This window comes from Vibrio sp. Vb1554 (assembly GCF_033344235.1).
Genome location: NZ_JAWPOJ010000013.1, coordinates 57672 through 115342, shown reverse-complemented (window position 1 = coordinate 115342; position 57671 = coordinate 57672). Strand labels below are relative to the sequence as shown.

Annotated in this window: 47 protein-coding genes, 4 tRNA genes and 1 other annotated feature (2 of these 52 cut by a window edge); of the genes, 24 read left to right on the top strand and 27 right to left on the bottom strand. The window is 44.6% G+C overall.

What is annotated here, in order from left to right; genetic code table 11:
* A protein-coding gene (gene metE / locus R8N28_RS13025; protein ID WP_065274680.1) for a 5-methyltetrahydropteroyltriglutamate--homocysteine S-methyltransferase crosses the window boundary here: on the top strand, positions 1 to 2149 show its 3' portion. It extends 134 nt beyond the left edge of the window; 2149 of the gene's 2283 nt are visible here — the last part of the coding sequence; the start codon falls outside the window, past its left edge; it ends in the stop codon at positions 2147 to 2149.
* Positions 2150 to 2282: 133 nt separating this feature from the next.
* Here the strand turns inward: metE and R8N28_RS13020 are convergent, their stop codons facing one another.
* The 8 genes from R8N28_RS13020 to R8N28_RS12985 form a co-directional block, all read right to left on the bottom strand.
* On the bottom strand, positions 2283 to 2675 hold the full coding sequence (locus R8N28_RS13020; protein WP_005386726.1) for a GspS/AspS pilotin family protein: 393 nt from the start codon (positions 2673 to 2675) through the stop codon (positions 2283 to 2285).
* 3 nt (positions 2676 to 2678) lie between these two features.
* Positions 2679 to 2975 carry a YciI family protein gene (locus tag R8N28_RS13015; protein WP_005386727.1) on the bottom strand — a complete coding sequence of 99 codons (297 nt, stop codon included), beginning with the start codon at positions 2973 to 2975 and terminating at the stop codon, positions 2679 to 2681.
* A 115-nt stretch (positions 2976 to 3090) separates the two neighbouring features.
* Positions 3091 to 3486 (bottom strand): acyl-CoA thioester hydrolase YciA, encoded by a 396-nt coding sequence (gene yciA, locus R8N28_RS13010; protein ID WP_005376768.1) that lies wholly within the window; start codon positions 3484 to 3486, stop codon positions 3091 to 3093.
* A gap of 225 nt (positions 3487 to 3711) precedes the next feature.
* On the bottom strand, positions 3712 to 4275 hold the full coding sequence (locus R8N28_RS13005; protein ID WP_033905687.1) for a septation protein A: 564 nt from the start codon (positions 4273 to 4275) through the stop codon (positions 3712 to 3714).
* Between the two features lie 198 nt (positions 4276 to 4473).
* A complete protein-coding gene (locus R8N28_RS13000; protein ID WP_065274679.1) occupies positions 4474 to 4716 on the bottom strand; it encodes a hypothetical protein in 243 nt (80 codons plus the stop codon).
* 111 nt (positions 4717 to 4827) lie between these two features.
* Complete coding sequence (locus tag R8N28_RS12995) at positions 4828 to 7368, bottom strand: hybrid sensor histidine kinase/response regulator (RefSeq protein WP_065274678.1); 2541 nt, start codon at positions 7366 to 7368, stop codon at positions 4828 to 4830.
* A complete protein-coding gene (locus R8N28_RS12990) occupies positions 7361 to 8545 on the bottom strand; it encodes an acyl-homoserine-lactone synthase (RefSeq protein ID WP_065274677.1) in 1185 nt (394 codons plus the stop codon). The genes R8N28_RS12995 and R8N28_RS12990 overlap by 8 nt, the downstream gene beginning before the upstream one ends.
* Positions 8546 to 8701: 156 nt before the next feature.
* The gene (locus tag R8N28_RS12985; protein ID WP_005376774.1) at positions 8702 to 9961 is read right to left on the bottom strand and encodes a dicarboxylate/amino acid:cation symporter; all 1260 of its coding nucleotides are present in this window, start codon (positions 9959 to 9961) and stop codon (positions 8702 to 8704) included.
* Positions 9962 to 10504: 543 nt separating this feature from the next.
* Between R8N28_RS12985 and R8N28_RS12980 the strand changes: the two genes are divergently transcribed.
* Positions 10505 to 12046 carry a long-chain-fatty-acid--CoA ligase gene (locus R8N28_RS12980; RefSeq protein WP_065274675.1) on the top strand — a complete coding sequence of 514 codons (1542 nt, stop codon included), beginning with the start codon at positions 10505 to 10507 and terminating at the stop codon, positions 12044 to 12046.
* Positions 12047 to 12172: 126 nt separating this feature from the next.
* On the opposite strand, the gene R8N28_RS12975 is transcribed toward R8N28_RS12980, so the two are convergent.
* The 8 genes from R8N28_RS12975 to R8N28_RS12940 form a co-directional block, all read right to left on the bottom strand.
* Entirely contained in the window at positions 12173 to 12868 is a 696-nt protein-coding gene (locus R8N28_RS12975; RefSeq protein WP_005376777.1) for a Crp/Fnr family transcriptional regulator, read from the bottom strand.
* A gap of 196 nt (positions 12869 to 13064) precedes the next feature.
* Positions 13065 to 13871, bottom strand: coding sequence for a tryptophan synthase subunit alpha (trpA, locus tag R8N28_RS12970; protein ID WP_042522821.1), 807 nt, complete (start codon positions 13869 to 13871; stop codon positions 13065 to 13067).
* A complete protein-coding gene (gene trpB / locus R8N28_RS12965) occupies positions 13871 to 15061 on the bottom strand; it encodes a tryptophan synthase subunit beta (RefSeq protein ID WP_065274674.1) in 1191 nt (396 codons plus the stop codon). Before trpB ends, trpA begins: the two co-directional genes overlap by 1 nt.
* Before the next feature lie 64 nt (positions 15062 to 15125).
* Complete coding sequence (trpCF, locus tag R8N28_RS12960) at positions 15126 to 16565, bottom strand: bifunctional indole-3-glycerol-phosphate synthase TrpC/phosphoribosylanthranilate isomerase TrpF (RefSeq protein WP_065274673.1); 1440 nt, start codon at positions 16563 to 16565, stop codon at positions 15126 to 15128.
* A gap of 13 nt (positions 16566 to 16578) precedes the next feature.
* The gene (gene trpD, locus R8N28_RS12955) at positions 16579 to 17589 is read right to left on the bottom strand and encodes an anthranilate phosphoribosyltransferase (protein ID WP_017635721.1); all 1011 of its coding nucleotides are present in this window, start codon (positions 17587 to 17589) and stop codon (positions 16579 to 16581) included.
* 37 nt (positions 17590 to 17626) lie between these two features.
* Positions 17627 to 18235: an aminodeoxychorismate/anthranilate synthase component II gene (locus tag R8N28_RS12950; RefSeq protein ID WP_005376785.1), complete on the bottom strand. Its 609-nt coding sequence runs from the start codon at positions 18233 to 18235 to the stop codon at positions 17627 to 17629.
* Positions 18236 to 18251: 16 nt separating this feature from the next.
* Positions 18252 to 19817, bottom strand: a complete 1566-nt coding sequence (locus R8N28_RS12945; protein ID WP_065274672.1) for an anthranilate synthase component 1 — start codon at positions 19815 to 19817, stop codon at positions 18252 to 18254.
* Positions 19818 to 19943: 126 nt separating this feature from the next.
* Positions 19944 to 20047 (bottom strand) — a sequence feature (Trp leader region).
* Complete coding sequence (locus tag R8N28_RS12940; protein ID WP_005376787.1) at positions 19994 to 20119, bottom strand: trp operon leader peptide; 126 nt, start codon at positions 20117 to 20119, stop codon at positions 19994 to 19996. Its footprint overlaps the feature before it by 54 nt.
* A gap of 95 nt (positions 20120 to 20214) precedes the next feature.
* Between R8N28_RS12940 and rnm the strand changes: the two genes are divergently transcribed.
* Entirely contained in the window at positions 20215 to 21072 is an 858-nt protein-coding gene (gene rnm / locus R8N28_RS12935) for an RNase RNM (RefSeq protein WP_005386777.1), read from the top strand.
* Positions 21073 to 21131: 59 nt separating this feature from the next.
* Positions 21132 to 21752, top strand: a complete 621-nt coding sequence (locus R8N28_RS12930) for an L-threonylcarbamoyladenylate synthase (RefSeq protein WP_005376791.1) — start codon at positions 21132 to 21134, stop codon at positions 21750 to 21752.
* A gap of 93 nt (positions 21753 to 21845) precedes the next feature.
* Here the strand turns inward: R8N28_RS12930 and R8N28_RS12925 are convergent, their stop codons facing one another.
* The gene (locus R8N28_RS12925) at positions 21846 to 22556 is read right to left on the bottom strand and encodes a calcium-binding protein (RefSeq protein ID WP_005376796.1); all 711 of its coding nucleotides are present in this window, start codon (positions 22554 to 22556) and stop codon (positions 21846 to 21848) included.
* 565 nt (positions 22557 to 23121) lie between these two features.
* Here R8N28_RS12925 and rluB point away from each other — a divergent pair.
* Complete coding sequence (gene rluB / locus R8N28_RS12920) at positions 23122 to 24060, top strand: 23S rRNA pseudouridine(2605) synthase RluB (RefSeq protein ID WP_005376798.1); 939 nt, start codon at positions 23122 to 23124, stop codon at positions 24058 to 24060.
* Between the two features lie 187 nt (positions 24061 to 24247).
* On the opposite strand, the gene R8N28_RS12915 is transcribed toward rluB, so the two are convergent.
* Both R8N28_RS12915 and yeiP read right to left on the bottom strand, forming a co-directional pair.
* Complete coding sequence (locus tag R8N28_RS12915) at positions 24248 to 24568, bottom strand: HI1450 family dsDNA-mimic protein (protein WP_005376800.1); 321 nt, start codon at positions 24566 to 24568, stop codon at positions 24248 to 24250.
* A gap of 2 nt (positions 24569 to 24570) precedes the next feature.
* Entirely contained in the window at positions 24571 to 25137 is a 567-nt protein-coding gene (gene yeiP, locus R8N28_RS12910; RefSeq protein WP_005376801.1) for an elongation factor P-like protein YeiP, read from the bottom strand.
* Positions 25138 to 25331: 194 nt separating this feature from the next.
* On the opposite strand from yeiP, the gene R8N28_RS12905 reads away from it, so the two are divergent.
* Positions 25332 to 26099: a nucleotidyltransferase gene (locus R8N28_RS12905; RefSeq protein ID WP_053306582.1), complete on the top strand. Its 768-nt coding sequence runs from the start codon at positions 25332 to 25334 to the stop codon at positions 26097 to 26099.
* On the opposite strand, the gene R8N28_RS12900 is transcribed toward R8N28_RS12905, so the two are convergent.
* The gene (locus R8N28_RS12900; protein ID WP_017820476.1) at positions 26096 to 28459 is read right to left on the bottom strand and encodes a DNA polymerase II; all 2364 of its coding nucleotides are present in this window, start codon (positions 28457 to 28459) and stop codon (positions 26096 to 26098) included. The genes R8N28_RS12905 and R8N28_RS12900 overlap by 4 nt on opposite strands.
* A 427-nt stretch (positions 28460 to 28886) precedes the next feature.
* Between R8N28_RS12900 and uvrY the strand changes: the two genes are divergently transcribed.
* From uvrY to nspC, 10 genes are all read left to right on the top strand, one after another.
* The gene (gene uvrY, locus R8N28_RS12895; protein WP_005386783.1) at positions 28887 to 29531 is read left to right on the top strand and encodes a UvrY/SirA/GacA family response regulator transcription factor; all 645 of its coding nucleotides are present in this window, start codon (positions 28887 to 28889) and stop codon (positions 29529 to 29531) included.
* Position 29532: 1 nt separating this feature from the next.
* Positions 29533 to 31365 carry an excinuclease ABC subunit UvrC gene (uvrC, locus tag R8N28_RS12890; RefSeq protein ID WP_082240156.1) on the top strand — a complete coding sequence of 611 codons (1833 nt, stop codon included), beginning with the start codon at positions 29533 to 29535 and terminating at the stop codon, positions 31363 to 31365.
* Between the two features lie 46 nt (positions 31366 to 31411).
* Positions 31412 to 31969, top strand: a complete 558-nt coding sequence (gene pgsA / locus R8N28_RS12885; protein WP_005394805.1) for a CDP-diacylglycerol--glycerol-3-phosphate 3-phosphatidyltransferase — start codon at positions 31412 to 31414, stop codon at positions 31967 to 31969.
* A 463-nt stretch (positions 31970 to 32432) separates the two neighbouring features.
* Positions 32433 to 32506 (top strand) — tRNA-Cys (locus R8N28_RS12880).
* Positions 32507 to 32542: 36 nt separating this feature from the next.
* Positions 32543 to 32618: transfer RNA gene (locus R8N28_RS12875), tRNA-Gly, on the top strand.
* Between the two features lie 77 nt (positions 32619 to 32695).
* A tRNA-Leu gene (locus tag R8N28_RS12870) sits at positions 32696 to 32782 on the top strand.
* A gap of 13 nt (positions 32783 to 32795) precedes the next feature.
* Positions 32796 to 32871 (top strand) — tRNA-Gly (locus R8N28_RS12865).
* 898 nt (positions 32872 to 33769) lie between these two features.
* Positions 33770 to 36646: a pyridoxal phosphate-dependent class III aminotransferase gene (locus R8N28_RS12860; RefSeq protein WP_065274670.1), complete on the top strand. Its 2877-nt coding sequence runs from the start codon at positions 33770 to 33772 to the stop codon at positions 36644 to 36646.
* Between the two features lie 18 nt (positions 36647 to 36664).
* Positions 36665 to 37909 (top strand): carboxynorspermidine synthase, encoded by a 1245-nt coding sequence (locus R8N28_RS12855; RefSeq protein ID WP_012841628.1) that lies wholly within the window; start codon positions 36665 to 36667, stop codon positions 37907 to 37909.
* A 103-nt stretch (positions 37910 to 38012) separates the two neighbouring features.
* Positions 38013 to 39146 (top strand): carboxynorspermidine decarboxylase, encoded by a 1134-nt coding sequence (gene nspC / locus R8N28_RS12850; protein WP_005386789.1) that lies wholly within the window; start codon positions 38013 to 38015, stop codon positions 39144 to 39146.
* A 77-nt stretch (positions 39147 to 39223) separates the two neighbouring features.
* Here the strand turns inward: nspC and R8N28_RS12845 are convergent, their stop codons facing one another.
* Positions 39224 to 39736: a glycine cleavage system protein R gene (locus R8N28_RS12845; protein ID WP_005376814.1), complete on the bottom strand. Its 513-nt coding sequence runs from the start codon at positions 39734 to 39736 to the stop codon at positions 39224 to 39226.
* Positions 39737 to 39957: 221 nt separating this feature from the next.
* Positions 39958 to 40860 (bottom strand): DUF3943 domain-containing protein, encoded by a 903-nt coding sequence (locus R8N28_RS12840; protein WP_033905662.1) that lies wholly within the window; start codon positions 40858 to 40860, stop codon positions 39958 to 39960.
* Positions 40861 to 41051: 191 nt separating this feature from the next.
* Here R8N28_RS12840 and R8N28_RS12835 point away from each other — a divergent pair, with 191 nt between their 5' ends.
* A complete protein-coding gene (locus tag R8N28_RS12835) occupies positions 41052 to 42284 on the top strand; it encodes a CinA family nicotinamide mononucleotide deamidase-related protein (RefSeq protein WP_042522801.1) in 1233 nt (410 codons plus the stop codon).
* A 96-nt stretch (positions 42285 to 42380) separates the two neighbouring features.
* Here the strand turns inward: R8N28_RS12835 and yfaE are convergent, their stop codons facing one another.
* The 4 genes from yfaE to ubiG form a co-directional block, all read right to left on the bottom strand.
* Entirely contained in the window at positions 42381 to 42662 is a 282-nt protein-coding gene (yfaE, locus tag R8N28_RS12830) for a class I ribonucleotide reductase maintenance protein YfaE (RefSeq protein ID WP_005376817.1), read from the bottom strand.
* Positions 42662 to 43795: a class Ia ribonucleoside-diphosphate reductase subunit beta gene (gene nrdB / locus R8N28_RS12825; protein WP_064368593.1), complete on the bottom strand. Its 1134-nt coding sequence runs from the start codon at positions 43793 to 43795 to the stop codon at positions 42662 to 42664. Before nrdB ends, yfaE begins: the two co-directional genes overlap by 1 nt.
* Before the next feature lie 83 nt (positions 43796 to 43878).
* Positions 43879 to 46161 (bottom strand): class 1a ribonucleoside-diphosphate reductase subunit alpha, encoded by a 2283-nt coding sequence (gene nrdA / locus R8N28_RS12820; protein ID WP_005376819.1) that lies wholly within the window; start codon positions 46159 to 46161, stop codon positions 43879 to 43881.
* Positions 46162 to 46662: 501 nt separating this feature from the next.
* Entirely contained in the window at positions 46663 to 47370 is a 708-nt protein-coding gene (gene ubiG / locus R8N28_RS12815) for a bifunctional 2-polyprenyl-6-hydroxyphenol methylase/3-demethylubiquinol 3-O-methyltransferase UbiG (protein WP_017636129.1), read from the bottom strand.
* A 475-nt stretch (positions 47371 to 47845) separates the two neighbouring features.
* Between ubiG and gyrA the strand changes: the two genes are divergently transcribed.
* From gyrA to R8N28_RS12800, 3 genes are all read left to right on the top strand, one after another.
* Complete coding sequence (gene gyrA, locus R8N28_RS12810) at positions 47846 to 50557, top strand: DNA topoisomerase (ATP-hydrolyzing) subunit A (protein ID WP_017636128.1); 2712 nt, start codon at positions 47846 to 47848, stop codon at positions 50555 to 50557.
* A 123-nt stretch (positions 50558 to 50680) separates the two neighbouring features.
* Positions 50681 to 51304, top strand: coding sequence for a tetratricopeptide repeat protein (locus R8N28_RS12805; RefSeq protein WP_054701274.1), 624 nt, complete (start codon positions 50681 to 50683; stop codon positions 51302 to 51304).
* A 42-nt stretch (positions 51305 to 51346) separates the two neighbouring features.
* Entirely contained in the window at positions 51347 to 51901 is a 555-nt protein-coding gene (locus tag R8N28_RS12800) for a hypothetical protein (protein WP_017636126.1), read from the top strand.
* 118 nt (positions 51902 to 52019) lie between these two features.
* On the opposite strand, the gene nrfA is transcribed toward R8N28_RS12800, so the two are convergent.
* Entirely contained in the window at positions 52020 to 53447 is a 1428-nt protein-coding gene (gene nrfA, locus R8N28_RS12795) for an ammonia-forming nitrite reductase cytochrome c552 subunit (protein ID WP_025998734.1), read from the bottom strand.
* A gap of 164 nt (positions 53448 to 53611) precedes the next feature.
* On the opposite strand from nrfA, the gene nrfB reads away from it, so the two are divergent.
* The 4 genes in view from nrfB to R8N28_RS12775 are tightly spaced (at most 9 nt apart) and all read left to right on the top strand, a layout consistent with a single transcriptional unit that may run on beyond the window.
* On the top strand, positions 53612 to 54214 hold the full coding sequence (gene nrfB / locus R8N28_RS12790; RefSeq protein WP_053306575.1) for a cytochrome c nitrite reductase pentaheme subunit: 603 nt from the start codon (positions 53612 to 53614) through the stop codon (positions 54212 to 54214).
* A 1-nt stretch (position 54215) separates the two neighbouring features.
* Positions 54216 to 54902, top strand: coding sequence for a cytochrome c nitrite reductase Fe-S protein (gene nrfC / locus R8N28_RS12785; RefSeq protein WP_017636123.1), 687 nt, complete (start codon positions 54216 to 54218; stop codon positions 54900 to 54902).
* Positions 54899 to 55870 carry a cytochrome c nitrite reductase subunit NrfD gene (gene nrfD, locus R8N28_RS12780; protein ID WP_005386801.1) on the top strand — a complete coding sequence of 324 codons (972 nt, stop codon included), beginning with the start codon at positions 54899 to 54901 and terminating at the stop codon, positions 55868 to 55870. The genes nrfC and nrfD overlap by 4 nt, the downstream gene beginning before the upstream one ends.
* 9 nt (positions 55871 to 55879) lie before the next feature.
* On the top strand, positions 55880 to 57671 hold the 5' portion of the coding sequence (locus R8N28_RS12775; RefSeq protein ID WP_065274669.1) for a heme lyase CcmF/NrfE family subunit. 116 nt of this gene lie beyond the right edge of the window; only the first 1792 of its 1908 coding nucleotides appear in the window; it begins with the start codon at positions 55880 to 55882; its stop codon lies off the right edge, out of view.

The window sequence follows — 57671 nt, the reverse complement described above, 5'->3', positions numbered from 1 at the left end:
TAAAAACTGGCAAACGCAAACAGATGCTGGCTTGAGTTTTGCCACCGCTGGCGACTTCGCTTGGTACGATCATGTACTGACGACCACGTTGCTATTGGGTCATGTGCCAAAGCGTCACGCTGATGGTTTCCCTAACCTGGATACGTTGTTCAAAGTGGGTCGCGGTCAATCTCAGGCGGGTTGCAGCTGTGCGGGCGCTGCGGCATCGGATATGACCAAATGGTTCAACACAAACTACCATTACATTGTCCCTGAATTCAGCAAGGACGATACGTTTGAAGTGAGCTGGCCGCAACTGTTTGAAGAAGTCAACGAAGCGCTTCAAGCTGGCCACCAAGTGAAGCCTGTTTTGCTTGGTCCAGTCAGTTACCTTTACTTGGGCAAAGAGGTCGAAGAAGGGTTTGACCGCTTAACCCTGCTACCACGCTTACTTACTGCTTACCAAGCTATTTTGGCAAAGCTAGCAAGTCAAGGTGTTGAGTGGGTTCAGATTGATGAGCCAATTTTGTCACTGGAGCTAGAAAGCAAATGGGCTGATTCGTTTAAGCTAGCCTACCAAGTGATTCGAAGCGATGTAAAAGTGCTGCTAACGACGTACTTTGACTCCGTAAGCGATACGCTAGGCAAAATTGTAGAGCTTCCGGTAGATGGTTTGCATATCGATTTATCTGCCGCCCCTCAGCAGCTTGACGATGTAGTTACCAAGTTACCGGAGGATTGGGTGCTTTCTGCTGGTGTTGTGAATGGTCGTAATGTGTGGCGTTCAGATTTAAGTGCCCAACTCGAGCGTCTACAGCCAGTCAAAGAGAAACTGGGCGACAAACTTTGGGTTGCCAGTTCATGTTCTCTGCTACATAGCCCTGTTGATTTAGCACTGGAAACAGAACTGAGCGAAGAAGTAAAAAGTTGGTTTGCCTTTGCAAAACAAAAAGTGGCAGAAGTCGCCTTGCTTGGCCGAGCGCTCGATGGTGACCAAAATGCGATTCTCGCTTGTGATACCTATAGCCAGCCAATCAAAGCGCGCAAGACAGCAACACATGTGAATAAACCTCAAGTACAAGCGCGTTTAAACAACATTACCGCGTCACTTGCCGAGCGCAGCGTACCTTATGCAGAGCGTGCTGCGCATCAAGCTGAAGTATTGGGCTTGCCTTTGTTGCCAACAACGACAATCGGCTCTTTTCCTCAAACGGGTGAAATCCGGGTGCAGCGCAGCGCTTATCGTACAGGTCAATTATCTGAGTCTGAATATATCCAAGCACTTAAAGGACATATTGCTGACGCAGTAAAACGTCAAGAGGCGCTCGACCTAGATGTGCTTGTTCATGGTGAAGCAGAGCGTAACGACATGGTGGAATACTTCGCTGAGAACTTGGCGGGTTTTCAAACGACCAAATTTGGTTGGGTACAGAGTTATGGTTCTCGCTGTGTGAAACCTGCCATTGTAGTTGCTGACATTGAACGTGAAAAACCGATCACAGTTGAATGGTCGACGTACGCACAATCGCTAACCAGCAAACAGATGAAAGGCATGTTGACTGGACCAGTAACGATTTTATGTTGGACGTTCCCACGTGAAGACATCACACGTCAAGAAATTGCGCAGCAACTTGCTTTGGCACTACGTGATGAGGTGTCTGACCTGCAAGATGCAGGCATCAATATCATTCAAATTGACGAGCCAGCCATTCGAGAAGGTTTACCACTCAAAAAACGCGATCACAAAGCGTACTTAGAATGGGCCGTAAATGCGTTTAAGGTCTCTGCGGCAAGTGCAAAACCAGAAACTCAGATTCACACTCATATGTGTTACAGCGAGTTCAATGAAATCATTGATTCGGTTGCGGCACTCGATGCGGACGTCATTACCATTGAAACATCTCGCTCAAATATGGAGCTGCTGAAAGCATTTGAAGAGTTCAATTACCCGAACGAAATTGGCCCTGGTGTTTATGACATTCACTCACCAAACATTCCTACGGAAGAATGGATTGAAGGTTTAATCAAGAAAGCGGCAGACAAAATTCCGGCTCAGCGTTTGTGGGTAAACCCAGATTGTGGTCTGAAAACACGAAACTGGAAGGAGACAGAAGCCGCATTGGCAAATCTGGTTTCAGCGGCGAAGAAGCTCCGTGCTGAGCTGGCGTAACACATCGTTACAGCAAATAAAAACGGAGACTGTGGTCTCCGTTTTTCTATTCTTAATTGTTCACTTTCGTTTTCAGATTATCCAATAATAGCGAAGCATCGTCTCATGCCGAAAGCAACAAAAATTACTGTAGCTACTTCACCTGAGTACAAGTCTGTGCGGAAACCAACTCATCTGCCATCAACTGACCGCGAGAATTACGTACCTTAATACGATACATCAAGCCCATATCAATTTGCTTGCGAACTTCTGGGTTGCTGCAGTAGGTATAGATACTGGTATTCAGTACTTGATTTAACGGCTTTGCACCGAGTGCGCCATCGTTATAAATCATCATCATCTCTACAACATTTTTGTTGGATGAGACACGCATTATTTGCAGTGGGCCGTACTCTAAAGGGAGGCCCGCTGACAAGACTCCTGCTCGGTTTGATGCCATAAGCTCAAGTTGGCGCTGATTATCATCGGTTGATGAACAGCCAGCCAGAGCACCAAATACCAAGAAAAGACACAGTAATTTTTTCATAAATTAAAACACTTTTTTGAACGGTTTCACGATTACATGATCGTAAACACCAGCCGCTACATAAGGATCGGCTTCTGCCCACGCTTTAGCATCCTCTAGCGAGGCGAATTCAGCGATGACAGTTGAGCCCGTAAATCCAGCTTCACCAGGATTGTCAGAATCTATCGCAGGCATCGGACCAGCTGTAAGAAGGCGACCTTCGTCTTGTAGCTTTTGTAAGCGATCCAAGTGTTGTGGGCGAACGCTCATGCGTTTTTCCAACGAGTTCTCAACGTCCTGTGAAAAGATGACATACCACATAGCATAGTTCCTTAATTGGTAGGGTAAAGTGTTAATTTAACGCCTTTTTTGTGTCTCTCACAAGTGAACAACAGAAAATGTGAGATCCTTTCTAACTGTTAGCGTTGTAGGTTGACTAATTCTGAACCGGACGTGGTTTACCTTCACTGTCAATGGCTACGTAGTTGAAGGTCGCATCACAAACCATGAAGCGTTCGCCAACACCGTGAGCTTTGACGGGTTTGACCCATACTTCCAAATCGACACTCATGGATGTGCGGCCGATCTTAGTGCATTCGCCGTAGCAGCATACGACATCGCCCACACCAACAGGTTTTTTGAACGTAATGCTTGATACCGAAACGGTGACAACGCGACCACAAGAGATCTCTTTTGCCAGAATCGCGCCCGCTAAGTCGAGCTGAGACATTATCCAACCGCCAAAAATATCGCCATTGGCGTTTGTATCTGCAGGCATTGCAAGGGTACGAAGCAGCATTTGACCTTTCGGAGAGCTAATTTCTTGACTCATTGTGACATCCTAAATCTTAAAGGCGCTCAAACTAAGCGCCAACATAGTAAATACCTAGAACCAAAGGTCCTTAAAAAACCGCAGATACCGGACCAGAGAAAGTTGGTTTACAGCAGCAAGAATGGTCTGAAAACGGTACGTTGTTTGAGCGGTTTACTGATACATGGAGCAAAACAGCGACCCTAAGGTCGCTGTGAAGTCGCGGATTATAGCAAAACTGAGTTTTTAATCATCAGTGGACACATCGGATGAGTTATTTTTTTGTTCTTTTGGCATGTGTTTATAAATGTAAAAGCCAGTCGCAATCATGTAGGCAAATGTCGCGATCAACATTCCAAATACTTTGAAGTTAACCCAAACATCCAACGGCAATTCGTAAGCAATATAAATATTTAGGCCAGCGAAGAATGAGAAGAAGCCAACCCAAGCCCAGTTAATCTTTGCCCAAACAGCGTCAGGTAACGTAATTTCCTTGCCTAGCATACCTTTGATGGCTGATTTTCCCAATGCGTGGCTCACTGCTAAGCCAATCGCCAGAATCGCGTAAATGATGGTGACTTTCCACTTTATAAAATTGTCGTCGTGGAAGAAAAGGGTCATGCCGCCGAAGATAGTGACGATAACAAATGTTATTAGTTGCATCTTTTCGACTTTCTTATACAGCGCGTAGGTGACGACAAGCTGAATGGCTGTTGCTACGATTAGTGCACCTGTCGCCACGTAGATGTCGTACAGCTTGTATAAAGCGAAGAAAATGATGAGTGGTATAAAGTCTAGGATCTGCTTCATGATGGCAAAATCTACCTAATTATTGAATTGAAGACAGTCTAACTGAATCTGACAAGATGTGAATACTGAGGAAGTTAGGGTAAGAATAGTAACGCTTAGTATATCGTACAGCCCGCAAGCGTCTTCCACGTCGAAACAGCAAATGGAAGGAATAAAAATTGCCGCGTGAAGCGGCAATAGAGTTGAGAGTTTTAAACCTTAAGCCACACGTTGATATTGGGAAATAAGCGTTTTTACATCTTCTAAATAGCCTTCCCGCAGTAAGTTATCGACCGTTGCTTCTAGCTCTTCGAGAGACATCGTGAAGCAAGTGGATTTACCAGTCATCAGGGTCAGATATTGATGATACTCTTCTGCTGTATAGTGGCCTAAGCGATCAAGTAACAGTGTTTTGATTCCATGATGAATCAAGCCGTAGTATGTATGTCGATGAAGTAACATGGCGATCTCCTTATCAAGCTCATACGCTACTCATTTGCAGCCTGCTTGACCTTCTGGATAATTCGATTTACTCCAATAATGCACATCTAGTGCCAATTCTATATTTGCAAATTAAAAAGTGTTGGAAGGTGCAAAATTCTCGTTCTGTAACCATCTTTGGATGACGACTTGAAGAGCATTTAACGTGGTGGGCTTTTCGAGTCTGTCATCCATGAGTTTCGAAATTAGCTCCAACTCTCTAGCTCCAGACTCACCAGATAAGGCAATGATTGGAACGGAAGATGTGATTTGCTTAATCCGTTGGCTTGCGTCAAATCCATTCATTACCGGCATTTGGACATCCATAAGAACGAGATCAATCTTGTGAGAGTGGAATAGTTCTACCGCAGAGGCTCCATTATTTGCTTGTAAGCTGTTGACTCCCAATCTTTTTAAATACATCTGTACCAAGGTGCGTTGCACCTCTTTGTCATCAACAATGAGCACTGTTGGTGCATCTTTAGATACTTGTACGTGTTGAGCTGAATGATTTTCAGAATGTGATGCAGTTGCTTTCCAGCTATCAAAGTCCGGTGCTCTTAATGTCTCTGGTTTTGGTGCGTTTGGTACGACTGGGAAATACAAGTAGAATTCTGTGAACTCGTTCAATTCAGACTGGCACTCTATTCGTCCTCCGAAGGAGCGCATAACACGTTGGCAATAGCCCAAACCTAGGCCACTGCCTCCGCTTTTTTGATACGAGAAAAAGTCATCAAATATCTTGTGTAAGATACTGCTATCTATACCTGGCCCACTATCTCGGAAGATCAGAATGTTTTCGTAAGCCCCCGTCTGGGTACGAATCTCAATTTGACTGTCGGGATAAGAATCAAAATAGTAGATAGCGTTACGAATCAAATTGAAAATGACAAAGTTAAACAGGGTCTCATTTAACTTCGCGACAAAATCGTGTGCCTGTGGCAGGTTAATTCTCTCTATTATTTGATCGTTTTCAAAACCATAACGGCTTACTGCTTGGTCGATGGCTTTATGTATGGAAGTGAGAGCTAAAGGCTCATGCTCTGGTGAGCTGTCGCTAACTTCTCGTAAAATAATATCGATAAGTTGTCGACCGCGTTGTATAGCGGCTTCACCTTTATCAATTTCTCTTTTTAGCATATCCAGTGAGGCGTTTGACTCTATATGCTGTTTTAAAGCTTCAAATTGTAATTGTACTTGAGCGAGAGGGTTACGCATTTCATGTGCAATGGAGTTAGCCAGCGCACGGCTTTGGCGTACCTTTCTATCGGCTTCAATGGTGCTCTGGATGCGAACTAATAACGTTTGCAGAGCTGAGATTTCTTCATTAGAAAACAGCTTATTATCTATTTTATGTGAAGAAATTAGTAAGTGAGTAACAGACTTTCCACGACCGAAGAGAGGCATAACGAGCGCAGTATTGCTTGAGCGCATACGCTCGTAGAGCTTTCTCATAGACCCTTTAGAAGAGGAGGCATAATCAATTTCTTCAGACAACTCATCAAGCACGAGAACTGACTTGCTTGACGGCAGGTACTCTTCGTAAAACGTTTCTGTGTAATTGCTAGTGACTAGCTGTAGCTTGTTGTTTGGTATGTTAAGTAACGATGCCAACTGATGCATAGCATCATCTATTGAGCGTTTAAACTCTTCCTCTAACCCAAGGATTTGCTGAACGGGAGTGTGTCGTTTCCCATAAATAAAATACGAAGCGAAACGACTGACTCGCTTAAAAAGCAAGTGCCAAGTGATACCGATAAGCGCGCATAAAGGTACCGCAACAAGCCATTGGTTATCTTCAGAGATAGGAATAAATATCGCCCCTAGCGGCAGAACAAAAATGGCGCAGACTAAGAGCGCGCTTACCGTTAAGTACGTGAGATATTTAGCGCTGTAGAAGCGAGAGGTAAGTAGGGCATAGCCGACAAACAACATTTCGCTGATTGAAAGTGCTGGTGGTAACCAAGTTAGGGAGAAGTCGCCAAGGAAATACGTCATTCCAAGGTGTATCACTGCCGTAGATAACATGAATACCAAAATGCCAGCGATCATATAGTTGCTTTTTGCTAGCGTGAGCTTGCTGCTGTTAGCGCGCATGGCAATCAAGTTAAGCAGCGTTAGTACCACGAAAGCTAGCAAACTAATGAAAAAATATGAGGTATGTGGGCCAAATTCAATGACGAACTGGCTTGGACCACTAATGGTGACATTTTCGACAGTAAGATTCGGCACTAAGTTGATGTACAGTGAATACGTTGCTAGTGCGACAAAGACGACTTTTTGCCAGACTTTGACCGCTGTTTTTTTAACATCTGCGGTTAACTGGCAAGAAAAATAGAATGCAAACGCAAAGGCGAAAAAAGACGCTAAGTTCGCTAACTTAGCCATAAAAATGCCACCAACAGAGCCTAATTCTGGCAATAAATCGGTATGGAAATAGGCGTTGCTGCTTATCCAAACAATGATACAGCTGGAATAAGCGATGTAAGGCGCGTGATGCGAGCCTAAGATTGATTCACTCTTCTGTTTTAGGCGATAGCAGTAATACAGTAGCCAAGCGAATACTATTAGTACAGTCGCGTACAATGCCATTGCTTTTGGGTAAAAGAGACCGTGCAAATGAACATCAAGCATGCTCATTCACCTTTTTATCCATTCTTTTTGTTCGTACGCAATGTTTGTAGTCGCGAAATTGTATGTCTTGAAATGCTTCAACCATCATACCTAAATTCCAGAAACCGCGGTATGTCTTGGTACCGTCACCATTAATGTCGCGGTATCCTGAGTGAAAGTAGGCACTTAAATCAATAGATTGATAGAAATTTAACATAAATACTTGCTCAATAATGGTAAAGCCGAGCTTATAGCCTGCTTTATAGAGCTCGCTCATCATAGTTTTTTGCGCCAGATACAAAAAATACAGCTTTTGTTGAATGTTGCCTCCCACCGTAAGACGCAGTACTTCGCAAACCGCTTCAGTGTTCTTTACATGAGATTGAAACTGAGCATCAAACTCAATAAGAGTGTGCTCATGAGTTAGAGCACGACACTCCAAAATACCCAGTTGATTGAGAACACTGTACCCATGATTAGGAAAGCAAAACTGCCATTGTTCGTTACTAAACTGTGGTGAGTAACTGAGCCAGTTATTTCGTTGATGCCAGCTTTGCACTAAAGCGGAGGAGACCATGATTGGTGAAGATGACGATTTGAGCAAGAGGGCAAAGTGCTGCCCTTTTTGCGAGAGTGATAAAAGAGGCAAGATTTCAAACCATTGTTCAGTTTGGACGAAAAGCTCAAGATTACTCAGTGTGATCGCTTCGGAAATCGGCATTAACGCTGCATGATTTGGCAGCATTACCTCAAGATCGCAATCTGCGATATCTTCAATTAACACGCTAGTATAGCTGTGGTCGTCAAACGGAAGCGGAGTAGGAATCGCAGCTTCGTTTGAAGGATATTTTTGCTTGATTGCTTCGATCTCGCATTGACACCAGAAAACCATCCAATGCGGGTAACAATCTGCGGCAAGTTGTTCAAGTAAACGAATCTCTTTGGAGAAACCTGTCGGATACTGTTGCACTAAATCTCGATAATCCATTAACTCAAATAGTGCAGAAAGACTTTTTGATGCGTGTTTAGGAAAGAGAGATTTAAGCAGTTTTATTCGATACAGAGCAACCTGTTGAAAAAGAGCATCTCGTTTTTGTTTCGTTAGGGTAAGAATAACTAAGTCAATCAGTGCCTGCTGCTTTGATTCGATCGGCAAATTTGTTTTGGTGAGATATTCCAAAGATTGCTCAAGACTCATGATATAACCTAGTTCTAACGTTTTGTCATATTTTGTAATGGTTTATATCATTTTGAAAAATTTATGCCATCGGTTTCTATTTGTATAGTTACGTAATGCAAGAAAAGACAAAAAAACCGCTCATTATGAGCGGTTTTTGGTCTATTCAAGAAAGGGTTAGGCTTCTTGCTTTTTTAGCTCAGCTTCTGCCGTTTCTTCTTCAATTAGCGCATCAACGATAACTGCACATGCAGCATCACCTGTGATGTTCAGTGCTGTACGAATCATATCGAAAATACGGTCAAGAGCGAATAGCAGCGGTAGACCTTCAATTGGAATGCCAGCGGCAAGAAGCACGGCAACCACTAGGAAAGAAGGGCCAGGAACACCCGCTTGACCAACCGCACCCAATGTAGACGTTACGATAATTGCAATGTAAGCGCCCATGCCTAGATCGATATTGAACAGTTGAGCAAAGAAGATAGCAACCAAGCCATAGTAAATCGCATTACCTGACATGTTGATCGTTGCGCCTAGAGGCAGAACAAATGATGCAGTTGAATTTTTTACGCCCAGCTCTTTTTCACAGGTGTCCATTGTGACAGGCAGTGTTGCCATAGAAGACGCTGTTGAAAGCGCAACTGCTTGCGGTTTCTTCATTGAAGACAGGAATTTCTTCGCAGATGTCTTCGTGAAAACATGCACCATTGCTGGGTAAACAACGAAACCGAAGATTAGGATGGCGGCAACGTAAACAACGAACAGTTTAAACACCACCATTAGCGCACCAAAACCGAACGTACCGACGGCTTCTGCCATCAGACCAAATACACCGATAGGTGCAATGATCATTACTTTGTTGATCATCCAAACCATTGCGTCAACGATGCAGTTAACACCATTGATGATTGGTTCACGACGTTCTTTTGCTTGCTTAGAAATCGCAATACCAAAGAACATACAGAAAACGAGTATCTGTAGGATGTTTGCTTCATTTAGTGATTGGAAAACGTTGGTTGGGATCATACCAGTGATGGTTGCCCAGAAAGTAGGTAGTTCACCTTTTGAAGCGTATTCTGCTGAGAACATGCCTTCAACGCCAGAGACGTCGATACCCATGCCTGGTTGGAATACTTCACCCATAAATAGTGCAAGCGCAACGGCTAGGGCGGATGTTAAACCAAAATAACCTAGAGTGACGATACCAACTTTACCTGCTGACTGGCTGTTCCCAAGACCAGCGGCGCCAGAAATCAAGGCTACAGCGACCAAAGGAATAACCAACATTTTGATTAAGTTGATAAAGATAGCACCTAAAGGAGCGAACACTGTCGCATCATGACCCATCATGGCACCAACGGCTGTGCCCACGATCATGGCGATTACGACTTGTACGCCAATGTTGTTTAGCAAACTCTTTTCTTTTAACACTTCCATAACCTCTGTGCTAATAAAATGTAAAATCCTAAAATTACCCACTAACCATAAATGGATTTACGGATAATTATCTCGCCTTGCTTTTTACACTTATCGTTTACAATTGGCAATATGCAGCAAGGTATTATTGATGGATTAATCGATATTTTATTGACGAACGATAAAGTTTTGTTCAATAGCAAACGTTTGCTATTGATTTTTCTTATAAGGGTCGCGTTTAGGATTGTTCAAGTTTATTTTTCTTTATTTGTTTTCTTTTTGTTAATTTTAACCGCTTTTGTATTTGCTATTGCAGTCAGAGTTTTTAGTGACTTGGGTTGATATTTATAACAATTCATCTCTTTCAAGCTCACACTTTTATTAATTTGCCTTCTGAAATGTTAATTGCTTTACATTCTTGGCTCTAATTGCGTTGTAAACATAATGTTAAATTGTAATGACTGGTGAGACTCAAATGCTGACGATCCAGTGTTAGAGATAACTTGCTTAGTTAATGCTCCTGAGCTGATTAGACGAGAAAGACAAGTAAGAGGTGAAGAGACTATGATGAATCTTGCTGCTGCGTTACAAAGAAATGCTGCGAGTAAACCAGATAAAACGGCGTTGATATGTGGCACTGAAAAGATAAATTATGCGCAGTTTGATGCGATCGCCGGCAAGATCGCAGCGTCTTTAATCAATAAAGGCGTAAAGCCAGGTGACCGCGTTGCGATTTCATGCCCAAACATTCCTTTTTTCGCGTTTGTTTATTATGCAACACAAAAAGCTGGCGCGGTTGCAGTCCCATTAAATGTGCTTTTGAAAGCGCGAGAAATTAAGTATCACTTAGAAGATTCAAAAGCGAAGTTTTATTTCTGCTTTGAAGGGACGAAAGAACTGCCAATGGCAAAAGAGGGTGTCAAAGCCTTTGAACAAGTCGATACATGCGAAGGCATAGTCGTATTGACTCAATCTCAAGATGAAAGCTATTGGAATGGTGTAATAACTCTCAATGCGTTTATAGCCGATGTCCAACCGTTGCCGGATTATATACCGCGTAATGCGGATGATACATGTGTGATTTTGTATACATCAGGGACGACAGGCTTACCAAAAGGCGCTGAGCTGACTCAGCAGAACATCATAATGAACGCTCTGGTGGCACAAAATATTATGGGCAGCCAGGCCGATGATATTCACTTAGTAACTTTGCCTTTATTTCATACATTTGGTCAAACCGTCCACTTAAATGCTAGTGTTTTGGGCGGGGCAACATTGGTGTTAGTGCCTAGGTTTGAGCCTAAACATGTTCTTGAACTGGTGGAAAAACATAGGGTGACGATATTTGCTGGTGTGCCAACGATGTACATCGGTCTGCTTCATGTGCAGCATCAATTTGATACCTCGTCATTGCGTGTTGCAGTAAGCGGTGGTGCGTCATTGCCAACCGAAATCTTTCGAACCTTTGAAGAAACATTTAATGTGCCGATCTTAGAAGGGTACGGCTTGTCGGAGACAAGTCCTATTGCATGTTTTAATCATTTGGATCAGGAGCGTATACCAGGCTCGGTAGGTCAACCGGTTCAAGGCGTCGAAGTAAGAGTTATCGACATTGAAGGCAATGCACTACCGATAGGCGAAGAAGGTGAGATTGTTGTGCGTGGTCATAATGTTATGAAGGGATATCTTGACCGTCCAGAAGTTACTGAATCTGCGCTACAAAATGGTTGGTTCCATACTGGTGATGTGGGCCGCTTTGACAGTTCAGGTAATTTATTTATTGTCGATAGAATGAAAGATCTGATCATTCGAGGTGGATTTAATGTTTATCCCAGAGAAATTGAAGAAGTTTTCATGACTCATCCTGCAGTTTCAATGGTAGCGGTGATAGGGATTCCAAATGAAGAGTATGGCGAAGAGATAAAAGCCTACGTTGTACTTAAACCAAAAGAATATATTGACGCCGATTCATTACAAAAGTGGGGTAAAGAGCAATTAGCCTCGTTTAAATATCCTCGTTATGTCGAAATTCGTGAACACCTCCCGATGAGTGCGACAGGAAAGATTTTGAAACGTGAGTTGAAATCTGAATTGAATATAGCTTAGTCAATTCAATGGTTTTTGTGTCACAGCGCCACTTGCCTAAGCGCAAATGGTGTTGTGCTCTTAACCAATTAGATGCATAAGCTTTTTAGCTGTCGTTAGACAATACTTACCGTTTGTTGAATGGATCTATTGCTCGAGTTCTTTAAAGTATTCTTCTAAGCGTTTCGGATTGGTAATGGTTACTGAGCCATAGTTTAGCTCTAGCATCCCGATACTTTCTAATCGTTTTAGTATCTTGTGTACGCTCTGACGAGTTAGCCCCATCATGTTAGCGATATGTTCTCTTGTTACCCTGACAACGCATGGTCGAGTATCGATCGCTTGATTAAGTTGGTATTCTGCAAGCAGCAGTAACCTTTTGGCGACTCGTTCTTCAATTCCTCTAATCGCGTCATCTTCGATAACAGAAATAGCAGACCACAAGCGGCGGCTAAGTAAGTCGAGTATAGTGGGGTAACTTTGAGGGTATTTGGCGAGTAATTGGCGAAATTTATCTCCAGGAAGCTCCATTACAGTCACGTCAGAATGCGCGGTCGCACCAAAAATACGAGGCATACCGGGAGAAAAAACATTGTCTCCAAACCAGCCACCAGCTTCGAAAATCATCAGTGTGACTTCTTTGCCTTTTGAACTAATTGAGTTCACTCTCACTGCACCTTGAGCTATGACCATAAGAGAAGATTGAAGCGCACCTTTATTGCAAATCAGTGCTTTTTCGTCGAAGCAGCGAACCTTAGTCATTTGCGCTGCTTCACTAAGCCCTTTATCTGGCAGCCCTGATAGTACAGGACATTTGGCTAGCAGTGTTTTGACTTCTTCCATGTAGCAACCTTACTGCACATTGCTTTATTGAGTTAGTTAAGTTACCCAAGCTTAACACTCTTTGAGTGCTCTGCTTGAGATAGATTTGGAAAGTGCGGGCGTTGAACAAAAAATGACGTGGTATAAACACGATAGTAAGAAAACGCCCACTAAACATAATGTTAAGCGGACGTTGTTGTGTCATATCAAACTGAAATTATTTTTGAGTGGCAGCTTTCATTGCAGAAACGAATTCACCTAGCTTGTCGAGCATAATTTGTGGTTGCTCAACGTTCGCTTCAATGATTTTTACCACGGCTGAACCAGAAATTGCACCAGCCGCACCAGATTCTAGTGCTTGTTTCACCTGTGCTGGCTCTGAGATGCCAAAACCAAGTAGCGCTGGTGGCGCATCAAATTGGTTCAGTCTATCGAGCATATGACCTACAGGCATGTTTGCTTTGGTTTCTGCGCCAGTAACACCTGCACGAGAGAGTAGGTAAGTGTAGCCGCCACCCAACTCTGATACTTGCTTCAGTGTTTCATCACTTGCCGTTGGTGGTGCGATGAAGATTGGGTGAATACCAAACTTTTCTGCAGCAGCAACAAATTCAGCACTTTCATTAGTTGGTACGTCTGCAATCAAAACAGAATCGATACCTGCTTTTGCACAACGCTCATAGAAGTTCTCGATACCACGAGAGTAAACAAGGTTCGCGTACATCAGAAGGCCAATAGGCAACTCTGGGTACTTAGCTCGGATCTTACCAATTTGCTCGAAGCAGATATCTGGTGTTGCACCTGAATCTAGAGCACGAATGTTCGCACCTTGGATAGTTGGGCCATCCGCAAGAGGATCTGAGAATGGAATACCGAGTTCTAGGGCATCTGCGCCCGACTCAACCAATGTTTCCATGATCTTGTAAGACTGTTCTGCGTTTGGATCGCAAACCGTTACGAACGGTACAAACGCGCCTTGGTTTTTCTCGTTTAGGCGCTCAAACATCTTTGCATAACGGCTCATTAGATCGCTCCTTTTTCTTCTAGGATGGCATGTACAGTGAAGATATCTTTATCACCACGACCTGATAGGTTCACAACTAACAATTGTTCTTTTTCTGGATTCTCACGAGCCATACGCAGTGCATGAGCCAGTGCGTGAGAAGATTCTAGAGCAGGGATGATACCTTCGTTACGCGCAATTTCCTGGAATGCATCTAGTGCTTCATCATCCGTCACGTTGTCATATTCAGCACGGCCAATTGCGTTTAGGTGTGCGTGTTGTGGACCAACTGAAGGGAAATCAAGGCCAGCAGATACTGAGTAAGACTCTTCAACTTGGCCGTTTGGATCTTGCATCAACGGTGCTTTCATGCCGAAGAAGATGCCCGTTTTACCGTGTTTAAGTGGTGCACCGTGCTGGTCAGTATCGATACCTTTACCTGCTGGCTCTACACCAATTAGGCGAACGCTTTCTTCTTCAATGAAGTCAGCAAACATACCAATCGCGTTTGAACCACCGCCCACACATGCGATAACCGCATCAGGAAGACAGCCTTCACGTGCCAAAATCTGATTCTTCGTTTCTTCACCGATCATGCGTTGGAAGTCACGCACGATCGTTGGGAATGGGTGAGGACCTGCCGCTGTACCTAGTAGGTAGTGCGCGTCTTCGTAAGTTGCAGACCAGTCGCGCAGCGCTTCGTTACATGCATCTTTAAGTGTCGCTGAACCCGAGTGGACAGGAATAACTTCTGCGCCCATTAGCTTCATACGGAATACGTTCGGGCTTTGACGCTCAACGTCTTTTGCACCCATGTAAACGCGACACTTAAGGCCAAGTAGTGCACACGCTAGTGCGGTTGCAACACCGTGTTGGCCTGCGCCTGTTTCTGCGATGATTTCGTTTTTACCCATGCGTTTCGCAAGCAGAGCTTGACCTAACACTTGGTTGGTCTTGTGCGCGCCACCGTGAAGTAGGTCTTCACGTTTTAGGTACAGTTTGGTTTTCGTACCTTTGGTTAGGTTACGAGTTAGAGTCAAAGCCGTTGGACGGCCCGCATACTCTTGAAGAAGCGTCATGAACTCACTGCGGAATTCTGGATCTTCTTGCGCGTCTATAAACGCTTGCTCTAGTTGCTCCAGTGCTGGAACTAGAATTTGCGGAACGTACTGACCGCCGTATTCGCCAAAGTAGGCATTCAGTTTTGCCATCGTTATATTCCTTCTCGTATTTTTCGCTACGAATAGCTTTAAATTTTTTAGCTGATATCCAGCTTTAGTAGCTGCGAATGGCGGTGAAGGCCGCGAGCAACTTCTGTGAATCTTTTTTGCCTGGTGCGCTTTCTACACCAGAGTTTAAATCTAATCCCAAGCAACCTAGTGTCGCTGCTTGTTGAGCATTTTCTGGCGACAGTCCGCCCGCTAGCATAATTTGACTTGGGTCGCCGATCAGTGACCAGTCGAACACTTGACCAGTTCCGCCAGTTTGAGTGCCAACTTGCGCATCTAATAAATGGCGATCAATGTTGTCTGCTAGCAATTCTGGCTTGGCATCAGTCACGCCGTAAGCTTTCCAAATTTCTACCGCTGCTGGCAGTTCGGCTTTGAGTTGGTTTACGTAAGCTTGGTCTTCTTGACCGTGCAGTTGCACCACTTTTAAACCCAAAGAGGTCACGACAGAAGCAACAAAATCGATATCGTGATTTTGGAACACGCCTACATAGTTCAGTGGCGCACCGCTCATGGTTAAGCGCGCACCTTCAAGGTCGACCGCACGCTTCGACTTCTCGACAAAAATCAGGCCACCAAATACTGCGCCTGCTTGATATGCTTTTGCTGCGTCATCTGGATGCGTTAAGCCACACACTTTATTTTCGCCTAACGTCACTTTACGTACAGCAAGTTCTAGGTTGTCTTCCGCCATCAGTGAACTACCAATCAAGAAGCCGTCTGCGTATTCCGCTAAATCACGAACTTGTTGATGCGTATAAATGCCAGATTCTGAGATTACTGTTGCGTTAGGAGCCAGTTCGCGAATGGTCGGTGCCAGTTCTTTAGTACGATTCAAATCAGTACTTAGGTCGCGAAGGTTACGGTTATTAATGCCGATAACGCGTGCGCCAAGCTTAACGGCACGATGAAGCTCTTCTTCGTTGCTGACTTCGGTCAAGATACCCATGTTCAGGCTGTGCGCTGCTTCCTCTAGCGCTTTGTACTCTTCGTCATTCAGGACAGAAAGCATCAGTAGCACGGCATCAGCACTGTAATGACGCGCTAGGTAAACTTGGTAGGTATCTACCATGAAGTCTTTGCACAGAACCGGTTGTTTGACTTGGCCACGCACTTGAGGAAGAAAGTCAAAGTTACCTTGGAAGTACTTCTCGTCTGTTAGGACTGAAATCGCATCAGCATGGTTGTTGTAAACCGATGCAATGTAATCCAAGTCGAAGTGATCACGAATCAAACCTTTAGAAGGAGATGCCTTCTTACATTCGGTGATGAAGGCCGTCTTTTCGCCACTCAGAGCATCGTAGAAGCTGCGGTCCGATGGCAGTAAATCAGACTGAAATGTGCTTAGCGGCTGAGACACCTTACGGTCTGCTACCCACTGATATTTGTCGCGGACAATTTTCGCCAGTACTTCTGCCATTTCTGCTTCTTTCTTAGAAACGTGTTCAGACAGGTTGTCAGCTTGCTGAGTGTTGAAGTCAGTCATCTTCTGCAATTCCTTAAGCGTGTGCGGCAAGTTGTTGTACCAATTGGTACGCCTTGCCTGAATTCATTGCCTCAATCGCTTGTTGCGTGTTGGCTTTTAAATCTTCGTGGCCGAATAGACGCATTAGCAGAGCAACGTTCACCGCCACTGCGCCCAATTGTGCGTCTGTACCTTTACCCGTCAGAATATTGGTAATGATCGCTTTGTTTTCTTCAGGATCGCCACCTTTGATTGCTTCTAGTGGGTGCGCTTCTAGACCGAAGTCTGCAGGCGTTAATTTGTATTCTGTGATCTTACCGTCTTTGATTTCGGCAACGGTTGTTTCACCGTGAATTGCTACTTCGTCCAAACCACTGCCGTGTACTACAGCGGCGCGCTTCATACCCATTTGTAGCATGGTTTCTGCGATAGGACGAACCAGTTCTTCACTGTAAACGCCCATCAATTCGATGTTAGGACGAGCAGGGTTAATCAGTGGGCCAAGAATGTTAAAGATAGTGCGTGTTTTCATGGTTTGACGCACTGGCATCGCATGGCGCACACCACCGTGGTATTGAGGTGCAAATAGGAAAGCAACACCAATATCGTCTACCGCTTTGCGCGTATCTTCTGCGCTCATAGCTAGGTTGATACCAAATGAATCAAGAAGGTCAGAAGAACCCGATTTGCTTGAAACGCTGCGGTTGCCGTGTTTCGCTACTTTTAGACCACATGCTGCAGCAACAAACGCCGCAGTGGTTGAAATGTTGATGGTGTTGTGACCGTCGCCGCCAGTACCTACGATATCTGCGAAATCATAATCTGGACGAGGGAATGGGTTTGCATTTGCCAGCAGCGCTTTTGCCGCGCCTGCAATTTCATCCGGTGTTTCACCTTTGATTTTTAGTGCAGTCAGTGCTGACGCCATTAAAATTGGGTCTAGTTCACCACGGATAATGATGTCGAATAGCTGTTGGCTCTCTTCCTGAGTAAGCGATTCTTGCTCGTACAGTTTGGTAATAATAGGGTTGATGATTGCTTCCATATTTCCTCTCCTAAATTTCTTATGTGCCAAGTGCTATTTAAGCAGTGAGTGGGTTCGCTGAAGTTTGTTCTTCAAGTGCCCATTCAATGGCATTGGCCAACAGTGTTGCTCCGTAGGTCGTCATAATAGATTCCGGGTGGAACTGGAACCCGCAAACTTTATCTTCTTCATGTACAACAGACATTACCAAGTTATCCACTTCTGCTGTGATGGTTAGGCTCTCAGGAACCTTGGTCGCAACCAGCGAGTGGTAACGTGCAATTGCAAGTGGTGATGGTAGGTTTTGGTAAATCGCATGGTTTTGGTGCTCCATCATAGAGACCTTACCGTGAATGATTTCGCCCGCGCCAGCAACGGTGCCGCCGTATGCTTCAACAATCGCTTGGTGACCAAGACAAATACCAATCATTGGCACTTTGCCTTTCATACGTTGGATAAGCTCTGGCATTGAGCCTGCCTCTGACGGTGCGCCAGGACCTGGTGATAGCAGAACCACTGGGTTTTCAAGCTCGTTTACCGCTTGTTCGATGGTTTCTGCTGGGATGTTGTTTCGGTAAATCTTGACTGAGTAACCTAGCGAGCGGAACTGATCCACAAGGTTGTAGGTGAACGAGTCAAAGTTATCGATAAAAATGATATTAGCCATCTCTGAACCCTATTCCTTATTGTGACTTATGCGCTGCTTGGATAGCAGAGATTACCGCTTGTGCTTTGCCGCGCGTTTCGTCTGCTTCCGCTTGTGGATCAGAGTCGAACACCACGCCAGCACCAGCTTGAACTTGAGCAATGCCGTTCTCAACGTACGCTGAGCGGATCACGATACAGGTGTCGAGTGTGCCTTCACCAGTGAGGTAGCCAACAGCGCCGCCGTAGCTACCGCGTCGTGCGCCTTCTACATCGCGAATCAACTGCATGGCACGAATCTTAGGTGCGCCGGTGAGCGTACCCATGTTCATACATGCTTGGTATGCGTGCAGGGCGTCTAGGTCTTCACGCAGTTGACCAACCACACGAGACACCAAGTGCATTACGTGGCTGTAGCGGTCGACTTTTAGAAGGTCTGCTACGTGGCGAGTACCAGCTTGAGCAATACGAGCGACGTCGTTACGTGCCAAGTCAACCAACATCATGTGTTCTGCGTTTTCTTTCATGTCTGTGCGCAGTTCAAGTTCGATGCGGCTATCTAGGTCGAAATCAATCTCTCCATTCGGGCGTTTACCACGGCGACGTGTGCCTGCGATTGGGTAGATTTCAATTTGGTTGGTATCGGTTTCATACTTAAGCGCGCTTTCTGGTGATGCGCCAAACAGAGTGAACAGCTCATCTTGCATGTAGAACATGTAAGGGCTTGGGTTACTTTGTTTCAGTTCTTTATAAGCCGCCAGTGGAGAAGGACAAGGTAGAGTGAATCTACGAGACGGTACAACTTGGAATACATCGCCTTTCACTACGAACTCTTTTAAGTCGCGAACGGTTTGGCAGAAGTCTGCATCAGACACGCTAGGTTCTACCGTTACATCTGTTATTTGCTCTGCACTCGGCAACAGTTTTGGCGCTGCACACTGGGCGCTAATTTCTGCAATACGAGTCTCCAACGTTGTTTTCTCTGAACCATCAACAAACAACGTCGCTTGAAGCTGGCAAGATTCCGTTTGATGGTCGACAACAAGTAGTGTTTCCGCGACGTAGAAAACGTAATCTGGACACTGATTTGTTGCTTCGGCATTACCAAGCGGCTCAAAGTTTGCGACTAAGTCGTAGGCAAACAGACCACCAAGGAAAATTGCGTGTTTGTCTTGCTGTGAAATATCAAAACTATGCTGAACCAAACGCAGCGCATCGAAAGAAGAGGCTTCACGTAGGCGAGAGTCTTCATCTAACGTGTCGCATGGCTGGTTAAACTGCAAAGTTAGCGTTTCGCCATCGAACTTGCTCTCAACGTCACCACGGATGTTCTGGTTTAGGTGAGACAGTAGGTTTTTACCGTTATTGGTCAAGGCGTGCATGCTAACGGTATGGCCGAAGCAAACAATGCGAACCGCTGAATCTACGATCAGCAGGGATTTTAAATTTTGCTTTGAATCGATCTCAGCAGATTCCAGCAATAGGCTGTCAGTTTTGTTCTCACATAGTGTGTGGAACAAGCGAGTCGGGTCTTGAGTATAAGGGACGGAAGCCGTTAGCGCTTCAAGCTGTCCAAGTTTCTTAATTTCAATGGCCTTGTTCACAAGACCTCCTTGTAGCTGTTTAAATCTTCCTGCCGTACATAGTCGCATAAAGCAAACGTTCTCCCAATCTAGAGTTGGCTATATTCGATTAATGTTTAGGCAGTTGAATGTGAAATGAGCAACAAAACAAAAAAGCCCGCTTAAGTAGCGGGCTTTACAACGTTTGGTTCTATAAACTAGAAGTATACGTTTGCCCACCAAGAACTAGTCCAAGTGCGCCACCAAGCAAGATCTGATGAGTTTGCCTTATTAAGACAAACCGCAACTTTCGCTTTTTGGTTTTGGTTAAATTCTTGTAACATGGTGAACCTTAAATTACGTACTTTGTATTTGTGTACTAGTTAACTAGTGCGAGAGTAAAAAGTCAACCCCAAAACGGCATTAAAACGATAAAAATATGAGAATTGATTTACATAGTCACACCACTGCATCGGACGGTCGGTTAGAACCTAAAGATTTAGTGGAAAGGGCGCTGAGTTTTGATATCGAGGTTTTGGCGATCACTGATCACGATACGGTTGACGGTTTGGCGTTAGCTAAGCAATACGTTCAAGATAATAATTTGCCGATAAAAATCATCAATGGCATTGAGATATCGACCGTCTGGCAAAACAAAGACATTCATATTGTCGGCCTGAATATTGATCCGGAAAATGAACAATTATCTGCCCTCATAGAACAGCAGAAGCAGCATCGCATAACACGATCTGAGTTAATTGCAGAGCGACTACAAAAAGCAACTCGAGTAGGTGTGCTTGAAGAGGTAAGGCAAATCGCCGGTGATGCTCCAGTGACAAGAGCGCATTTCGCGAAATGGTTGGTAGATAATGGTTACGCAAAAACCATGCAAATGGTGTTTAAAAAATACCTAACGCGTAATAACCCAGGTTATGTACCACCGAATTGGTGTTCGATGAAGGATGCGGTTGATGCTATCCATGCGGCTGGTGGAATGGCGGTATTAGCGCATCCTGGCAGATATAAGTTGACAGCGAAGTGGATTAAGCGTCTTCTAGCAGCGTTTGTCGAAGCAGGTGGTGATGCGATGGAAGTTGCACAGCCACAGCAAGCGCAACAAGAAAGGCGCAACTTGGCTGATTATGCTATACAATACAAACTATTAGCCTCTCAAGGCAGTGATTTTCACTACCCATCACCGTGGATGGAGCTAGGAAGGAACCTATGGTTGCCTGCTGGCGTCGAACCAGTTTGGAAAGATTGGGGAATAGATCCTTCGTTGAATAATACTCAGTAATACGAAGTCGAGAACCCATAAAAATATAGAGCCGAGAGGCTCGATAATGAGGAATTACAATGAGCCAGTTTTTTTACGTTCACCCAGAAAACCCACAGGCTCGCTTGATTAATCAAGCAGTAGCAATCATTCGTAACGGCGGCGTTGTGGTTTACCCTACTGATTCAGGGTACGCACTTGGCTGTCAGTTGGAGAACAAACAGGCACTGGAACGAATCTGTCAGATTCGTCGTCTGGATGATAAGCATAACTTTACTTTACTGTGTCGTGATTTGTCGGAGCTTTCTCTCTATGCGCGAGTGGATAACTCTGCATTCCGACTGCTGAAAAATAACACACCAGGTCCTTACACCTTCATCTTCAAAGGCACAAAAGAAGTGCCGCGTCGTTTGATGAATGCAAAACGTAAGACCATCGGTATCCGTGTTCCAGACAATCAAATTGCCTTGGACTTGTTGGAAGCATTAGGTGAGCCGATGATGTCTACGTCGTTGATTCTACCTGGCAGTGACGTAACAGAATCTGATCCAGAGGATATTCGCGATAAACTAGAACATGCGGTTGATGTGATTCTTAATGGCGGTTACCTAGGTGAACAACCTACGACTGTAATTGACTTTAGCGAAGGTGAACCTGTTGTAGTGCGTTTAGGATCAGGTGATCCTGCACCATTCGAATAGTAGACGCACACCACCGTCAAACAAAATAGGAGGCATCGCGCCTCCTATTTTAGTTGTCATATCGAATATCTCATTGAACTTAACTGATTGAGGTTAAGCGAAATCGAAAATGTCGATACCATTTTGTTCTGCATAGTTGATGTATGCAGAGCTCACACCGTTTAGTGTCACTTCAACATTGTATTCATCACTTGAGAATACTGCCCAGCCACACTCATTGTAAGATAAAGTCAGATCATCCGCTGAATCCAAGAACGTATCTCGAATGCCATCGTTATCAGTGTCTCGGCCCATATCAAAGACAAGTTTGTCATGGAAAATATTAAAATCGACAATGTCGGCTTTGACATCAATATCGTTGGAAGATACTGGCTGATCAGGTACACCAATAGCCAGGCGGTTTGTAAGCACGAAGGTGTCGTCTCCACAGCCACCGCTCAGTACTGATTCACCATCACCAACAACGAGGGTGTCGTTACCCCAGCCACCACTCAAGTAGTTGTTGCCTGAATAATCAAAAATTGTGTCGTCGCCACAGCCACCAAAGAGTTTGTCGTTTCCTAATCCTCCGGATAGGAAATCGTTTCCAAAGCCGCCAGAAACAAAGTCGTTACCTCGGCCACCAAGCAAGGTATCATCTCCCCAGCCACCGAAGACAATATCATTACCTCCGTATCCTACAAACTTATCATCACCACAGAAGCCGAAGAAAATATCGGTTGTTTCAGAGCCTTTTGTGCCTGTCATATCGTCATCTTGAGATGTCCCAAAAATCCAATTTAGGTCGAGATTTAGCATAGACATTGTTCTATTCCTTTTTGTCTGATTTATGCCAATCGCCGAGAGTGCAGAGCGAACCTAGAGAGTCAGAGTACACGATAGCATTAGTGTTATTTTTGATGTGAACTAATGACTTAAAGACAATTTTTGTCTTGTTACCCACGACCTTGCTTTGCTATGAGCGCTCATTGTCTGCGGTGATTGGTATTACTTAGCAGCAAACAGGGACGGCTTATTCTTCGTTGCTTTCTAGCAATACGAACAGTAAACACACCCCAAGTGGTTATTGTTGTAACCCTGACAATTTTATCAGGTACCGCGTGGTTAAAGTGGTTCAGGAAGACCGATATTAGTGGGATTCTCGTTGAGCAATGCCTGCTTTAAGTAGTAAAAAAGTTGCAGAATAGGACAAATATTTCGGTCATTTTTGAAGTGAATTTTGGTGTGGAGAATGGCGCCGATTTAGCTTACATTAACTAAGAAAGTTACGTATAATGTCCGACCGAAAAATCCCACTGAAATGGGTAAATAGCAAAATACAGACCAATCCTGGTCTAGACGTCTGTGAAGACGACACATAGGTAGATAAATGAGCGAAAAGTTACAAAAAGTATTAGCACGTGCTGGTCACGGTTCTCGTCGTGAGATTGAATCGTTAATTAAATCTGGTCGCGTTAGCGTGAACGGTGTAGTCGCTAAGCTTGGTGAAAGACTTGAAGACGAGAGCAGCGTAGTTCGTATCGATGGTCACATTGTCTCTGCAAAGATTCAAGAAGAAGTGATTTGTCGTGTACTTGCGTACTACAAACCTGAGGGTGAACTGTGTACTCGTCACGATCCAGAAGGTCGTCGTACTGTTTTTGATCGTCTGCCAAAAATTCGTGGCTCTCGTTGGATTTCAGTTGGTCGTCTGGATGCGAACACTTCTGGTCTTCTACTTTTCACAACGGATGGTGAACTGGCGAACCGCTTAATGCACCCAAGCCGCCAAGTTGAACGTGAATACCTAGTACGTGTGTTCGGTGAAGTAACTGAACAGAAAGTTCGTAATCTAGTAAAAGGTGTTGAACTGGAAGACGGTTTAGCTCGCTTTGAAGATGTTGTTTACGCGGGTGGTGAAGGCATGAACCACACGTTTTACGTTGTTATCAACGAAGGTCGTAACCGCGAAGTTCGTCGACTATGGGAATCGCAAGAGTGTACCGTTAGCCGTCTGAAACGTGTTCGTTACGGCGACATCTTCTTAGACAAGAAACTGCCTCGTGGCGGTTGGATGGAGCTTGACCTGAAAGAAGTAAACTACTTGCGTGAGCTTGTAGAGCTTCGTCCAGAGAAAGAAACCATGCTTGATCTGAACAAAGACAACACGTCACGCAAACGTGAGCGTGCACGCAGCCAAAAAATTCGTCGCGCAGTTAAGCGCCATGAAGAGCGTGTTAACACGCCAAAAGGTCGCAGCAACAACCCTTCTCGTCGTAAGCCGAAGAAGACTGCTGGTGACCAAGGCGCACGCAACAAGCATCGTTAATCGATAGCAAAACATCAGAAAGGCTTGCCAATTCGGCAAGCCTTTTTCTTATCTGTTACATAACAAAAGGATCTAAAGCCTATATAGAGCAGGGTGCTTTGTATAAACATATATCTCAGCTAGACGAAAACAACAGATAAAAAAATACCAGCACTAGGCTGGTATCTTTGTTCATGATGAAGAAACGTTAATCGCGTTTCCAAAGCATATGGCAGAACTTATGTTCAGGGTCTCGGCTGATTAGCATACGAGCAAATACGTCATCAAGAACGTCATTTTCCTCATTTACTAGGCCGATACGAACCTCTGCATATACTTCTTTGTCGATCTCGAAGCCAACATGTTCAACCCAGTCATCACCGGTTTCAACAAGTTCTGCGGCACCACGATCTTCAAATTGCGCAGTAAACAGAATCACGTCAGCAGGCTCTAGGTTATCTGGAGCCATCTCAAGGAAAATGTCGTACGCTGCGTCGATGACGTCGTCGTAAGAAATCAAATCAGACATGCTTATGCTCGGCTCATGTATTTACGTTCAGCTGTGTTAATGATAACACGGTCACCAGTTGCAATGTACTCAGGAACCTGGATGACAAGACCTGAAGCGAAGCGTGCTGGCTTAGTGCGAGCAGATGCAGAAGCACCTTTGATTGAAGGGTCAGTTTCTTCAATCACTAGCTCAACAGAAGATGGTAGTTCAATACCCACTGCAGCACCGTTAACAAGGATAATGTGGATACCTTGTGTATCTTCGTTGATGAACAGCATGTCGTCTTCAACTTCATTGTGCTTGAATGTGTATTGTGAGTAGTCTTCGTTATCCATGAAGATGTGCTCATCGCCGTCAGCGTATGAGTACACAACTGCACGTTTGTTCATTTCTACCGTTTCAACAACGTCATCAGACTTGTAACGCTCATCTACACGTGCGCCCGTGTTTAGATCTGTACAACGCATTTTGTAGATTTTAGCGCCGCCACGACCGCCTGGAGTCGTTACTTCGATGTCTTTAACTAGAAGAGTTTTACCATTAGACTCGATTGCGAAGCCTTTTTTGATTTCACTTGCCTTTGGCATTGTATATTCCTATTCATACTTATTAAGCAAAACTAGGTGATTATAGCGCTAAGTTAGCCGCCTAGCATTAAAATTCATTGCAGAAATTTGTTGTTACTCCCATGACTAAACACCTGAATGGACTTGATTCAGTGAGTCGGCTAAGAGAACATATAGTCCAACTTCTTGAACCATCTGAGAACACGTTTTAAGTCATGTCTCTGCCTGTTATCGATCCTAAACAACCATTTCAACCAGAGTTTGCGCCTTTAATTAGGGAAGTCATCGCTTGTCTCAAAGGTGGACTGGGGCAAAACTTACACAGCGTTTATGTATACGGTAGTGTTGCTCGTAAAACAGCGATCGTTGGGAGGTCGAACTTAGACCTGGTTGTCGTTACTCAATCATCCTTTGAGCACAATCGCGCGACTTTGCTCAACACAATTAAGTGGCGTGCGCAGCAGAGTTACCCTCACGTGAATGGTGTATCGGTCCGTACAGCCTTAGTGAGCGAAGTAGCTAATTTAGACAGTATTTTCACTTGGGGTTTTATGCTTAAGCATTGCTGTGTCTGTGTTTATGGTGATGATCTAGCAGACTGTTTTGGTGATTACGTCCCAAGTTGGGAAATTGCTAAGCACTGGAATATGGATGTGGAAGATTGGATTACGGTGTATCGCAAAAAAATCGTACAAGCGAAGACGATAGAAGAGCAGGTGGCCGCCCAGCGCGTGATTGCAAAAAAGTTACTAAGAGCGTCATACTCTTTGGTGATGTATCGAGATAAACGTTGGTTTGATGACCCTATACAATGTGGCAAGGTATTCTTAACTTATCATCCTGAAAAGCAGCTTGAGATCGAGCGGCTAGAAATTTTACTTTCTGGCCGGGGTATTCCCAAGCGTTCTGTTATCGGGCTAATTGATGCGTTTGGTGATTGGTTAGTCAAACAGTACCAGAAAACAGAGTTTCGTATCGGCTAAAACAACCCCATTTGTGGCGCTGAAAGCCTGTCAAAGTCCGTCCCAATGAAAGGGAGAATCGCATCCGCAACGGGTTTGAGTTGTTTATCAATGTAATGTTGATAATCAATCGGGCTATTGAGGTACTCATAAGGTTCAGGGCCGTTCACGGTAATAATGTATTCAATTCGCCCTTTGTTTTGATACTGTAATGGGCGGCCAAGCTTGGCATTTATCTCATCGGCTAAACGAGCTGCACGCACTTGTGGCGGGACGTTCTTCTGATACTCATGCAGTTTTCTTCGCAGTCGCTTTTGATACACCAACTGTTCATCAAATTCACCGTTGTTAGTTTTCTCAACCATCTCTCGGACATAGTCGCTTGGATCTTCACCATGGAAAATCATGCTATAGAGTGTATTTTGAAATTTCTGTGCTAACGAGGTCCAGTCAGTACGGGCACTTTCTAACCCTTTAAATACAATCCGTTCTTGCTCTCCTTCACCGATTAAACCCGCATAGCGCTTTTTCGAGCCAGTTTCTGCGCCACGAATCGTTGGCATAAGGAATCTGCGATAATGGGTTTCATACTCGATTTCCAACATAGATGTTAGGTTGTACTCAGAACGCAGGTGTTCTTGCCACCAAGAGTTGATGTAATCAACTAATTGATTTCCAACAGCGTCAGCTTCTACTTGACTGTATGGTCGATTCAACGACACGAATGTGGAATCCGTATCGCCGTAAATCACTTGATATCCTTGCTCCTCAATCAGCACCTTAGTTTGCTTCATGATTTCATGTCCGCGCATGGTAATACTAGAAGCTAACCGAGTATCAAAGAAACGACATCCCGATGAGCCCAGTACGCCATAAAAGGAGTTCATGATGATTTTGATTGCCTGAGAAAAAGCTTTTTCATTGTTCTTCTTTGCCACATCACGTGCTGCCCAAAGCTTTTCAATCATTTCTGGTAAAAAGTGTTTCGTACGATGGAACTGCCCACCGCGAAAGCCAGGTACAGCCTGATTTTCTTCTTTTCCAATATCGAGCAATAACCCCTCAACTAAACCCATAGGATCAATCAAGAAAGAGCGAATAATCGATGGATATAGACTCTTAAAATCCAATACTAAAACAGAATCATATAGGTTAGGGATGGAGTCCATCACGTAACCGCCGGGGCTGGCAATCCAATTTTCAGGGTGTAGGTTCGGAGCAACGTAGCCTGCTCGGTGTATCTGAGGCATGTATAGGTTTGTGAATGCTGCAACCGAACCGCCGACACGATCCAGTTCGACACCAGTGAGACGAGAGCGCTCTATTGCAAAGTCGAGCAGGTGAGTGTGATTGAAAATCTTATTCACTAACACGCAGTCTTGTAAATTATATTTAGCCAGCGATGGTTTGTCGGAGCGGTACATACGATTGATCTCATCCATGCGGTCATGAACGTTGTGGATTTCTTTCCCTTCCCCTAAGAGTTCTTGAGATACAGACTCTAATGACCAAGACCGAAAGTGATAAGTCGCCGTTTTTAACGTATCGATACCGTCCATTACAACTCGCCCTGGAATGGAAATAAACCCTTGTTGGCTTTGAGATGAACTTCTGAAAAAGCTGGCTTGGTCTGCTCTACCAAGCATTAGCTTCATGTTGTGCCATTCTGCTCGTTTGTGTAGCAGACGAAAGTCAAAATCAATGACGTTCCAACCGACAATGACATCGGGGTCGAATTGTTTAAACCAAACGATGAGTGCTTCTAGAAGCGCTTTTTCATCCTTAACCCATTGTATCGGTGTCTCCGAAGGTTCTGGTTCTCCGATCATGATAACGCGGGAATCCATGATGCTGTCTAATCCGATTGAGTAAAGAATGCCTTTCTCAGAGCATTCTAGATCTAACGAGACAACGTTTAACTTCGGCTCATATTGCCCCGCACGGCATTTTGCGCTCTGGACGCGTTGGTAGCCATTGGTGCGAGTCACATTGCCTGTAAACTCGATACTGCCTTTGATAAAACGTTCCATTAGGTAGCGATCGGCGAGGCGAATATCACTTTCATACGTAGTGATATCTTTTTGAGCGAATGTGTCTTTGAGTGCGAGAGCGTCTCTGGTTACATTGGTATAGCAGGCAGCAAGAGGCGTATGTTCAAACGTTTTGAGATCCAAAAGGCGGATGTCGACGAATATGTTTTTTTCTCGTGCGAGTGTCTTTGCTTGCTCTGAGTGTTTCTGAGCGATGAAAAATACTGGCTTCTCACCATTAATAAGTAACTGAGTAGGACCTGCTTCTGTCGAAAGCCACAGCTCGATTTGAGTTTGACCTTTGATGTCTCGTGCCTGTCGAGTTAGCAGGAAGCCTTGTTGAATATTCAAATGTGAGAAACCTTAGAAAACTTGAAGAACGTTAGTTTAACACTAAGAACTGTAAAAATAACCAGTAAAGAAAGCGTCTCAAATTTTTGCTGGAATTAGTGATTATAAGTTAGTCTTTGGTGCAAGAGGGACAGTGTCATTTTAAGTTATAGCGTGTTTCTCTGGGCAATATGAAACCTAGTTACTTGATTTATTGTACTTAATGTTGTTAATTGTCTTTTCTTAGATTTCGGTTCTGCTCATCACGCTCTAAAATAATAGAGTGGTTTATGAATAAGTTCTTGCTAAAGTTTGCGTTTCAGCACATATTCATAGAAAGCAATTTTTTGTCGATTACGTTAGTATATAGGCAGTCATACTGATATCCACATTTAACAAATAATGGTTATGTGGGTGCAGAACCAATACAAAGTGTGGAGATACAAGTTTGATAAATGTTTTCCTTGTAGATGATCACGAGCTGGTTCGCACAGGGATACGACGTATTATTGAAGACGTCCGTGGAATGAACGTAGCAGGAGAAGCTGACAGCGGTGAAGATGCAGTAAAATGGTGTCGCAGTAATCATGCTGACGTCGTTTTAATGGACATGAACATGCCAGGAATTGGTGGCTTGGAAGCCACTAAAAAAATTCTTCGCGTGAATCCTGATGTGAAAATCATCGTACTTACCGTTCATACAGAAAACCCGTTTCCAACCAAGGTGATGCAGGCAGGTGCGTCTGGTTATTTAACCAAAGGTGCTGGCCCTGACGAAATGGTGAATGCGATTCGTGTAGTTAATAGTGGTCAGCGTTACATCTCACCAGAGATTGCGCAGCAGATGGCATTGAGTCAATTTTCTCCAGCCTCTGAGAACCCTTTTAAAGACTTATCCGAGCGTGAATTGCAGATCATGCTTATGATCACCAAAGGCCAAAAGGTAACGGATATTTCTGAGCAACTTAATTTAAGTCCAAAGACAGTCAACAGCTATCGGTACCGACTCTTTAGTAAATTGGACATTAATGGTGACGTTGAGTTAACTCACTTAGCGATTCGCCACGGAATGCTGGACACCGAGACCCTTTAGCGTGAATCCTCCTTTCGATTCGGCTTCCTTTCTCAAGACAGTAACTCATCAGCCCGGCGTTTACAGAATGTACAACGCCGAAGCTGTTGTAATCTACGTAGGTAAAGCCAAAGACCTTAAAAAGCGCCTTTCAAGCTACTTTCGAAAAAAAGTAGACAGTGAGAAAACTCGCGCGCTTGTCAGTAATATCGCCAAAATAGACGTCACGGTGACTCACACTGAGACAGAAGCGCTGATCTTAGAGCATAACTACATCAAGCAGTATTTGCCGAAATACAATGTGTTGCTGCGAGATGATAAGTCTTACCCTTATATCTTTATTAGCGGTCATAAGCACCCACGGCTTTCTATCCACCGTGGCGCCAAGAAGCGCAAAGGTGAATATTTTGGCCCCTACCCAGATTCTGGTGCAGTAAGAGAAACATTGCATTTGCTGCAAAAGATATTTCCTGTGCGCCAGTGTGAAGACACTGTCTATTCTAACCGAACGCGCCCATGTTTGATGTACCAAATTGGTCGCTGTGCAGGACCATGCGTTAATACCATCATTTCTGATGAAGAATATGCAGAGTTGGTTGGCTTTGTGCGAATGTTTTTGCAAGGCAAAGATCAGCAAGTACTCAAACAACTGATCGAGAAAATGGAAGTTGCCAGTCAGCAATTGCGCTTTGAAGATGCCGCTAAATTTCGCGATCAAATCCAAGCGATTAGGCGTGTTCAAGAGCAGCAGTACGTCTCAGAAGACAGCATGGATGATATGGATGTACTCGGGTTTGCTCAGGAGAATGGTATCGCGTGTATCCATATCCTGATGATACGCCAAGGCAAAGTGCTTGGTAGCCGTAGCCATTTTCCGAAAATCCCACAAAATACAAGCCAGCAGGAAGTGTTCGATAGTTTTCTGACTCAATACTATTTGAGCCATAACGAAGCACGTACAATTCCTTCTCGTATTATTTTGAATCAAGAGTTGGCAGAAGATATTGCGCCAATACAGAAAGCGTTAAGTGAAGTGGCAGGCCGTAAGGTTCATTTTCATACGTCGCCAACTGGCTCTCGAGCAAGGTATCTCAAGCTTTCGAACACGAATGCACTAACGGCGATTACCACCAAAATCAATCACAAAATGACGATTAATCAGCGTTTTCATGCGCTTCGCGAAACATTGAATTTGGAGTCTATAGCTCGAATGGAATGTTTTGATATCTCCCATACGATGGGGGAAAGCACGATTGCGTCATGTGTGGTGTTCAACAATGAAGGCCCCGTTAAGCAAGAGTATCGTCGCTACAACATTACTGGGATTACCGGTGGTGATGATTACGCAGCAATGGGACAAGCGTTGGAGCGCCGTTATTCGAAGCAATTGGACGTAGAGAAAATTCCCGACATCATCTTTATCGATGGCGGTAAAGGTCAGTTAAATCGTGCGCATGACATCATTTCGCAGTACTGGGGGGATTGGCCAAAGCGTCCTATCATGATTGGTATTGCAAAAGGCGTTACTCGCAAACCAGGTTTAGAAACGCTGATTACAGTCGATGGGGAAGAGTTTCATTTACCAAGCGATGCTCCTGCGCTGCATCTTATCCAACATATTCGTGATGAAAGCCATAACCATGCTATAGCGGGGCACCGTGCTAAGCGAGGTAAAACCAGACGTACGAGTGCACTCGAAGGGATTGAGGGAATCGGCCCTAAACGACGTCAGGCGTTACTCAAGTACATGGGTGGGTTACAAGAACTTAAACGTGCAAGTGTCGAAGAAATCGCCAAAGTACCGGGAATAAGTCACTCTTTAGCAGAAATTATTTTCCAAGCATTGAAACAATAAGGAAAATCGCGCAACATTAAGCCGCAATGTGTAAGAGAATAATAAAATGCGTTTGAATATCCCGAACATTCTGTCTCTTCTTAGACTGTTCCTAATCCCTGTTTTTGTGGTTGTCTTTTATCTACCTTATTCATGGGCACCGTTTGCAGCAGCAATGGTGTTTTGGGTAGCGGGTTTTACTGACTGGCTTGACGGCATGTTGGCCCGTAAACTTGGCCAAACTTCTCGTTTTGGCGCGTTTATTGATCCTGTCGCTGATAAAGTGCTAGTGGCAACGGCATTGATTCTAATCACGGAACATTATCATTCAATTTGGGTGACCATTCCTGCGGTAACGATGATTGCGCGAGAAATCATTATCTCAGCATTGCGAGAATGGATGGCTGAAATCGGTAAGCGAGCGAGTGTTGCGGTATCTTGGGTTGGCAAAGTAAAAACTGTTTCGCAAATGTTCGCCTTATGGGTGTTGATATGGCGTTACGATGAATGGATGGTTTGGCTAGGCTTTGCGGCCTTATATGTGGCAACTTTCTTGACATATTGGTCAATGATTCAATATTTGGCTGCTGCGAAAGACGATCTGTTGAATGAAGAGCACCATTAAATTCTGATGTTAGAAAGCAGGCTTAATAGCCTGCTTTTTTGTATCTAAGACAATCTACAGCATTTTTTGGCTTCTCTCGCTTTTCAATGCTTGCTAACGGCCATGTTTGCAATTTGTATCTGGAGCTTTTGCTTCGATAGAGTTCTATTTGTGATCTAAGTCTTGTTTTTGTCCTTGGAGAGTCTTAGAGAGGCGAGTCTTCTGATTATTAATACTTCAATGCACGCAACGCACGGCCAGCAGCGTAAGGCGTAGCCAAAGTTTTATGATAAACAAGTGTATTTAAGCGATTTTTAGTATTAAAACTAAGCAATCCATCGTCTTTCGCACAAATTCTAGTCAAACGATTTAAAAAAATAAAAATAGTGTTGACTCGATCGCTCGAATCCGTAGAATGCATCCCGTACCCAAGAGAGCACGGCTCGAAAGGGTGGTGAAAAAGCTTAGCTTTATTCACAAATGAGGCGCCTTGGCAGAGTGGCTATGCAGCGGATTGCAAATCCGTGGACCTCGGTTCGACTCCGGGAGGCGCCTCCATTATTCTTTTGAGAGCGAATGGCTTTCGAGAAAAATGCGACACTAGCTCAGTTGGTAGAGCGCAACCTTGCCAAGGTTGAGGTCACGAGTTCGAACCTCGTGTGTCGCTCCAAATTTTATTGATATGGCATTGGCGATATCAGATGGTGTTTTACTTTTCTGTAAAGGCATCACAAAGAATATTTGTGTGCCCTGGTGGTGGAATTGGTAGACACAAGGGATTTAAAATCCCTCGACGTTCGCGTTGTGCCGGTTCAAGTCCGGCCCGGGGCACCATCTCATATTAAATGCGACACTAGCTCAGTTGGTAGAGCGCAACCTTGCCAAGGTTGAGGTCACGAGTTCGAACCTCGTGTGTCGCTCCAGATTTAAGGCCTAACATGAAAATGTTAGGCCTTTTTCGTATTTTTTTGAAAATCTCAAACTTCTTTTCTGTCACAGACTTCGTTAAGTAACGAACCCTTTGTCTCATTGACTCAAGTGATTGTTCATTCTGCCATTGCAAAGCATCTTAGCCATTCCTACTAGTCTATGTTTAAACCATCACTTGTGGAGAATAACCACTCTTGATCCAGGCAAAGCTGTGACGAGAATGCTATCTTTTTAAATGTTCCGGATATAGAAAGGAATGTTTTACGATTAAGCAGCACAACCTTAAACCTCTGTTGGATGAGGTGATGATATCTCAAGAATATTTGTTTAAATAACAGCTGTTTGAGAGAAGCAGAAAAGCATAGCTCACGACTATGAGCACGACAGTTGCGATGGGGTATGTTTTGTTGTGATTTACATCACTGTTACTAATATGAAAAATCGTTGCCAGAAGATTTTATTTTGTGATAAATTCGCGCGCAATCTCGGAGCGTAATTAACAACGTTTGATCTCTGGGGGATACGCGTAGTGACCATTCAAGCTGATTGTGACACTGCGTAGGGTAGGTATCGGCAAAGCCTTTTGTCGATAGACGGGATACTAATGCTGTAAACGCGGCATATTAATGGGAAACCCAACATTGAAACCTTTGAATAAACACACACTAATCAGCTTCATACTGCCGAAATGTCCTGTTTTACAAAACGGGTGCATTACAGAACCTTGATTAATCCCTTTTACATATAAAGTCGCGAGTATCGTGGCGGATGATCTGTATTTGTCATTTATGCACTGACAAATGCGGAGGGGTATTCACACCTCCTGTAATTTCATTCTAATGATTATTAATACAGGATACAGAATTATTATAATTCAAGGGATTATGTAGTATGAGCACTGCCTTTGAAGTCGATAGCAATATCGCAAACATTTTTTCGTCTCAGGTTCCTATCGTTGAGGGAACGTATGACTTAACGCCAGATCAAGTATTGATTGATCAGGCTGAGCATGAATCTGAAGTACGTTCTTATCCACGTCGTTTGCCGATCGCAATTAAACAAGCCTTTGGGTGCTTGGTTGAAGATACGCGTGGACAGATCTTTCTAGACTGCCTTGCGGGGGCTGGCACTCTAGCTTTGGGGTATAACCATCCTGAAATAAACCAAGCTCTGAAAGAGCAATTAGATTCAGGACTGCCATATCAGACGCTAGATATTGCAACATCAGCAAAAACGACGTTTATTCAATCTGTTAAGTCTTTTCTTCCTCAAGAGTTAAGCGAGAACAGCGTTATCCAATTTTGCGGCCCGTCTGGAGCTGATGCGGTTGAAGCTGCTATCAAGCTCGCGAAACAGACTACCGGTCGCAACACTATGTTTGCCTTCCGTGGCGCATACCATGGTATGACTAATGGTACGATGGGGATGATGGGTAACTTAGGCACCAAAGCTCGTCGAACTGGTTTGATGTCGGATGTGCACTTTATGCCTTTCCCATACAACCTGCGTTGTCCTTTTGGGCTTGGCGGTGATGAAGGTGCAAAAGCAAGTATTCGCTATATCGATCGTCTTTTAAACGATGATGAGTCAGGCATTATGAAGCCTGCCGCGATTATCGTGGAGCCAGTGCAAGGTGAGGGTGGTGTTGTTCCTGCGCCAGCATTCTGGCTACGAGAGTTACGTCGTATTTGTGATGAACACGGTATCTTACTGATCTTCGATGAGATCCAGTGTGGTGTTGGTAAAACTGGCTACAATTTCGCGTTCGAAGAGTCGGGCATTGTTCCAGATATTCTGTGTTTATCAAAAGCAATTGGCGGTGGATTACCAATGTCGCTATTGGTTATCAACAAGCAACATGATACATGGAAGCCGGGCGAGCACACAGGTACATTTCGTGGTAACCAGCTAGCCATGGTCTCTGGTGCGAAAGCATTAGAAATTATCCAGCGTGATAATCTTGTTGAGCATGCCAATATTGCGGGTCAGTACTTGCGCTACGGCCTTGAAAGTATTCAAAAGCGTGTGAACTGTATCGCAGAGGTTCGTGGCAAAGGTTTGATGCTAGGCGTGGAGATTAAAACTCCAAACGGTGAGCTCAATAAATTTGGTGAACCTCAAGCGGATAGTGAACTCACACTTTCTATTCAACGCGCAGCACTCGAGCGTGGCTTGATCGTTGAGAAAGGTGGACGCGAAGGCGCAGTAATTCGTTTCCTTCCTCCTCTTATCATCTCGTTTGAGCAAATCGACTTTGCTTTACGTGTATTTGAAGACGCGATTTTAGCCGCTGGCGGTAGTCACATCGAAACTCAGCCACAAGATGAATGGAAGAAGCATTTCATCCACACTGGAGAGATGGGCAGCAATGAATTTGCTTCGGTGATGAATCACACTACTACGGCAATGAAGTCAGTGTTTGAACAAGTGACTGCACCGTATTCAGGTGTGGATCCAAAAGCATTGGAAGCAGCGATTCACGACGTTGATCTTGATAATGGAAATGCGCCTCTTAAATCCGTTATCGACGATGCTGCTGATCTGGTCGCGAAAAACGCAATTTTTACTCAACATCCAGATTGTATTGCTCACCTGCATACTCCACCGTTGATGCCAGCGATTGCGGCAGAGGCAATGATTGCGGCTTTGAACCAGTCGATGGACTCATGGGATCAAGCTTCATCAGCGACTTATGTTGAACAGAAAGTTGTGAACTGGCTATGCGATAAATATGAGTTAGGTGAAAAAGCGGACGGTATCTTCACGAGCGGCGGCACGCAAAGTAACCAAATGGGTTTGATGCTTGCGCGAGATTGGATTGCTGACAAACTCAGTGCACACTCAATTCAAAAGCTTGGCCTTCCTGAATACGCAGACAAGCTACGTATTGTATGTTCGAAAAAATCCCACTTCACGGTTCAAAAATCAGCGTCTTGGATGGGATTGGGTGAAAAAGCGGTCATGACCGTCGATGCTAATGCCGATGGAACGATGGATGTCACTAAGTTAGACGAAGTTCTCAATCAGGCCAAAGCAGAAGGTTTAATCCCATTTGCCATTGTTGGCACAGCGGGTACAACGGATCACGGTGCTATTGATGACTTAGACTTTATCGCCGATATGGCAGCGAAACATGACATGTGGATGCACGTCGACGGTGCATACGGTGGAGCTCTGATTCTAAGTAGCCAAAAAACACGTCTGAAAGGTTGTGAGCGTGCACATTCCATCAGCGTAGACTTCCATAAGCTGTTTTACCAAACCATCAGTTGTGGTGCGCTATTGGTAAACGACAAGTCTAACTTTAAATTCCTGCTTCACCATGCAGACTACTTGAACCGCGAACACGACGAACTACCGAACTTGGTGGATAAGTCTATTGCGACAACTAAGCGTTTTGATGCGCTCAAAGTGTTTATGACGATGCAAAGCGTAGGGCCAAAAGCACTAGGCGATATGTATGATCATTTGCTTGAACAGACGCTTGAAGTGGCGGACATGATTCGAGATAACAAACACTTTGAGTTGTTGGCTGAACCATCACTATCTACGGTTCTGTTCCGAGCGACACATGAATCAGCGGATCTTGATGAACTGAACAAAACGTTGCGCTTAGAAGCGTTAACACGCGGTATCGCGGTATTGGGTGAAACCATTGTCGACGATAAAACTGCATTGAAATTTACGATTTTGAACCCGTGTCTGACGACGGCGGACTTTGAATCTTTGCTCTCAAAAATCAATACGCTAGCGGCAGAGCTAGTTTAACAAAGGTAACGGAAAACTATGGCAATTCTACAGATTGGTGCAGGCGGCGTTGGCTGGGTAGTTGCACATAAAGCAGCACAAAACAACGACGTTCTGGGTGATATCACAATCGCATCACGTACCGTAGGTAAGTGTGAGAAAATCATCGAATCGATTCAGAAGAAAAACAATCTGAAAGATTCAACTAAGAAATTAGAAGCGCGAGCGGTAAACGCGGACGACGTAGATTCTTTAGTTGCTTTAATTAAAGAAGTACAACCTGACTTAGTGATCAACGCAGGTCCTCCTTGGGTGAACATGTCTATTATGGAAGCATGTTACCAAGCTAAAGTGTCATACCTTGATACATCTGTTGCGGTTGATTTGTGCTCTGAAGGCCAACAAGTACCTCAAGCTTACGATTGGCAGTGGGGTTACCGTGAGAAGTTTGAAGAAGCGGGCATTACAGGTATTCTTGGTGCTGGTTTCGATCCGGGCGTAGTATCGGTGTTTGCCGCATACGCAGTGAAGCATCTGTTCGATGAAATCGATACTATCGACGTAATGGATGTAAACGCAGGCGACCACGGTAAGAAGTTCGCAACTAACTTTGATCCAGAAACGAACATGCTTGAGATTCAAGGCGATTCGTTCTACTGGGAAAACGGCGAGTGGAAACAAGTACCTTGTCACTCACGTATGCTTGAGTTTGAATTCCCGAATTGTGGTTCACACAAAGTGTACTCAATGGCGCACGACGAAGTTCGATCTATGCAAGAGTTCATCCCGGCGAAACGCATCGAATTCTGGATGGGCTTTGGTGACCGTTACCTAAACTACTTCAATGTGATGCGCGACATCGGTCTACTCAGCCCAGATCCACTAACGCTTCACGACGGTACGGTTGTTCAACCTTTGCACGTGCTAAAAGCACTACTACCAGATCCAACATCACTCGCGCCAGGCTACACTGGCCTAACGTGTATCGGTACTTGGGTTCAAGGTAAGAAAGATGGTAAAGAGCGCAGTGTATTTATTTACAACAACGCTGATCACGAAGTCGCATACGAAGATGTTGAACACCAAGCTATCTCATACACCACTGGCGTACCTGCGATCACTGCTGCTTTGCAGTTCTTCCGTGGCAAATGGGCAGACAAAGGCGTGTTCAACATGGAGCAGCTAGATCCTGACCCATTCCTAGAAACCATGCCATCTATTGGTCTAGATTGGCATGTTCAAGAACTGGAGCCAGGACAACCTGTTATCCATAAATTGAAGTAAGAATTTAGCGACTCTTATTTGTACGTTTAAGCCGATGCACTTGCGTCGGCTTTGTTCGATTTTATAGTGTCTTTGCTAAGGCGAAGGGACGTAAGGTATCAAAATGCAACAAAACGAACTAAAAACGCCATACTTCATGATCAATGAAGACAAGCTGATTGAGAATCTAGAGAAAGCAAAACAGCTAAAAGACATCTCTGGTGTGAAGCTTGTATTAGCACTGAAGTGCTTCTCAACATGGGGTGTATTCGACATCATCAAGCCTTACCTAGACGGAACAACAAGTTCTGGCCCGTTTGAAGTGAAGCTTGGCTACGAAACGTTCGGTGGTGAGACACACGCATACAGTGTGGGTTACAGCGAAGATGACGTTCGCGATGTGGCGGACATCTGTGACAAGATGATCTTTAACTCTCAGTCACAGCTAGCGGCTTATCGTCATATTGTCGAAGGTAAAGCATCGATTGGCTTGCGCCTAAACCCAGGTGTGAGCTATGCAGGGCAAGACTTAGCAAACCCAGCGCGTCAATTCTCTCGTCTTGGGGTTCAGGCTGATCACATCAAACCGGAAATTTTTGATGGTATTGATGGCGTAATGTTCCACATGAACTGTGAGAACAAAGACGTGGATGCGTTTATCGGCTTACTCGATGCTATTTCAGCTCAGTTTGGCGAGTACCTAGATAAGCTGGACTGGGTAAGCATGGGTGGCGGCGTGTTCTTCACATGGCCGGGGTACGATATCGAGAAGTTGGGGTTAGCACTTAAAGCGTTCTCAGAGAAACACGGCGTACAAATGTATTTAGAGCCGGGTGAAGCGATAATTACTAAGACCACTGATCTCGTTGTAACAGTGGTTGATATTGTAGAGAACGTAAAGAAGACGGCGATTGTCGATTCGGCCACAGAAGCTCACCGCTTAGATACGTTGATCTACAATGAGCCAGCGTCAATCCTTGAAGCATCTGAAAATGGTGAACATGAGTATGTGATCGGCTCGTGCTCTTGTTTGGCTGGTGACCAGTTCTGCGTGGCGAACTTCGAACAGCCTCTAGAGATAGGACAGCGTCTGCATATTCTAGATAGTGCCGGTTACACCATGGTGAAACTAAACTGGTTTAACGGTCTACGTATGCCGTCGGTCTACTGTGAACGCTCGAATGGTGACATTCAAAAACTGAATGAATTTGACTACTCTGATTTCAAACGTTCACTGTCTCAGTGGTCAGTGAAATAAAACGTATTGAGTATTAGAACGACAAAGAGCAGCTGAATTGCTGCTCTTTTTATTGGGGAAGCGTTAAAGGTATGCAGTTAGCTTTCTACAATTACACGAGTGTCTTCACTCAGAGATTCTAACTCATTGGCTATGTCTTCAATTTCTAGCTCGCTAGGTAGTTTTATCGCCATTTTAGCGCTGAATAAGCTAGAGCTTACCCCTCCGCCTCCAGCAATGAATACACGCTGACAATCCATATCTAAAATTGAGATACCTTGATTATCGAGAACGTGAGTAATTTCATTCACAATACCCGCTCTATCGTTGGCATCTAAACGAAGTTGGAAGATAGTGTCTTCACGATATGAATGAGGTTCAGAGTCGACGAACCTAACAACAAGAGTCTGACAAGAAGAGAACGCCTGTTTAACGATGTCGGCATTTTCTCTTGGAAGCTCTACTTTGATGACACCTGCAACTTGGTCTTCGATAAAGTTTACTTTGCTGATCAGCCATTTCCCGCCGTTTTCGTGTGTGATTGCAGCGAGCTCTTTAATCGTGGCGGGTGACGCTTGTCCGACAAAATTAACAATAAATACGGTGTTCATAATGTCCCCTCCTGGAATCAAGGTTTGGACGCAGTACGAATAAACGTGCTACTTAAGTTATTGGAATAAATCCTTTTATTTAGTGTAGGTGCTAAGGGCGGGTAATGTTTGATGAAAGTCAATTTTTAACACTAATTCGTGATGCAAATAATTAAAACAATGTTCAGAGCACAAAAAAGCAGCCATCGTAAGGCTGCTTTTTACCGAGTATCAACTTAGGATTAGAAGGTTACTTTTAACTCGACACCATAAAATTGACTGTCATAGTTTGCGCCTGCGTCCATGGCGAATTTTGCAACATCTTGGTTTCCAAACCAAGGTGATGAATTGAATTGTAGTTCTGCACTACCGCCCCATGCATCAGTTACCCAATAATGAATATGTCCAACAGGGTTTAAGAAGAAGAGCGAAACATCACCTGCGGTTTCAGAGCCCATAACTTCGCCGCCGTTTGCAATAATGTCTTGCTCAGCCGTTAACATCATTTCACCAACAACAGCACCAAAGAATGGTGTGATAAAAATATCCTGCCAAGATGGTACTTCTGCGAACGCCTCCACGCCATACTCCCAAAAGAACGTCGACATCGTTGCGGAGTACAAAAACGACTGAAATTCATTATAGCCAGCGTGACGTGCTGCCGTGTAGTAAACGCCGCCAAAATATGGGTGCATGATGTAGTTGAGGACATGTTCATCGCGATCCCAAACGGGGCCGTCAGAGACATTATCTTTCCACTTTTGCCCCAACTTACTCATGTCTCGGTCTTCTTCGTCCCATTTGGTGATACTTTCTGGAAGAAAAGTCATCATGCCTACGGTCGCGATACTGAGACCTAGAATGGTGTAGGTTTGACCCATCAGATAATCCCAGTCTTTATCTTGAGGGATGATGAGATGTTTAGGCTGAAGCCCTGCGTCAAGGTTTAGCGAATCATCATTATTCTGTTCATACATAACACCGCGATTTTGAGCCTCGAAGGTGTACAGAGTCGTCGTTTCGCAGTAACCTGACAAGCAATCAGGTGTGTAAGAAAACTCTGTATGACGGCTTAGGTCATAGTGACTTGCTTGCGCAAGCGCTGACGAAGCCAAGCAAAGGCCTGTTAGAGTCGTCTTGAACATGGATGATTTTGACACAAAGGTCTCCGAGTTAATGGTGTATGTTCGGGCTCGTAATTATCCCTCAAAACATCAATCATTTAAACACTTGACCCTTATTTAGTCCCAACAAACCTCGGCGAGATTTGTCCAAATAAAAAGAAAAATAAGCGCTATAACGAAAATAGGATTGTGCTTACGTTCAGGAGTCAGTTGTGAAAATAGCAATGCTTAGTACTGGTGAGGAAGTCCTCCACGGTGATATTGTTGATACTAATGCGGCATGGTTGTCTAGCCTGTTTTATCAACATGGATTTGGCTTAACAAAGCGCTCAACGGTTGGTGATAGCCTATCGAGTTTGGTTGAAGAGTTTTTAATGCTCAGCTTTAACAACGATGTGGTTATTGTTAATGGTGGTTTAGGCCCTACAACGGATGACATGAGTGCCGCCGCCGCCGCGAGAGCCGCCGATTGTAAACTGGTGCTATTCAAAGAGTGGTTGCAGCATCTAGAAAGTTTGTATGCTCGACGTGGCATCCCTATGCCGGACAGTAATTTAAAGCAAGCAATGCTGCCAGAAACGGCAGAGATATTGGACAACCCGATAGGCACTGCTTGCGGTTTCAAAATGCTGATTAATGATGCCATTTTTTATTTCACACCGGGTGTACCAAGTGAATTTAAGCTCATGGCAGAGACGCAAATTCTTCCCGATCTGAGAAGAGTGTTTCCCGATGTGCAAGGTTCATGTTGTAGCCGAATCTACACGTTTGGTCTGTCTGAATCCGGTATTTCAGATAAGCTAGATCAGCTAAAACTTCCTCAAGGCTATGAGCTAGGGTATCGCTCTTACTTGCCTTTTATTGAAGTGAAACTTTTTGGTCCTTCAGATCAGCTTGAACAGCGTTTGAAACTAGTACAGATAATTAATAAACACCTTGAGAGTAATACCGTTAGTATTGACTTACCTATGGTTGAAAATGTCGGCCAGTTGTTGGTCGATAAAGGACTAACAGTGTCGACCTCCGAAAAAAGTAGCAGGGGATACTTAACGTACTGGCTAAACAGTGATGAAAACGCTGAAAAGCAACTAGGGCATGGTTGGGTACTACCGAGCCTGACTCAGGCGATGGGCAACAGCGGAGATCCATTAGCAGAAACGTTTGCTCTGGCTGGTGCTACGCGAGAGAAGTGTGGGACGGATTTATCACTCGTCACTGGCCATATTGAAGAGGGCGTTTTTTCCGTCGCTTTATCGACACCGTCAGGCGAGTGGGGAGCGTTATATAAACTCTCGAAAAAGTATCAGCGCAGTGATCAAGTTAAAGTGATCAGCACGGCAGCACTAGACTTGTTGCGTCGCTACCTAGAACGTAAACCGATGTTTGCGCATTATGCATTTTTAGAGAAAGTTAAAGAGATGCACCTCCCGAGCAGTGCTTTATAACCAAAGCTCTCTACAGTAGTCTGAGAGACAAAAAACAGAGACAAAAAAGCCAAGGTGATTACCTTGGCTTTTGCATTTTATACCGTCGAGTCAACGTTATGCGCGCTGCTTTTCTTTCATCGCGTAGTTAACGCCGCTAAGTGACAAATCTGATTTTGCTTTACAGATACAAGGTAATATTTCATCACTTTGTGTGTAAGCCATGGCAAAACCAACATACTCCACTTCACCAGACTCCAATTTGCAGCGACAGGCGCCGCAGTGCCCATCACGGCAGTTGTATTCTGGTAATAGGCCAGCTTGCTCCATTGTTTCCAAAATCGTATTGGAAGGGTTGGATTCAATGCTGATCAGTTTGTTGATTTTGAGTGTTGCCATTACAGCTCGAATCCTTCGAAGTCATCTGCGCGAACTTCATTGTCAATTTGACCCACAAGGTAAGAAGAGATTTCTGCTTCTTGAGGCGCAACTTGAACGTTATCTGAAGACAACCAAGCGTTAATCCATGGAATTGGGTTGGTTGTTGCTTTTGGATACGCTGCTGGTAGACCTACCGCTTGCATACGAATATTTGTGATGTATTCAACGTATTGGCTTAGGATGTCTTTGTTTAGACCGATCATAGAGCCATCTTTGAATAGATACTCTGCCCACTCTTTTTCTTGCTCAGCCGCTTCTTTGAATAGGTCAAAACAGTCCTGTTTTGCCTCTTCTGCGATTTGCATGAAAGTGAAGTCATCTTGACCGTTACGTAGCAGGTTGATCATGTGCTGCGTGCCGTTTAAGTGAAGTGCTTCGTCACGAGCGATCAGCTTGATGATTTTCGCGTTACCTTCCATTAGTTCGCGTTCTGCGAAAGCGAAAGAACATGCGAAACTGACGTAAAAACGAATAGCTTCTAGTGCGTTAACAGACATCAAACAGATGTACAGCTTCTTCTTAAGATCGTACAGACTAACCTTAACCGTTTCACCGTTAAGGACATGCTCACCTTCACCGTAGCGATGGTAATCATTCGTCGCTTGAATCAAATCGTCGTAGTAGTGCGCGATGTCTTTTGCACGCTTCAGAATGTGCTCGTTCTCAACGATATCATCAAACACTACAGCAGGATCGTTCACGATGTTACGAATAATGTGTGTGTAAGAACGAGAGTGAATCGTTTCAGAGAAAGACCAAGTCTCAATCCAAGTCTCTAGTTCTGGTAGAGACACAAGCGGCAGCAGTGCCACGTTAGGGCTGCGGCCTTGGATAGAGTCAAGAAGCGTTTGGTACTTCAAGTTAGAGATGAAGATGTGCTTCTCGTGATCTGGCAGTTTGTTGTAATCGATACGGTCGCTAGATACGTCTACTTCTTCTGGACGCCAGAAGAAAGAAAGTTGTTTCTCGATAAGTTTTTCGAAAATCTCAAACTTTTGTTGGTCGTAACGTGCAACGTTTACTGATTGACCTAGGAACATTGGTTCCTTCAATTGGTCATTCTTTTTTTGGTTAAAAGTACTGTAAGCCATAATGCCTCAATTCCTTTTAAACCTCCCCGTAAGGGGGAGGTTATCGATAGTCTGTCTTTACGGGTTCGCTAGGTACGGGAAGATTAAATCTTACAACCGCCGCCAGCACAATCGTCATCTTGTGGTTGAACAGCGTCTTTCTGTTCATCTTTCGCGCCATCACGAGTGTTGTGGTAGTAAAGCGTTTTCACACCAAACTTATACGCTGTTAGCAGGTCTTGAAGTAGTTTCTTCATTGGAACCTTGCCAGTCTCGTAACGTGACGGGTCGTAGTTAGTATTAGCAGAGATAGCTTGGTCAACAAACTTCTGCATAATACCCACAAGGTGTAGATAACCGTCGTTCGAACCGATATTCCAAAGCAGTTCATAGCTGTCTTTAAGTTCTGTGAACTCTGGTACAACTTGCTTCAGGATACCGTCTTTCGAAGCTTTTACTGAAACGTAACCACGTGGTGGCTCAATACCGTTAGTTGCGTTTGAAATCTGAGAAGAAGTCTCAGAAGGCATTAGCGCAGTCAGTGTTGAGTTACGTAGGCCGTGCTCCATAATTTCTTTACGTAGGCTGTCCCAGTCGTAGTGCAGCGCTTCGTCACAAATTAGGTCGATATCTTTCTTATACGTATCAATCGGCAGTAAGCCTTTCGCGTAGTTCGTCTCGTCGAATGAAGGGCACTTACCTTGTTCTTTCGCCAGTGCTACAGATGCTTTCAATAGGTAGTACTGCATTGCTTCGAACGTACGGTGAGTTAGGCCGTTCGCGCTACCGTCAGAGTATTTCACGCCATTCTTCGCTAAGTAGTAAGCAAAGTTAATCACACCAACACCTAGCGTACGACGGTTCATAGTCGATTTGTATGCCGCTGGTAGAGGGTAATCTTGGTAATCAAGCAGTGCATCTAACGCACGAACAACAAGATCGGATAGCTCTTCGAAATCATCTAGAGACTTGATAGCACCTAAGTTGAATGCAGAAAGCGTACACAGTGCGATCTCGCCTGAGTCATCTTCAACGTTAGTTAATGGTTTCGTTGGTAGTGCGATTTCTAAACATAGGTTCGACTGACGAACTGGAGCAACTTCAGAATCAAATGGGCTGTGAGTATTACAGTGGTCCACGTTCTGGATGTAGATACGACCCGTTGATGCACGCTCTTGCATTAGCAGAGTGAACATTTCAATCGCTTTAACCGTTTCTTTCTTGATTGAAGGATCGTTCTCGTACTTCACGTATAGACGCTCAAACTCTTCTTGGTTTTCGAAGAATGCGTCGTACAGACCAGGTACATCAGATGGTGAGAATAGCGTAATATTGCCGCCTTCAACTAAACGTTGGTACATCAGTTTGTTTAACTGAACACCGTAGTCCATGTGACGAACACGGTTTTCTTCAACACCACGGTTGTTCTTAAGTACCATTAGTGAGCGTGCTTCACCGTGCCACATTGGGTAGAACACAGTAGCTGCGCCACCACGTACACCACCTTGTGAACAACATTTTACTGCTGTTTGGAAGTACTTGTAGAACGGAATACAACCAGTGTGGAATGCTTCACCACCGCGAATCTCTGAGCCTAATGCACGGATACGACCTGCGTTGATACCAATACCAGCGCGCTGAGATACGTAACGAACAATTGAGCTTGCTGTTGCGTTAATAGAATCAAGACTGTCGCCACACTCGATCAGAACACATGAGCTGAACTGGCGAGTAGGGGTACGCACGCCAGACATAATTGGCGTAGGTAGAGAAATCTTAAATGTCGATGTCGCATCGTAGAAACGTTTGATGTAATCAAGACGTGTCGCTTTTGGATATTTCGCAAATAAGCACGCTGCTACAAGGATGTATAAGAACTGAGCACTTTCGTAAATTTGGCCCGTAACACGGTTCTGTACGAAGTACTTACCCTCTAGCTGCTTAACTGCCGCGTATGAGAAATTTAGGTCGCGTTTATGGTCGAGGTACGCATCAAGTTCGTCGAGTTCTGCTTTTGTGTAGTCTTCTAGAATATGTTGATCGTACTTACCCATATCGACGAGGCGAGACACGTGATCATAAAGCGTTGGTGGCTCGTATTGGCCATACGCTTTTTTACGCAGATGGAATACCGCTAGGCGAGCAGCTAGGTATTGGTAATCCGGAGTCTCTTCAGAGATCAGGTCTGCCGCAGACTTGATGATTGTCTCGTGAATATCTGTCGTTGTGATGCCGTCGTAAAACTGGATGTGAGCGCGAAGTTCTACTTGAGAAACCGAAACATTATCTAGACCTTCTGCAGCCCAAGTGATAACGCGGTGGATTTTATCCAGATCGATACTTTCTTTACGGCCATCACGCTTGGTGACGGTAAGTTGTTGGTTCATTCTGCTTTATTTCCCTAAGAAAACTGATAAAAGCCGTATTTTTGTTTGTTTATGTGCAATATGAGTAAAGCTTGCGGCGGCTTTGTGATCAAAGTCTATCTATATATTGTCGCTTAAACACAACATATAGGGGTTCATTTGTTTGCGGGTTACAAGATAGTGCTATTACCCTGAGTTTTCAAGGTACAGATCGGGGATGACTTGTGGATAACTGACAAAATGAAAAAAATCAGTAAGTGAACACTAACCGATGAGAAAAGGGCAGACTTGAATGGTTAAAAGTACGGTTTCGAGATCGGTTTAGAAATAACCGCATGCAAAAATATTTTCCTTGATCTTTGGCCGTTTTTATCTACGAAAAATGGCTTGGTCAAAATGGAATCTAGAGCACGAATTTTAGCCATAAAAAGACAAAAAAAGCGGCAACTTTGTGCTACCGCTTCCGATTCATTTTCTTTAAAAAATGTCAATCACAAAACTCATTTTTTAACTTAATAGCGTTCAGTATTTTTTAGTATGAACGATGTAGTTTACATCTACATTACGACCGAGTTTGTAGCTATCATTTAGAGGGTTGTAATGAAGCCCAGTAATGCCCATTTCCGTCAGGTCAGTTTGGTCTATCATCTTCATCATTTCGGCTGGCTTGATAAACTTATCGTGCTCATGAGTGCCTTCAGGAACAATCTTAAGAAGCTTCTCAGCACCGACAATAGCAAATAAGTACGACTTAATGTTTCGGTTCAAAGTTGAGAAAAACACGTGACCACCGGGTTTGACTAGCGCAGCACAAGAGCGGATAACGGAGAGAGGATCTGGAACGTGTTCAAGCATCTCCATACAAGTCACGACATCGTAAGTTCCTGCGTTTTCTATAGCGTGGTCTTCTATTGTGCTCTGAATGTAGGTCAGTTGAGTGCCTGTTTCTAATGCATGTAGTCGCGCGACTTCTAATGGTTCTTTACCCATATCAAGCCCCGTCACAATAGCGCCTTCTTTTGCCATGCTTTCAGCAAGAATGCCACCACCACAGCCGACATCAAGTGTTCGCTTGCCAAACAAGCCATTTGCTTTTTCAAGTACATAGTTCAAACGAAGTGGGTTAATTTGATGAAGCGGCTTAAACTCGCCTTCTAAATCCCACCATCGAGAAGCCATGTCCTCGAATTTCTTAATTTCACTTGGGTCGACGTTTTGTGCTTTAGTCATAATTGGTTTTATTGCATTCAATCTGAGTCCTTTAGAGGGCGCCAGTATACTCCAACGTTTTACACCCAAACAACCTCGATGTGCTTAGTTAAGGGACAATGACAGAGTTCACTGGCGCGGCAATCGAGACAGGTGCCTGTAATTTGTAAAGCGCTAACTATTGTTTTTGGTTCATCCTTGAACTGGTGCCAGTGATAATAACTCTAAAACCTGCATTTTCGCGTTGTGTGGTTAAAGGAATTTACCTCGCTTTTCCGCGTAAAGGGTCCGATTTTGCTCAATATTGACCGAAATATAACCACTAATCAGAAAGATATGGGATGAGTGTGCAAATTCTCGACATTTGATTCATAACCAAGCTCACAACCTGATAAAAGGAGAGGGAAAGTGATGCCGAAGTGATGAATTGTGTGTTATATTTTTGCACCTTACACGTATCGTAATTACGATCAGATAATAGAGGGATAATGGCTCTATGAGCGATTTAGCTAAAGAGATCACGCCCGTAAACATTGAAGATGAGCTTAGAGGTTCATACCTAGACTATGCGATGTCAGTCATCGTGGGTCGTGCTCTTCCAGATGTGCGTGATGGCCTAAAACCAGTACACCGCCGCGTTTTATTCGCGATGAACGTACTAGGCAACGATTGGAACAAACCATATAAAAAATCAGCCCGTGTTGTCGGCGACGTAATCGGTAAATATCACCCACATGGTGATAGTGCTGTGTACGACACAATCGTACGTATGGCTCAGCCGTTCTCGCTTCGTTACATGCTGGTCGATGGTCAAGGTAACTTTGGCTCGATCGATGGCGACTCTGCTGCGGCAATGCGTTACACCGAAGTTCGAATGGCAAAAATTGCCCATGAACTATTGGCTGACCTAGACAAAGAAACCGTAGACTACGTACCAAACTACGACGGTACTGAGCAGATCCCAGCGGTTCTTCCAACTAAAATTCCAAACCTATTGGTTAACGGTGCTTCTGGTATCGCAGTAGGTATGGCAACCAACATCCCGCCTCATAACCTTGGCGAAGTGATTGATGGCTGTCTTGCATACATCAATAATGAAGAAATCACTATTGATGAACTAATGGATTACATTCCTGGTCCTGATTTCCCAACGGCGGCGCTTATCAGCGGTCGTAAAGGCATTGTAGACGCGTACAAAACAGGTCGTGGCAAAATCTACATGCGTTCGAAAGCGGACATCGAAGTGGAGAAGAATGGTAAAGAGACCATTATCGTCACTGAAATTCCTTACCAGGTAAACAAAGCTCGCTTGATCGAAAAGATCGCTGAGCTAGTTAAAGATAAGAAAGTAGAAGGCATCAGTGCACTGCGCGACGAGTCAGATAAAGACGGTATGCGCATTGTTATTGAGTGTAAGCGCGATGCTGTGGGCGAAGTAGTTCTAAACAACCTTTACGCTCAGACTCAGCTGCAAACCACTTTCGGTATCAACATGGTGGCCCTAAACAATGGCCAGCCACAGCTATTCAACCTAAAAGATATGTTGAAGTGCTTCGTTGATCACCGTCGTGAAGTTGTGACACGTCGTACTATCTTCGAACTGCGTAAAGCGCGTGAACGTGCTCATATCCTTGAAGGTTTAGCTCTAGCGCTTGCTAACATTGATGAAATCATTGAGCTTATCCGTAAGGCACCTACACCGGCTGAAGCAAAAGCGGGTCTTATCGCTCGTGGTTGGGATTTAGGCAACGTTTCAGCAATGCTAGAGCGTGCTGGTACAGATGCTGCGCGCCCTGAATGGCTAGAGCCTGAATATGGTATTCGTGATGGTCAGTACTTCCTGACTGAGCAACAAGCACAAGCTATCCTAGATCTACGTTTACATAAACTAACAGGTCTAGAACACGAGAAGATTCTAGGCGAATACAAAACACTTCTAGAAGAAATCGCTGAACTCATGCATATCCTTGCGAGCACTGAGCGTTTGATGGAAGTTATCCGTGAAGAACTTGAAGCGGTTCGTGACGGCTTTGGTGACGCTCGTCGTACAGAAATCACAGCTGCGAGCCATGATATTGACATGGAAGAGCTGATCGCACGTGAAGACGTTGTAGTTACTCTATCTCACGGTGGTTACGTTAAGTACCAAGTACTGAGCGACTACGAGTCACAGCGCCGTGGTGGTAAAGGTAAGAGTGCGACTAAGATGAAAGATGAAGACCATATCGAGCGTCTTCTAGTGGCGAATACCCACGATAACATCTTGTGTTTCTCTACTCGTGGTAAGACATACCGCCTGAAAGTTTACCAATTGCCTCTAGCGAGCCGTACTGCGCGTGGTAAGCCAATTGTGAACATCCTTCCACTCGAAGAAGGTGAGCGCATTACCGCGATTCTACGTGTTGATGAATTCTCTGAAGACAAATTCATCTTCATGGCAACAGGTGACGGTACGGTTAAGAAAACGCCGTTGAACCAGTTTGCAAACGTACGTTCAAACGGCCTAATCGCTGTGAACCTACGTGAAGACGATTCGTTAATCGGTGTGGATATCACTAACGGCGAAAATGAAATCATGCTGTTCTCTAAAGCGGGTAAAGTGGTTCGCTTTAAAGAAGCAGAAGAGATTCCAGTACTTGATGAAAATGGTAAACCAGTTCTTGATGAGAATGGTCAGCCAGAGATCAAGTTTAAAGGTGTTCGTCCTATGGGTCGTACCGCCTCTGGTGTTCGTGGTATGAAACTGGCTGAAAATGACCAAGTTGTATCACTTATTGTTCCTTCGCACGAAGGCGACATCCTAACGGTTACAGAAAACGGTTATGGTAAACGCACAGCACTTAGCGAGTACCCGACAAAAGGTCGTGGCACTCAAGGTGTAGTTTCTATCAAAGTTTCTGAGCGAAATGGCCCGGTAGTTGGTGCTATCCAGGTTGTTGAAGGTGATGAAATGATGATGATCACCGACGCTGGCACGTTAGTACGTACTCGTGTGGGTGAAGTTAGCCAAGTTGGTCGTAACACACAAGGTGTAACGCTTATCCGTACTGCGGAAGATGAATCAGTTGTTGGTTTGCAACGTATTGAAGAAGTTGATGATGAAGAGCTGCCTGCTGATGAAGATGCAGAAGCGTTAGAGTCAACAGACGAAAATACGCAGCAAGACGCTCCAGCTGCTGATGATGCAGAGGAAGGTAACGAAGAGTAATCTTACATCGTTATCCTGATATGAAAAGCCGAGCCTTAGTTGCTCGGCTTTTTTGTATCTGTATCAACGCATTTAAAGTAAGAAATGCGTACACTGACGTTATCTTTGTTTACAGGACGTGTTATGTCTGTTTGGTTTTTCGCTGCCATCACTCTGATGGGGCTGTTTATCGTACTCTTATCACTGAGTGCATCAAAAGTTAAACCTGCTCAATGGTTTGGCTTTTGCCTGTTAGTACTTGTCGTGACGAGTGCCAGTTTCTTATTGCTGCATCAAACTCCGCCTAAACCAATACAAGCGGAAATGTCACGAATGATGACTGCTCGTGACATCATGAAAGAGATTCAAGACCAGTTGCGTGAAGATCCGAACAACGCTGAATTGTGGTTCCAACTCGGGCAGGGCTACCTGCTAGAGGGGGAATTTGATGGCGCGCTGATTTGTTTTGATTACGCGATCCAACTGACTGAGCCAGTCAGTGCCACGCAACTTGCCGCAAAAGCGACGACCTTGTACTACATTCACCAGCAATCAATGACGCAAGAAGTTAGCTTGCTTTTGGAGCAAGCTTTGCAGATAGAACCGCACAATGAAGCCGCTTTGTCTTTGATCGCAAATGATCATTTTCTGTCATTCCGATTTCAGGAAGCGATTGATGCCTGGGTACTATTATTAGATTCTAATGATCCAAATTTAGATAGGGTGCAAATCATTAACTCTATTAACAAAGCAAAAGAGCTGTTGTAAGCGTACAATTTAACAAGCAATAGAGGGAAAGGTGGGCAACGAATGAAAAATAAAGCACTAAGCATATTGGTTTTGCTGTGCGGCTCTGTGCTGGCGGGTTGTAGCTCTTCCGATCATTCTGGCTCTTCCTCTACGGTTTATTATTCATCGGGTTACTACGACCCGTGGTGGTACGATCATGACGACTACTGGATTTATTACTATCCGGGCTGTTGCGATAACGACGATGAATACAAAGAGAAACTGGAAGAGTGGTGGAATGGTTTAGATGAAGACCAACAGCAATCCATCAAAGACAAAATCGAAGATTGGAAAGACGACGATATGTCCGCCAATATCGATAACATGAAACGCCAACTTGACGATCATTGGCAATCACTGCCTGACGAGCAAAAGCAAGAGATTCGAACCCAATGGGAGAATCGTCCGGAGCATATTGAACCAGCGACTTTACAAGGCAAGGCGGTGAAAGAAAAGGTTCAACAAAGAAAAGCATTACCGGAAACGAAGATCCAGCGTCCAGTTGCTCGTCCAAATGTGCAGATACCTAAAGCACGTCCAAATATTCAACCTAGACCTAGGCTTCCTCGTCGCTAGTACATTCGATTTTTGTCTCTCGATAGAATCAGGATGAAGAGATAAAGATAATAAAGAAAGAAAAGGGGCGTTCAGTACGCCCCTTGTTGTATCTATAAGTTAACCGTTGCCAGTTAGACTAATACGTGGCTTCGCGTTCAGCTGCTGCTTTATCCCACTCTGGCGCTACTGTTTCTAGGAAGTGTTTCTTGTCTGCGTTCATCTTATCCATATCCATGCCCAGTGCTTGTTGTGCTTTCGCCTTGGTCGAGATATCTGGAATTTGAACAGGGTCAGTAATGCCTTTGGTTGCCAGTAAACGAACCAATTTGGTACGGGCGTCAGCAGCGCGGTCAACTGCAGTACCTAGTACTTCAAGTGCTACCTCAGGAGCATGCATGTGAACACCGTGAGAAGCAATCGCGTAGTCCCAACGCCATTGTGCATGGCGAATATCTTGTAGGATAGGTTCCATCTCTGCTTCTGTTGCACCTGCTTTCCACGCTGCTCCTGCTTCAAAGTGTGCCGCTACGATTTGCTTCTCGGCGGTTAGCTTCATGTTCAGTACTTGCGCTTTGCGAGTCGAGACGATGCCTTGTAGCTGCTCTTTAGTTTGGGTATGGCATTGCGCACAGGTGTCTTCAAAACGATCAAATGGGTTACCCACTTTGTGGTCTGTGTACACCGTACCGTCTTCTTTGGTCACTTTAGGCATGTGGCAGTCCACACACACCACTTTGTTTTTACCATGAATACCCGCTCTCCAAGTTTCGAAACCTGGATGTTGCGCTTTTAGCATCGGCGCTTTAGATACGGCATGCGTCCAATCTTTGAAATTCAACGCGTCGTAGTATTTCTCCATGTCATTAACGGTGGTGCCCATATCCCATGGGAATTTAACCGCTTTAGTTGGGCCGGTGAAGTAGTATTCAACGTGACATTGAGCGCAGACCGATGCTTGCTTATCTAGGCGAGACTGTTCATCAAAGTTTTTACCAATAGTATCAAAAGCACGCTCGACGTATGGGCGAGTCAGTGCTAGCGCAGGTTCGCCTTTCTTGAAGGCTTCAGAGCCTGTGTTGTGGCAATCGGAACAACCGATAGGGTTGACGATTTCTGAGCCTAAGCGTGCCCATTTACCTTCGAAATAACCGTCTTCACCACGTTCATCAATCACGCGAGCAACGTCTGGGCTTTTACAGCTCCAGCACGCCATCGGCATAGGCCCGGACTTCTCGTCGGTTGGTGCGCCGGTACGTAAGGTTTGGCGAACATCATCAAGTGCGTAAAAGTGACCGCGCGCTTTGTTGTAGTCTTTCGCGAAGCCATAACCTGCCCACAGGATAACCATGTTTGGGTCTTCACTTAGAGCATCTTCAATGTGCTCACTTTCGGATGTTGCTTTCCAAGAATGGTATTGATCAGGGTGGTTCTGTTCAAAGACATCGTTACGAGGATCGATAAAATCTTTCTCTTCTGCCGCTAACGGAGCGTCAACCAAAAATAATTGGCTGGCGAATAAGGTCGCAACCGCAATAGGTGCGCTCATCCAGTGTTTTATGCTCACAGTGTTATCTCCATATTCGTTTTTATTAGCAGCGTTGTGGCTTTCCGAAATAAGAATTGATGTCATTTGAAGATCTAAAAAATATCTTCAGAGGAAATTAATTGTCGCTCAAATAAATAATTGAGAATAGTTATCAATTATTATCGAGCTAAGGAAAGAACAATATGGGCAATATAAAATTGACCATAGAGACAATGCTGAAACTTCTCTTCGTCTTTGCCATCTATGGTTTCTCCATCGCCGCCCATGCGACTTCTTCAGAGCCGATTGAAGGTGCTCAAGCTGAGCGTCATCAAGTCGAGTTGATCCGTGACCGTGACTACAAGTGTCTGCAATGTCATAAGGATGCAAAAGAGACTCTGAACCTTTCGCATGACCCGCAAGCTCTACTCAGCCAAGGGAAGCAACTTAATTGCACCAATTGCCATAGCAACATTGGTCCCGACCATCGTGAAGGTGCGCCTGATGTGATTAAGTTTTCTGCCGCGCAATCGAAAGAGGTACACGACAAAGTGTTCCTTGATCCAAGCATGATTCTTAAAGCCAACGGCCAATGTGTGGATTGCCACGCACCGACACAGCTGAGAGAAAGCCACTGGACGCACGATGTGCACGCCAAAAACCTCACTTGTTCAAATTGCCACGATGTACACGCAGCGAAAACCAAAGCGTTGTCGTACGACAGAAAACAACTGATCAAGCAGTGTGTGGATTGTCACTCTGAATTTGCCGTCGAACCTGAACTTGCCAAAGAAGAGGAGAGATAGCATGAAATGTTCGAGAAGAAACTTTTTAGCCGGCAGCGGCGCGTTGATTTTAACTACTGGCGTTGCAGGCACTTCCGTTGTTAGCTCCTCTCTCTATGCCAGCAACAGTGAACAAGCGAAACGCATGGGTATGGTTCATGATGAAAATGCCTGTATTGGCTGTACCGCTTGTACCGATGCTTGTCGCGAAGTAAATAAAGTCCCTGAAGGCGTAACGCGACTTAAAATTCATCGCAGTGAACCGATTGGCGAATTTCCAGATGTGGAATACCAGTTTACTCGCGAATCCTGTCAGCACTGTGATAACCCACCATGTGTGTACGTTTGTCCAACAGGCGCTGCATACAAAGATGAAGCGACCGGCATCGTGGATGTGCACAAAGAGAAATGTGTCGGATGTGGTTATTGCCTTGCCGCTTGCCCTTACCAAGTGCGCTTCTTTAATCCAGTCGATCACTCTGCGGATAAATGTAACTTCTGCCGTGATACCAACCTAGCGCAAGGTAAACAGCCAGCTTGCGTGGAATCTTGCCCAACAAAAGCACTCATCTTTGGTGATTTGAATGACCCAACTAGCGAGGTGAGCAAAGCTATCGAAAGCCATGTTGTCTATCGCGATAAATCGCATTTAGGTACGCAACCTAAACTGTACAAAATTCCGCATAGCAAAGGGGAGGTGTCATCATGAACGGCTTCGAAAGTGCATTCCACTTTGACTCGTTAGTCTGGGATTGGATCATCGCGATTTACTTATTCCTTGCTGGGATGTCAGCAGGTGCGGTGATGATTTCTATCTATTTAAAACGCAAAGTGATTGAAGGTGATCCCGCAAACAACGGCATCATGAAAGCTATGGCTTGGCTTGCGCCATTTGGCATCATTGCTGGGTTGGCAATTTTGATTTTCCATTTAACCAAGCCTTTAGAGTTTTGGAAGATCATGATCTACTACAACCCAACGTCTGTGATGTCGATGGGCGTGATCTTGTTCCAAGTGTACATGCTGGTGCTGTTTGTTTGGATCGGCGTTATCTTCCGCCATCAAATCATCAGCTTTTGTGAGGGTAAGTTACCGAGCAAACTGTTGGATTTTGCCGATGGCATTTTGATTAAGGCGGGGAAAGCCAACAACGCAATTGAATTGTTCTTGGGCTTCTTAGCCATCGTGCTTGCAGCGTACACTGGCTTTCTATTGTCTGCATTGAAGACTTATCCAATGCTAAACAATCCAGTACTGCCAATCTTGTTCCTGTTCTCTAGTTTGTCCTCGGGTGCAGCGGCATGCTTGATGTTCGGCATCTTGGTGTTTAAAGAGTCGACCAGCAGCCCAAGTGTGTCTTGGGTGCACGGATTTGAACGCCCTGTAGTGTTGTTTGAGTTGTTTGTCTTAGTGACATTCTTTACTGGACTGATCTTCAGCGGTGGTCAGAACGAAGTCGCGGCTTGGAATGCTATTTCGAGTGGATTCTGGGCTCAATGGTTCTGGGTTGGCGTAGTGTTCATCGGCATGATTACGCCTTTGACTCTCAATTGGTTAACGCCTTCAGAAGTGCGCCACAAAGGCAGTTACGTTTTTGTGGTCACGACGTTGAGCTTGGTTGGCGTACTTATGCTACGTACTTTCATTCTCTATGCCGGTCAAATGACCATAGTGTAAGGGGGAAAAATGGAGGCTGAGCTAGGGTTCTTCTTACTGATATTGGTGGCTGTAACATCGACTTGTGCATCGTTGCTGCATTGGCTACGTCGTGCTATGGGTAAGAAGGCGACATTGCCGCATCAAGTCGCGATGTCCCACATCATTAGCTTAGCTTCCATCATTTGTTTAGCACTTCTGATCGTCTGCTTCGTGCAAGACAACTTCGCGTTGGAATATGTTGTTACGCATTCCAACAGTCAACTTCCCGTGGCGTTCAAAATTGCTGCCGCTTGGGGTGGGCACCAAGGCTCCATGTTGTTTTGGGTCGTCACCTTGAGTTTATGGGCGTCGTTTATTGCATTTAAGTCACCGCTCAACGCCCAATATACTTGTGACTGTTTAGGAATCATGAACGTTCTTATTGCGACATTTGCTTGGTTCACGTTAATGACCTCTAACCCGTTCGAGTATGCCCAAGTATTGGCGTCGGAAGGACGAGATCTAAACCCAATGTTGCAAGATGTTGGGCTTATCATTCATCCACCATTGCTTTATCTCGGTTATGTCGGTTACGCAGCAATATTAGCTTTTGCATTAGCAGCGCTATTGGGTAAACAACCGATGAGCGATTGGTATGTGGTTGCTCGAAGCGCAGCGTTTTTTGCATGGGGAACGCTCACGTTGGGTATCTTGGTGGGATCATGGTGGGCGTACAATGAGCTAGGGTGGGGCGGCTGGTGGTTTTGGGACCCTGTGGAGAACGCTTCTCTACTCCCTTGGCTTACTGGTACTGCTTTGTTGCACAGCGGTGTTGTCGCAACACGTAACAGAGGCGCAATTTGGAGCTCCTATGCACTGGCGTTTGCTACGTTCAGCCTAAGCATTTTAGGGACATTCGTGGTGCGCTCTGGCGTGCTGACTTCAGTGCACGCTTTTGCGGTGGACCCAACTAAAGGTTTGGTGCTGATTGGTGTATTGAGCTTGCTTGTCATTATCACTTTTGGCGTACTGATTTTGCGAGGAGAACAACTCCCTCGTTTCAAACTTCAATCTCTAGCGAGCCGAGCTTACACTGCTTATATCGCCAAAGGGCTGCTGGTTATTGCGACTGCCATCGTTTTTCTTGGCACTTTTTATCCGATGGTTTATCAACTGCTCGGTTTAGGGAACATTTCAGTTGGCGCACCTTACTTTAATAGTCTGATCTTCCCATTAAGCATACTGGCTCTGATTGCCTTAGCATTCATGCCAGTGCTGAAATGGACAAAAGGCACAGTTCCGAGTGTAAGCGGTGATATCGCGATCAGTATCGCGTTATCTCTAGTCTCTGGGATCGGGTTTATGTTCTCAGTGAATGCACTGCATTTCGAAGTATTGTTAACCATAACGTTGGCTACTTGGGTGATTGTGGCGCATCTCGTTATGCTGTTTCGCTGCTCCAATAAGCGTAAACTCATGCCAATCGTGATGGCACATATCGGTTTTGCACTGGCGGTGAGTGGGGCTGTATTCAACAGTCACTACTCATATGAACACAATTTACGTGTCGAACCTGGCAGTTCTCAACAAAGAGCGGGGATCACTATCGATTATCATGGTATCGAATGGCTGGTGGGGCCAAACTACACCGCGGAACAAGGACAGATCACCTTGCACTTGGAAGATGGCCGCATGCTCAATTTCAACCCGCAAAAGCGTCATTACCCTGTGCGAGTGATGAATATGACCGAGCCTGCGATTCGTTCACTATGGCATGGCGATTATTACGTGACATTGGGTGACAAAGTCGATACTTATGCTTATGCGATTAAAGTTCAGT

Bases quoted from the DNA above. Each gene is read 5' to 3' on its own strand.
- R8N28_RS13020 (WP_005386726.1), bottom strand. From the start codon at position 2,675: ATGAAAAAATTACTGTGTCTTTTCTTGGTATTTGGTGCTCTGGCTGGC.
- R8N28_RS13015 (WP_005386727.1), bottom strand. From the start codon at position 2,975: ATGTGGTATGTCATCTTTTCACAGGACGTTGAGAACTCGTTGGAAAAA.
- yciA (WP_005376768.1), bottom strand. From the start codon at position 3,486: ATGAGTCAAGAAATTAGCTCTCCGAAAGGTCAAATGCTGCTTCGTACC.
- R8N28_RS13005 (WP_033905687.1), bottom strand. From the start codon at position 4,275: ATGAAGCAGATCCTAGACTTTATACCACTCATCATTTTCTTCGCTTTA.
- R8N28_RS13000 (WP_065274679.1), bottom strand. From the start codon at position 4,716: ATGTTACTTCATCGACATACATACTACGGCTTGATTCATCATGGAATC.
- R8N28_RS12995 (WP_065274678.1), bottom strand. From the start codon at position 7,368: ATGCTTGATGTTCATTTGCACGGTCTCTTTTACCCAAAAGCAATGGCA.
- R8N28_RS12990 (WP_065274677.1), bottom strand. From the start codon at position 8,545: ATGAGTCTTGAGCAATCTTTGGAATATCTCACCAAAACAAATTTGCCG.
- R8N28_RS12985 (WP_005376774.1), bottom strand. From the start codon at position 9,961: ATGGAAGTGTTAAAAGAAAAGAGTTTGCTAAACAACATTGGCGTACAA.
- R8N28_RS12980 (WP_065274675.1), top strand. From the start codon at position 10,505: ATGATGAATCTTGCTGCTGCGTTACAAAGAAATGCTGCGAGTAAACCA.
- R8N28_RS12975 (WP_005376777.1), bottom strand. From the start codon at position 12,868: ATGGAAGAAGTCAAAACACTGCTAGCCAAATGTCCTGTACTATCAGGG.
- trpA (WP_042522821.1), bottom strand. From the start codon at position 13,871: ATGAGCCGTTATGCAAAGATGTTTGAGCGCCTAAACGAGAAAAACCAA.
- trpB (WP_065274674.1), bottom strand. From the start codon at position 15,061: ATGGCAAAACTGAATGCCTACTTTGGCGAATACGGCGGTCAGTACGTT.
- trpCF (WP_065274673.1), bottom strand. From the start codon at position 16,565: ATGACTGACTTCAACACTCAGCAAGCTGACAACCTGTCTGAACACGTT.
- trpD (WP_017635721.1), bottom strand. From the start codon at position 17,589: ATGGAAGCAATCATCAACCCTATTATTACCAAACTGTACGAGCAAGAA.
- R8N28_RS12950 (WP_005376785.1), bottom strand. From the start codon at position 18,235: ATGGCTAATATCATTTTTATCGATAACTTTGACTCGTTCACCTACAAC.
- R8N28_RS12940 (WP_005376787.1), bottom strand. From the start codon at position 20,119: ATGTTACAAGAATTTAACCAAAACCAAAAAGCGAAAGTTGCGGTTTGT.
- rnm (WP_005386777.1), top strand. From the start codon at position 20,215: ATGAGAATTGATTTACATAGTCACACCACTGCATCGGACGGTCGGTTA.
- R8N28_RS12930 (WP_005376791.1), top strand. From the start codon at position 21,132: ATGAGCCAGTTTTTTTACGTTCACCCAGAAAACCCACAGGCTCGCTTG.
- R8N28_RS12925 (WP_005376796.1), bottom strand. From the start codon at position 22,556: ATGTCTATGCTAAATCTCGACCTAAATTGGATTTTTGGGACATCTCAA.
- rluB (WP_005376798.1), top strand. From the start codon at position 23,122: ATGAGCGAAAAGTTACAAAAAGTATTAGCACGTGCTGGTCACGGTTCT.
- R8N28_RS12915 (WP_005376800.1), bottom strand. From the start codon at position 24,568: ATGTCTGATTTGATTTCTTACGACGACGTCATCGACGCAGCGTACGAC.
- yeiP (WP_005376801.1), bottom strand. From the start codon at position 25,137: ATGCCAAAGGCAAGTGAAATCAAAAAAGGCTTCGCAATCGAGTCTAAT.
- R8N28_RS12905 (WP_053306582.1), top strand. From the start codon at position 25,332: ATGTCTCTGCCTGTTATCGATCCTAAACAACCATTTCAACCAGAGTTT.
- pgsA (WP_005394805.1), top strand. From the start codon at position 31,412: ATGCGTTTGAATATCCCGAACATTCTGTCTCTTCTTAGACTGTTCCTA.
- R8N28_RS12860 (WP_065274670.1), top strand. From the start codon at position 33,770: ATGAGCACTGCCTTTGAAGTCGATAGCAATATCGCAAACATTTTTTCG.
- R8N28_RS12855 (WP_012841628.1), top strand. From the start codon at position 36,665: ATGGCAATTCTACAGATTGGTGCAGGCGGCGTTGGCTGGGTAGTTGCA.
- nspC (WP_005386789.1), top strand. From the start codon at position 38,013: ATGCAACAAAACGAACTAAAAACGCCATACTTCATGATCAATGAAGAC.
- R8N28_RS12845 (WP_005376814.1), bottom strand. From the start codon at position 39,736: ATGAACACCGTATTTATTGTTAATTTTGTCGGACAAGCGTCACCCGCC.
- R8N28_RS12840 (WP_033905662.1), bottom strand. From the start codon at position 40,860: ATGTTCAAGACGACTCTAACAGGCCTTTGCTTGGCTTCGTCAGCGCTT.
- yfaE (WP_005376817.1), bottom strand. From the start codon at position 42,662: ATGGCAACACTCAAAATCAACAAACTGATCAGCATTGAATCCAACCCT.
- nrdB (WP_064368593.1), bottom strand. From the start codon at position 43,795: ATGGCTTACAGTACTTTTAACCAAAAAAAGAATGACCAATTGAAGGAA.
- nrdA (WP_005376819.1), bottom strand. From the start codon at position 46,161: ATGAACCAACAACTTACCGTCACCAAGCGTGATGGCCGTAAAGAAAGT.
- ubiG (WP_017636129.1), bottom strand. From the start codon at position 47,370: ATGACTAAAGCACAAAACGTCGACCCAAGTGAAATTAAGAAATTCGAG.
- gyrA (WP_017636128.1), top strand. From the start codon at position 47,846: ATGAGCGATTTAGCTAAAGAGATCACGCCCGTAAACATTGAAGATGAG.
- R8N28_RS12805 (WP_054701274.1), top strand. From the start codon at position 50,681: ATGTCTGTTTGGTTTTTCGCTGCCATCACTCTGATGGGGCTGTTTATC.
- R8N28_RS12800 (WP_017636126.1), top strand. From the start codon at position 51,347: ATGAAAAATAAAGCACTAAGCATATTGGTTTTGCTGTGCGGCTCTGTG.
- nrfB (WP_053306575.1), top strand. From the start codon at position 53,612: ATGGGCAATATAAAATTGACCATAGAGACAATGCTGAAACTTCTCTTC.
- nrfC (WP_017636123.1), top strand. From the start codon at position 54,216: ATGAAATGTTCGAGAAGAAACTTTTTAGCCGGCAGCGGCGCGTTGATT.
- nrfD (WP_005386801.1), top strand. From the start codon at position 54,899: ATGAACGGCTTCGAAAGTGCATTCCACTTTGACTCGTTAGTCTGGGAT.